Genomic DNA, 56,962 nt, shown 5'->3' with positions numbered 1-56,962 from the left:
ATTATGCCGACTTTGGATTGGGAACTTGGCACCCAAAAACAGGAATGTTTGATGTAGTTCGTGCCATGGAAAGTTTGGCTAAAGAGTTGGGAGTGAAATTTCAAACGAATGCGAACATTGATAAAATTATTATCGAAAATAAAACAGCTGTAGCCATTCAAGTAAATGGTGAACGTATTGATTCTGATTTGGTTTTGAGCGGTGCTGATTACCACCACACCGAAACTTTATTGGAGCAGGAGCACAGAGCGTATACAGAGAAATACTGGGATAGTAGGGTTTTTGCACCTTCGTCTTTATTATTTTATGTGGGTTTCAATAAAAAAATCGATAACATTTCGCATCACGCTTTGTTTTTCGATGTAGATTTTTATCAACACGCTAAAGACATTTATGATGAACCACAATGGCCTAAAGAACCTTTGTTTTATGCTAACTTCCCTTCGCTAACAGACAAAACTGCTGCTCCTGAAGGAATGGAATCGGGCTTTTTTCTAATACCTTTAGCACCAGGAATCAATGATACTGAGGCGTTGAGAGAGGAATATTTTGATAAAATAATTGATCGTTTTGAAACTTTAACAGGTCAAAGTATCAAAAACAATATTATATTTAAGCAATCTTTTTGTAAAAATGATTTCGTGTCAGAATACAACTCATACAAAGGAAATGCCTATGGAATGGCAAACACTTTGCTACAAACCGCATTTTTGAGACCAAAGTTAAAGAGCAAAAAGGTTAAAAATTTATATTTTACAGGTCAGTTGACCGTGCCGGGACCAGGAGTTCCACCTGCATTAATTTCTGGAAAATTGGTGTCGGAATTAATTAATAAGCAATTTTCAGAACAATAGTATGAAGCAATTATTTGATGATGTATCTTTTAAATGTAGCAAGTTAGTTACTAAGAATTATAGTACTTCTTTTTCACTGGCGGTGTATATGTTATCACCTGTTATTAGAGATGCTATTTATAGCATCTATGGTTTTGTTCGCTTCGCGGATGAAATTGTCGATTCTTTTCATGGATACGATAAGGAAAGTTTAATTACAGAGTTTGAGGATGAGTATTACAAGGCCAAAGACCGTGGCATCAGCTTAAACCCTATCTTGAATTCGTTCCAGCAAACGGTAAAGCAATACAATATTACAGATGATCTAGTTCAAGCTTTCTTGAAAAGTATGAAATTAGATCTTATTAAATCAGATTACAACAGCAAGGAAGAGTATGATGATTACATCTATGGGTCAGCTGATGTAGTGGGATTGATGTGTCTGAAGGTATTTGTAGCAGGAGATGACAAGCGATATGCGCAGCTCAAAGACGAAGCGATGCGATTGGGATCAGCGTTCCAAAAAGTAAATTTTTTACGCGACTTGAAAGATGATAACTTGGTTTTGAATCGGAATTATTTCCCTGGAGTCGATCTAAATTCATTCGACGAAAATGCTAAAAAAGCAATTATCAATGAAATTGAAGAAGATTTTAGAGTAGCCTACGAAGGAATTGTTAAATTACCAATTGAGGCTAAGTTTGGTGTTTATACCGCTTTTGTATATTATAAAAAATTGCTTAAAAAGCTAGAAAATACACCTTGCGAGGAAATAGGGAGCGCTAGAATTCGAGTTTCAAACTATACTAAAGCCGGATTATTAGCCAAATCTTTTGTTTCCTATAAATTGAAGTTAGTTTAGATTACCCTTACTTTTTTTAAAAAAATTGTTTGACTTTAATACAGAATAAAATGATATTTTTTTTGATTTTTCTAAGTACTTTTCTAATAATGGAATGTATTACGTGGTGCACCCATAAATATGTAATGCACGGTTCTATGTGGTATTTCCATGCCGATCACCACCAACCAAAATATGCTAATATTTTTGAACGAAACGATATCTTTTTTGTAATTTTTGCCGCCCCAAGTATAGCACTTTTTTACTACGGAGTAGAGGGAGGTTTGAATTACAAATTCTTCATAGGTTTGGGAATTATGTTCTATGGTTTGTGTTATTTTATGATTCACGATGTGTTGATTCACCAACGTTTCAAATGGTTCAAACACACTAATAACAAGTATTTAATTGGTTTGCGAAAAGCACACAAAGTACACCACAAACACTTGGGTAAAGAACACGGCGAGTGTTTCGGAATGTTATTCGTACCGTTCAAATATTATAAAATATAAGTTTAATTAGGGCGTCTCCCCACTTTCACTAGCGTTACAGCGGGGTCGGGCAATCCGTTCCCGCTTTTTTTATCCTGCTTAAAAAAGCAGCACAAAAAAGAGCTCCACTGCTGTCCCTTACGCGAGTCTGTTACTAAGACATCATTTATTTTAAAACACCAAAAATGAAAATATACAAACAAGAAACCGTGCAGCATGTCAATGCCACTGTAGAAGAATGCTGGACTTTTTTCTCTAATCCAAGAAATCTTCAAAAAATTACACCAGAAGGAATGGGTTTTCAAATCACTGATTTTGACCAAAAATCAATGTATCCAGGCCAAATTATTCAATACAAAGTAACGCCACTCTTTGGGATCACTCTGTCTTGGATGACATTGATTACTCAAGTAAAAGAAAACAGTTATTTCATCGATGAACAAAAATTTGGGCCCTATAGTTTTTGGCATCACAAGCATTTCTTTGAAGCAACACCTACTGGAACTAAAATGACTGATGTAGTGCACTACGGATTGCCATTAGGGATTTTAGGACGTGTAATGAATACGGTAGTGGTGAAAAATAAACTAAAATCCATTTTTGAATATCGGGTTATTAAAGTGGATGAACTATTCAATAATAAGTAATGAGCAATAATCAAGTAGTTTCCATTTTTTGGTTCAGACGCGATTTGCGTCTTGAGGATAACATAGGATTGTTTCACGCGTTGAAATCTCCATATCCTGTAATACCTGTTTTTATTTTTGATGAGGCAATTTTAAAAAAGTTGCCAAAAAATGATCCCCGGGTTGGATTTATTCATGAAAATCTTTCTAAAATAAATGCACAGCTAGAGGAAATAGGAAGTTCCCTTTTAGTTCAAAAAGGAGAAACTGAAACTGTTTGGCAATCGTTATTGACACAGTACGATGTCAAAGAAGTTTTTTTTAATAAAGATTATGAACCGTATGCTTCAAAACGTGATGCTGCTATTTGTGAACTATTAGAAGCAAATCATGTTGTTTCGTATTTATTTAAAGATCAAGTAATTTTCGAAGAAAAAGAAATTACTAAAGCAGATGGATTGCCGTACACCGTGTACACTCCTTTTAAAAATAAATGGTTAGAAAAATACAAATCGATGGCTCCAGTTCAGGAGTACGATGCCACTTCACTTTACGCTAATTTTCACAAAAATAGTTTTGTGATGCCTACTTTAAACGAAATAGGTTTTGAAGAAAGTCTCATCAAAGTTAAGCCACATAATCTTAAATTTATAAGCAATTATCAAGACACGCGAGATTTTCCAGCGATGGATAAAACCTCGTATTTATCCCCTCATCTAAGGTTTGGAACAGTTAGCGTGCGCAAATTAGTTAACTGGGCTTTTCATAAAAATGACGTTTTTTTGAGTGAACTTATTTGGAGAGAGTTTTTTATGCAAATCCTTCACAGTTTTCCTAAAGTAGTCAATCGTAATTTTAAATCGGCGTATGATGGCATTCAGTGGCGCAATGACGAAGCTGATTTTAAGCGTTGGTGTTCAGGAAATACAGGTTATCCTATGGTAGATGCAGGAATGCGCCAGCTCAATGAAACCGGCTACATGCATAATAGAGTTCGTATGGTGGTTGCTAGTTTTTTATGCAAGCATTTATTAATCGAGTGGCAGTGGGGCGAGGCATATTTTGCTGAAAAATTATTGGATTATGAGATGTCTGCCAATGTAGGGAATTGGCAATGGGCAGCAGGTACCGGTTGTGATGCAGCTCCGTATTTTAGAGTATTTAATCCCGAAATTCAACAAAAGAAATTTGACGAAAAAGGAGTCTACATTCGCAAATGGATTAAAGAATTTGATTTGGGTTATGGAAAACCTATGGTGGAGCACGCAATGGCTAGAGATAGAGCTATTGCTACCTACAAAGCTGGAATTTTAAAATAATAATACAGATTGAACAGTATATAAATAGTTCAATCTGTATGGTCCTAGTTCTAGTAGATATAGAAAAGGATATTTTTTTATTCCTTAATTAATTTATTGAGCATTCCATTAAAGATAAAGCCATGGAATGGTAAAACAGAATACCAATAGAGTTTCCCTAAAATTCCTTTGGGCCTAAAAGTAGCGGATTGGTATAACGTTTGATTTATAATTTTAAATTCAAGCCAAGCTTCACCTGGTAGTTTCATTTCAGCAAACAAAATAAGTTTACCCTCTTCCTTATTGGCATATAAAACCCTCCAAAAATCTAAAGCGTCACCAGAATGTATATCGTGTCTGTTGGTTCTTCCTCGTCTGGAGCCCACACCACCGTATAATTTATCAATAAAGCCACGTAAGTTCCAGAGCCAATCTCCATAATACCAGCCTGAGTCGCCACCTATAGACCAAATTTTGTTGATGGTAAACTCCCGATCAATAAGTTCCATTTTTCGACGGTCGATAAAACAATCCTTTTTGGGAACTTTTAAATAGCCCGACATATTAGTTGTAAAACGACCACTAACCAAGGAATCTTTCCAACTGGATGCTACTTTATCTTCATCAACTTTGATCAAAGCACGCGAGAGTCCTTGTTGGTAAGTCATAGGCTTTACGTGCAGCAATTCATTAATTCGGGTGTCATTACAAACTACTTCTACTTTCATACTGCTGACTAACGCAGATGCCAATCTGTAAGACGTTGAAGTTACAAAATACAACCAATAGGACGACAATTTAGGTGTCATTACTGGCACAGTAAAAATCCATCGTTTTAGATGTTTTGCTTCTGCAAAACCCAAAAGCATTTCTTTATACGTTAATATATCTGGTCCGCCAATGTCAAAACTTTGGTTGTAAGTAAGCGGATTTAATAGTGATTTAGATAAAAATTCAAGCACATCAGGAATAGCAATGGGCTGACATCTCGTGTTGAGCCACTTTGGGGTAATCATAACGGGCAGCTTATTGACTAAATCCCGAATAATATCAAAGGAGGCGCTTCCTGAACCTACTATAATTCCAGCTCGTAAAGTGGTAGTGGCAAATGTACCTGTATTTAAAATTTCTTCTACTTTTTTTCTTGAGGACAAATGTTTTGATAACGATGTATCGTTTACAATACCACTCAAATAAATCACCTGTTTCGCTTTGGTAGTATTCAGGCGGGTTACAAAATGATGCGCGGATAGGCTCTCAAGTTCATCATAATTAGCGTCAGATCCAGACATGGAGTGAATCAAGTAATACGCAGCATCAATCTCATCGGGTATCGCTGTTAATGTATCTTCATCAAGAAAGTCAACTTCTATGATTGTGATATGGCTGACGCAGTCAATTGGACAATAAAATCTATTCTTATCTCTTACACAACAGATTATTTCGTGACCTTGTTCTACCAATAATGGTAAAAGTCGCTTCCCGATATAACCTGTTGCACCAGTTAAGAGAATTTTCATAATGTATATTTTTAATCATTTAAAAGTAAGACAAATAAAAGGGATCAAGATCCTTTACATCCTTTCGGTTCTTTAAGCCATACTTTGCATAAAATAGCTTAATATAATTTAAAGCGAAGTCCATAAATATAATTATGTGTACACTTCGCTTTATATGAAAAAAATAGATTTGTAATTACAAAACAAAAGATTTTGCTATCGTTATCTATCGTAGAGTATCTATAGAATAAAGTTAACTCAATTTATTCGAAACGAGACTAATAAATTCTTTTCTTGTTTTATCTTTCTCAAAAGCTCCTGTAAATGATGATGTAGTCGTCACAGAATTTTGTTTTTGAATACCACGCATTTGCATACACATGTGCTGCGCTTCGATTACAACAGCTACACCAAGCGGGTTTAAAGCGTCTTGAATACAATTCTTGATTTGATCTGTCAATCGTTCTTGTACTTGCATTCTTCTTGCAAAAGCATCAACAACTCTTGGAATTTTACTCAAACCTACAATCTTACCATTTGGAATATATGCCACGTGTGCTTTACCAAAAAACGGTAACATATGGTGCTCACACATCGAGTAAACTTCAATATCTTTTACCACAATCATTTGTTGGTGGTCTTCTGTAAACATAGCTGATCTTAGGATTTCCAATGGATCAAGGCCGTAACCATGTGTTAAATACTGCATGGCTTTAGCAACGCGCTCAGGAGTTTTAAGTAAGCCTTCGCGGTTTACGTCCTCGCCTAAGTTTTCAATAATTACTTTATAATTATCAGCTAGAGCTTCAGTTATTTCAGTATCATATTGTTCAATTTTTTCGTAACTTTTCATTTCTTTTATCATTGTATTCTGTGTTTCAATTTTATTGTAGGTAATTGTTTTTAAATTTTAAAAGTAACTATTCCATAATCCATTTCAAATATTTGACCGGATATGGATTTAGCATTTTCAGAAATTAAGAAGTTGGCCATATTCGCAACTTCTGCAGGTTTTAGATAGCCTTTCATTGGGTGGCGTTCTATCATGTTTTCTTTCATGCGGTCGTTTCTTAAAATACCTGCTGCAAGCGATGTTTCGGTAATAGTAGGTGCTATAGCATTGATGCGTACTACTGATGCTAGTTCAGCCCCTAATGATTTTACCAATCCTTCGACACCCGCTTTTGCAGTAGCGATGCTTGCGTGAAAGGGCATTCCTAATTTTGCCGCTACTGTGCTGAACAAAACGATTGAAGGATCTGTACCTTTTCTTAGAACAGGTAAATATTTTTGAATGGCCTTCACTGCACCAATCACATTAATTTCAAAATCGTTTTTGAAATCGTCAATGCTTAGACTTCCAATAGGTTTCAAGTTAATAGAACCCGGGCAATAAATCAAAGTGTCTATCGCTTCAATTTCAGGAAGTGCTTCTTTCAAAACATCTACCGAAAAATGTTTGAGGTTGGGGTGTGTGATCTCAGGAGCATTTCTGCTGATGTTGTAAACTATGTTTGTTTCTAATTGTTGCAACAAAATGGCACTACCAATTCCTTTACTACCACCAATGATTACTATGTTTTTCATATCTGTTATTAATCAGTTATATAAATTAAGGCAAAGTTTATTTATTAGTATCTAAAATTATCTTTTAGAAATTTTATTGTTATTGATTTGTCGCTGCATGGTACATTTAAAACGACCCTCGCGGAATTCGCGTAATTTTTCATGTTTGGTTTTACGACCCTGCACGCGTTCACGCCACATTCTAAAACTAGACGGTTTCATTTCGGTTCGCATCAAGTTGATTACTTCCTGCTCTTTTAATCCAAATTGCAATAAAATAGCATCAAAAGTGGTTCGGTCCTCCCAGGCCATTTCGATGATTCTGTCTTTTTCTAAATCGGTAAGTTCTTTTTTTGTGGTCACGCTATTTTAAATATTAAATTCTTGTACTTGTTTAAATTCGGTTTGCTAAATATTATTCACTATCGCCAATATCTGCCATAGTATGTAATCGTAATATTCGGGTACTTTCTTCTTTTACCAGCGGGTTTTTCTTCATTTTCCATAAAAAATCACTAGCAAATTTCCGTGTTCTTTCCATATTCACGATAGGTTTCGGATAATTGACACCAACTTCAAAGTCGTTAAATTTTTGATCCAAATACGTCATTTTATACGGTTCATGAATAAAAGCACGGGGTAAGCTTCTTAATTCTGGAACCCATTTTCTAATGAATTCACCTTCAGAATCGTGTTCGTAGCTATTTTTTATCGGATTGTAAATACGCAACATATTAATGCCTGTTTCACCTGCTTGCATCTGCAACTGCGGAAAATGGATACCAGGCTCAAAATCTAGAAACATTTGTGATAAATGTTGTGTTGCTTGCTGCCAAGGTTGCCATAAATTATGAGTAAAGAAGGAAACTAACATCGCTCGCATCCTAAAATTTAGATAACCAGTTTCATTTAAGCAGCGCATACATGCATCTACCAATGGGAATCCTGTTTGTCCTGTTTTCCAGGCAATAATGTAATTTTCATTCACTTTTTTATCCAAAGAATGAAAACCTTTATTCACGCTTTCGAACTCCATGATTTCCTCCATTTCAAATTTTTGTATGAAATGAGCTTGCCAAGTCAGGCGGGATAGGAACGAGTCTATTTGTTTTTTATCATTGCAGTGTAATTTAAAGGTGGCTGCTTTTTGTAAAACTTGTCTAGAGGATAAATTTCCCCAAGCTATATAAGGTGACAACCTGCTGCAACTTTTTCGCGCTAGCAAGGGTTTTGATATATGAGAACTATAATTATGATAGCGCTCATCAAAAAAAGTCTTGAGGTATTTCTCGGCCATAGTAGCACCTCCTTTTTGGAAAATGGTATCAGGGACAGTTGCTAAATCAGCTTTTTCGAAAACAGTTTCTAGTTCATTGATTTCCTCAACACTGATATATTGAGCTGGTTTTGGATCAAAGTCAAACTGTGGCTGATTCATATAATCCTCCCATTTAGAAACCCAATTATTTCTGTTTTTGAGAGCTCTAAAAATACCATTATTGATGTTTTCTTCCCAGTTGATTAAATTATTTTTACAGAAACGTTTAAAGGTTTTATCTCTTTCATAAGTGATTTTCAAACCTGTTTCTTGGTGAGAATACACATTGTCAATTTTATAGGTTTCCTCTAATATATTAAAAACTTGAAGTACTTCAGATGAAACGGCTAGCACTTTAGTATTAGATTTTTCCAATTTCTTGTTGATATCTAACAGAGATTGCTTAATAAAATTCCAATGTCTCTTACTGTAATGGGAATCATTTTCTAGTGATTTTTCGAAAACATAAAGAAACAAGGTCGGAATACCTGTTTTAGTTGCATTAAAAATTGCTTCGTTATCTTGTAAACGAAGGTCTCTTTTAAACCAAACTACATTTATATGTTTTTTATTTATACTCATCTATTTTTTTAAAATAATTTTTGTTGCAGCCACAATTTTTGAAATTTAAATTGCCCGTCATAGTTGGATGCTTGTAACTTGATATTAAATTTACGATCTCTAGGGTCGTTTCCTACTCCTGAAACATACATCCAGTTTCCGTAGTTGCTGTGTACATCATAATCTACAAGCATGGCTTCAAAATACGCTGCTCCAATACGCCAATCAATCAGTAAATCTTTGGCAAAATAAGACGCCACATTTTGTCTGCCGCGGTTGCTCATGAAACCTGTTTCGCGTAGTTCGATCATGTTGGCATTTACAAATGGCTCTTTTGTAGTCCCGTTGATCCAACCTTTTATTGCTAATTGATTGTTTTTCCAATCGTAATCTCTATCTAATATTCCACCAATTTTAAATATGGTGTCTCCATTTTTCAAGGAAATGTATTTAAAGTAATCTCTCCAAATCAATTCAAATATCAGCCAATAAGTAGATTCGTTTTTTTCTATCTCTTCTTCATAATTCAGAATCTCCCAATAGATCCTTCTAGGCGAAAGTGTACCATTTGCTAACCATGGAGAAAATTTAGAACTAAAATCAGTACCTACTAAACCATTGCGAGTCAGTTTGTAAACACTTAATTTTTTGGTTTCCCAAAAATAATTTTTCAGTCTTTTTAAGGCTTGATTTTCACCACCTAAAAATGGAAATGCTGACCTTGGATCTGGGATAAAAGCATCAAAACCAAGTTTTTCTAAAGTCGGGATTTCAGTTGTAATTTCCTGCCAGTTTTGCTTGGGTAATGCGAGTATTTCAAACTCTTCTCTTACCTTAGAACGTTTTTCGCATTGATTTCTAAATTGTGTAAAAACATTTGGAATCGACTCTATAGAAAACGGAATATCCTTTGGATGAAATAAAAACTGATTGTACGTTCCTAAGAATTTGGTTTCCTTGCAATTCGCTTTTACAGCTTCAAGTACTTTAGATTCCTCACTGGTCCATTCGTTTTGAAAGTAAACAGTCGTGACCTCATGCTCAGTACTAATTTGTGGAACTACTTTTTCAGGCTCATCAAAATGGACTAAAAGCGGAATATTTAATTTCGACAAATTCGATCTTAGTTCTGCTACTGATTCGATTAGGAATTTAGCTCTAAATTTTTCTGTCTTTTTAAAACCAAATCGAGATTCTTCAAAATGTCTTGGATCAAAACAATATACCGCGATCACGCTTTCATTATTTTCCACAGCATTAAATAAGGATTCATTATCATGAACTCTTAAATCATTTCTAAACCAGATTAACCCTTTTTGTTTCTTTTGCATTTTTCGCTACAATATTTTACTTCATCCCAAACCTTTTCCCATTTCTTGCGCCAATCAAATGGTCTGTTGCAGACCAAGCACATTTTAGAGGGTAGGTTGCCTTTTTTCACTAGTTGTATATCTTATATTCGTTAACCACTATAGTTGCTTTTAGATCAAACATCAAATTGTATAATCCAAAAAATGTACGGTTCATATAGATAAAGTGTTTCGATCCACGATTACCATTCATTTTTTTCAAATTCGTATCCTTCGAAAAACGCTCCCCTAATTGTGCAATACTGTCAAAAAATGATTCATCAGAAAAATCAAAAGTTTCTGCTTGGAACGGTTTTGTAAATAAGGATAATAAGTCATGAAACATATCCGTGAAATAAGCTATTTCTTCTTTGGTATCATCCGTTCTTAATATTTCTAATTCAAATAATTTGGCATTAAAAATTTTGGGATCGTTGATTACTTTTTTGTCAATCAATTCAAAATAAGGCGTGTAAAAATCATTAGGAATCTGTTTCATACAACCAAAGTCTAATGCGACTAATTCATTGTTATCGTTCACTAAGAAGTTCCCAGGATGTGGATCAGCATGTACTTTTTTCAAAATATGAATTTGATACATATAGAAATCCCATAAGGCTTGACCCACTTTGTTAGCTATATCTTTATTGCTATTGGATTTTGCAAATTCAGAAAGGTGATTTCCCGTCATCCAATCCATAGTGATGATTTTTTCTGTCGAAAATTCAGGATAATATCGTGGAAAAACAAGATTTTCAATTTTTTCGCAAGCTGCAACAACTTCTTGGCTTTGTTTTAGTTCTAATAAGTAATTGGTTTCTTCAATTAGTTTGTCTTCTACTTCTTTAAAGTATTTATCAGAATCTTTGCCTTGTAAGTTAAACATCCTAATAGCAATAGGTTTTACCATGGATAAATCTGAAGAAATACTGTTGGCAACACCCGGATATTGAATTTTAACGGCTAGTTTTTTGCCGTTTTTTACCGCCACATGTACTTGCCCAATACTTGCTGCATTTACAGAATTAGCATTGAACTCGTCAAAAATTTCATTTGGTGTTTTCCCAAAATTATTTTTGAATGTTTTCAAAACCAATGGCGCTGATAAGGGCGGAACTGAAAATTGCGATAATGAAAACTTTTCAACATAGGCTTGTGGCAAAAAACTTTTGTCCATGCTTAGCATCTGCGCTACTTTTAAGGCACTTCCTTTTAAACTTTTAAGTCCATCATAGATATCTTCAGCATTGTCTTCGTTTAATTTATCACGTGTCAAGTCAGAGTTTACTATTTTTTCTCCGTAGTACTTCAAATAATTTACGCCCACTTTTGCACCAGTTTGCACCAGTTTAGTAGCTCTTTCAATTTTTGAAGTTGGGATGTAGTCAATTGTTTTCATTATTTATTGTATATTTTTTCTTTGAAAATGAATTTTCCAAAGTCAATTAAGCTGTCAATAGGAGCAATGTTCATCAATTCAAATGTTGCTTTCACTGATTTTTCGATATAAATATCTGTTTTCTCAAATGCTGGAGAGGAATCATCTAACCAAAACTTCATAGTCAACAAAAGCTGAATCCAAGACGTTTCAATAAATGTTTTTTCTTGGAAACTTTGAAATCGTTCTTGTTGCGTTCTAAAATCGTCTGTGATAATTTCGATTAAGAAATTTTTGTAGCTATTTCTTAAACCCGATAAAAGCGCTAATTTTTTTAATTGATTGTTGTGTTCCTTTAAGACCATTACAACATAACTTCTGTTGGCTGTAAGGATTTCAAAGAAGGTAAAGTAAAAACTGAGCATTTTACTCCTCATATCATACATCTCGTATTCCTTATTTTTGTGCAGTAAATCGATTGTTTTCTCAGTAAACATTTTGAAAATTTCTTTTTCGATACTTTCTATAGTTCCAAAAAACGCGTAAAATTCTGTTTCTGTAAAATCATTCAGTTTTGTAAAATGATAAACTGACTTAGGTTTTTCACTGTTTTCAAGTACATAATTCATGTACATTGAAACTATTTTATCCTTTGTGATGCTTGATTTTTTAGTTGCCATTTTTATGTATTTCAAATTAGAGTATAAAGGTAGTAAATGTTTAACTATATATTAATAAAGTTAAACAAAATTTAATATAATTTTATATCGTTATAAATTGTTAGTTTTACACTACTATGAAAAAAAATGTTTTAATAAGTGGAGGTTCTGGATTTATTGGGGGTCATTTAGCAAGTTTATTAGTTTCAAAAGGATACTCTGTTTCTATACTGAGTAGAACTGAAAAACAAAATAGAGATGGTATTTCTTATTACAAATGGGATGTTGCCAAAATGACAATTGATGAAAACGCAGTTTTAAAAGCGGATTTTATTATACACTTGGCTGGTGAAAATATTGCAGAAAAAAGATGGACAGCCAAACGAAAAGCTGAAATTATCGATAGTAGAGAGCAGTCTACTCAACTGTTGTATTCGGTGTTAAAAAAGAATAATAAGAAACTAGAAGCCTTTATTTCAGCATCAGCAATTGGTATTTATGGTGCTGTAAATGGACAAGAAATTTGTACAGAACAAATGACGCCTGCTAATGATTTCTTGGGTTATACCTGTCAGAAGTGGGAAGAGTCACTAGATTTTATAGAAAATTTAAACATTAGAACGGTTAAAATTCGTACCGGTTTAGTGTTGGGAAAAAACGAAGGTTTTTTGAGTAAACTGGTTCTGCTTTTTAAAAATAGATTGGGTTCCGCTATAGGCTCTGGCGAGCAATACATGCCTTGGATTCATATTGATGATTTGTGTGGTATATATTTGCAAGCGATTTTAAATCCTACAATGGAAGGTGCTTATAATGCAGCTATTTTAGATGATACCACTAACGCTATCTTTTCTAAAGCCTTAGCCCGCATATATGGATATTCGATATGGTTGCCCAATGTTCCTGCTTTTATTCTAAAATTGGTTATGGGCGAAATGGCGGTTATTGTTTTGACAGGACGCAGGGTTTCATCTGATAAAATCGAACAAGTTGGTTTTCAATTTAAATTTAAAAACTTGGAAGTTGCATTAAGAGATTGTTTAAAAAAATAAGTTTATTGTAGGACGCAACTGACTGTAATTTTCACTGTTTTGGATATTTTAGTATCTACTATGGCGGGAATTTTGATGTTAAAATCAGCTGTGTTTACTATAACTGATGTCACAAGTTCTAATCGGTTGTCTATTTTTTTCAAAAAACCGACACAGTTTATTTTTTTAGTTTTACCATGAATAGTAATTTTCCCGTTGATTTGATGCTGTTTTGCAGTTGAAGTACAATTTTTTAAATCAAATTTTTCGATTCTACCCTTGAAAATAGCTCTAGGATACTCGTTGCTTTCTAAGTAATTATCGTTAAAATGTTCTTGCATCAAACTTCTTTCAAACTGAAAATCCTTAACATACATCCAACAAGTAAAATCACCAGTTTTAGTTATTAAAACACAGCTTGCTTTTTTATTAATAGCTTTTACTTCTTCAAAAAATGGAATAGAGGCTTCAAAAGATACGTTTGCACGATCTGTCATCATTCTTTCTTGAGCAAGCAGTTGCATGGCAAAAAGTAAAAGTAACGCTATTGTAATTTTTTTCATGGAATTGATGAATTAAATTACTTAAAGTTACAAAAATTATTTTTTAAAACATAAGACTTTGACGACTAAAAAAATAAATAAAATGTATTATTTTGTACGTTTTAATTAAAAAAAAAGGAATTTTATTTAATGTTTTAGCAGTGTTTCTTGATTTTATTTAGAACTAACGTTTGCTTAAGTTAGTCTTGTATTTCTAATTTAACGTTGTATTTTTTTAAGTTTTCTAGCGTCGCTACTGAGTTGTAATCAAATTTTTCTTCGTGCAGTTCTTTTTCTTTTTTCAACTCTATTTGTTTGATACAATTGCAAAAGCGGCGCACTTCATTTTTATTAGATAAAATTAATCCTGGAACAAGCATACTATTGCCTTGCTCGTCTTTAGCAACCATCGTAAAATACGAGGAATTGCAATGTTTGATTGTTCCTGTTTGTATATTCTCGGCTTCTACACGAATGCCAATAACCATAGCACTTTTACCAACATAATTTACAGAAGCTTTCATAGTTACTAGTTCGCCAACTTCTATAGGCTTAAGAAAATTTACAGTGTCTACGGATGCCGTTACACAATAATTTCCAGAGAATTTTGATGCACAGGCAAAAGCAATTTGATCCAACAAAGACAGTATATAACCTCCATGAATCTTTCCGCTAAAGTTAGTGTGCGACGGAAGCATTAATTCTGAAATACTGATATTCGATGAAGCTACAGTTTTAAAGGTCCTATTCATTTATTTGATTTTGAAAGGCGAGTTTACTTTTTTTACGGCTACAATAAAGTAGCGAGTGTCTCCCCACCACGGGAACGTTCGGTAGCGCTCCACATAGTTCACCTGAACATATTGACCTTCCATATCTTTTAAATCAGCAATCACTTTTTCTTCACTATCCATCACAGAAAAAGTAAAAATCTGTGCTCCAGAAATTCCTTGACTAATTTCACCTTCCCAAGTTTTGAATGCAACTCCTTTGTGACTGACCTTGATCAACTCACCAGATCGCACGCCTTCACTGTAGGTTGCTGTGTATAAAAAACCAAAATATCCTGCTACTGCTACTACAAGGATAACTGTGATAATCAATAAAATTTTTCTCATTTTAGATTTAGTTTAAAAGTTTATTTTCGTCTTTTTCTGCTCGGTTTAAGATGCTTTCAGGAAGTGCTTTTTTAGCTTTAGCCCCCATTTTTTTTAATTTCTCGACACTTACAATTAAGTTTCCTTTGCCTTCTACCAGTTTGTTCATGGCACCACTATATTCTGTTTTGCTTTCGTCTATTTTTTTTCCGATTTTGATTAAATCACCCACAAAACCTTCGAATTTATCATACAAAGCACCAGCTTGCCTAGCAATTTCGAGTGCGTTTTCTTGCTGCTTCTGGTTGGTCCACATGCTGTCAATAGTTCGCAAAGTAGCTAATAAAGTTGCAGGAGTAACTATGACAATATTTTTCTCGAATGCCTTGTTGTACAAACTAGTATCTTCATTGAGTGCCAAAGCAAAAGCAGGCTCGATAGGAATAAATAATAATACAAAATCTGGGCTTTCAATTTGGTATAAATCCTGATAGTTCTTGTTGCCTAATTGCTCTACGTGACGTTTTATAGAATTAACGTGTTCTTTTAAAAAACCAACTTTTACCTCGTCGTCCTCTTCATTGATGTATTTTTCATAGGCGGTTAAAGAAACTTTAGAGTCGACAATCATTTTTTTGCCATCTGGTAAATTGATCACTACATCAGGGAAAACGCGGTTTCCATCAGCAGTTGTAAAGGCTTGCTGCACTTCATACTCTCGTCCTTTTTCTAAACCTGATTTTTCTAACACACGTTCCAGTACGAGTTCGCCCCAATTGCCTTGCATTTTGCTATCCCCTTTTAATGCTTTTGTCAAGTTGATCGTTTCTTTACTCATTTGGATATTCATTTCTTGCAATCCCAATATTTGTTGACGCAGAGCGGCATGGTAATCGATGCTTTCTTTGTGTGTGTCTTCGACTTTCTTTTCAAACAATTGAATTTTATCCTGCAAAGGGGACAAGATATTTTTCATGTTTTCCTTGTTCTGTTCAGTGAATTTATTCGATTTTTCCTCTAATATTTTATTGGCGAGGTTCTCAAATTCTTTCGTGAATTTTTCTTGAAGTTTTTCTACTTCTTCTTTTTGTTCTTTGTTTCGTTCCCAAAGATTCTCAAAATCTACTTCTTTTTTTGAGAGTTGAATTGCAAGACTGTCCTTTTCACTTCTGATATTTTCTTTTTCAGTATTGGATGTTTCTAATTGTTTTTCAAAGGCTATTTTCTCCATTATAATTTGCTCTTTCAGTTGATTAAACTGTGAACTGGAAGCAATGAGTTTCTCCTCTAAACTAATTTTTTCAGACTGGAATCTGGCAGCGTATAGCATCTTGCCAAGGAAAATCCCGATAGCGAGTGCAACTATGAAAATCAATAAAAATGGAAGCATATTTGACATAGAATTTCTTTTTGTAAGTTTGTAAAAATAAAGAAAAGTTTCCGAGTTTCTTTTGAGAAATCAAAATAGTATTTATTTTTTAGCATTCATTAAATTGTAAATTTAGTATTAACTTCATCTTTAAACTTTAGAATACATGCAGGATAAATCTTTAAAATTCAAAACGCTATTTTGTGCTACAATTTCAATTGTGGGTTGGTTTGCTGTGATTTTTCAATTGTATCTTATTATCATTAACCGTGTGGCTTCACTTCCTGAAACCATTGTTCGGTTTTTTAGTTTCTTTACTATTCAGATCAATATTCTCGTAGCAATTTGCTTTTCCTGTCTTTGCTTGGGGCCTAAATCCAATTGGGGTTTGTTTTTTTCAAAAGCGAAGAATGCAACTGCCATTACTTTGTATATTTTAATAGTAGGGCTGGTTTATAACGTTATCTTACGTTTTTTATGGGCTCCCACAGGTTCTCAAAAAATAGTAGATGAGTTGCTACATCTCGTAATTCCAGTATTAGTTTTATTGTATTGGATTGTATTTGTAACCAAGAAAGAATTGGAATATAGCACAATTTTTAAATGGCTAATTTTTCCTTTTGTGTACTTAATTTATACCTTAATTCGCGGTGCTTTTTTTGATTTTTACCCGTATCCATTTGTTGATGTAAACGCTTTGGGATATTCTGAAGTGATTCGTAATAGTTTTTTTATGCTATTGACGTTTTTATTTTTTGGAATGCTATTAATTGCTGTTGGCAAAAAGACTGCAGTAAAGTCGTAATACGGTTGTTAATTAAGTTGCTGAATGTACTCGAATAAACCTAGTAATAAGTGCACTCTTATACCATATTTTGTAAATACTTTAAATAAATAAAGCCAGATTTCAGTTGTGAAATCTGGCTTTTATTTAAAAAATTAATTCTATTTATTTTTTAACAATTTTATTTCTATACATTACTTTGTTGCCATCGCTCACTGTATAAATGTATATTCCAGCAGGAAGTTTAGCGATATTTATAGTAGTGGTATTGCCATTAGAACTGCTATTCAATTTATACGGCATACCCATTGATCGTCCTAAAACATCGTAAATATTAAGCTGTAAATCTGTTGTGTTTTCTAAATTTACAACCACATTAAATGATTCAATAGTTGGATTTGGGTAAGCAACTGCGCTCAACTCATTTTTATCTATAACATCATTGGTACTTAACGTAATGTCTTCTTTGAGTTCAAATCGTGCGATTACTGGGCCATGATCTGACGTAGTAGTCGTGTAACTAGGTATGTCTGTTCTTGGATCGTAAACCATTATCGAATTTGGTACGTATTCATCTGTAAGTTCATTTGAGACTACTATATGGTCAAGAAAACCACCAGAAGACAAGTAGCTAAAAGCGCCTGCTTTACTGATTTCCAGTGTCAATGTATTATAACGTGCAGTATCTTCAACCATTTTTTGATAAGAGGAAGGATTACCAGCAATAACAGACTGGTCCACATCATCATTAAAATCTCCTAATAGCATTACATTGGCATTTGGGAACTCAACATCTAAACTGTCTTTTAAAACTTCGACATCATATTTTCTCATATTGTATCGTGCTATATCCCCTCCGCTGTTGGCTCTTGCATGAAGATCTACAATTTTAATGTCTTTTTTGACTCCACCAATATTTGTTTCTATTTCAACTAAATACGGTAAACGACCAGACGAATAAAAGCTTGAACCGTCGCCACCTGGATAATTAGGAAGTGTTTTTGTTCCAGCACGTACTTCGTCGTACAATTTAGAAAATAGTACACGTGTCTTTTTTACTGCGGTAGTTTGTGTATTGTAAATCACTACTAATTTTTGCGGTGGAAAATTTGCATCCGGAGCTTGAAACGAGCGTGACCAAACTGGAGAAACTGATTTCGCGAAAGTTTTTCCGTTAACACTTATTTTAGTTAGTAACAGATCTAAAGCTGCATCATCCGAAACTTCTTGAACAGCGTAAACATCTGCATTTAAAGTATTCATGACCTTGGCCACGTTGTCTATTTGAAGCGCATCATTTGTTGGGCCAAATTCAGTTCCGCCTGTATCTTTAACATCAGTTCCAAAAAATTCTAAGTTATAGGTAACAATATCAAAAGTTTCCGCTTTTGTTATGGAAGAACCTTTGAAAGCGCCAATTTCTTGATTAAGTCCTGTTCCTGTTAACTTCAAAGGACCAGAAATGGTAAGTGCTTTTACAGAGGGAGCGAAACGAGCGAAAATTTTTTTGCCTGCTACAGCCTCGGTAGCGGTGATCACTACACTAGTTTGAAAATTCGTATTGTCAGTTGATATTTGAAAATCAGCAGGAGCAGTTAGGTTGATATCACCGTAACCACCTGCCATAAATGCAAATGATTGACTTGATGAAGTAGTGTTAGGGCTAACCTCTCCAAAATTTAGATTAGGGTTAGATGCTATAAATGTTTCATTATTTGCTATTCGTACATCATCTAGTGTCCATTCCGCACTATCAGAACCGGATCCAGAACCAGTCGATTCATAAACCCAAGCAATATAGGTGTGGTCGGTTTTATATGCTTGTAAGTTGATGAATTGTGATTGTTTAAATGTACCCGTTGTGGTAGGAAAATCTCCTTCTAATGCGGTCCACGTTGCATTTTCAGGGTTGCTTTTTCCATCATAATCTACTGAGACCATCAACTTAAGAGGTGTTCCTGAGAAAAATTTACGGGAATAAAAAGACAATAGCGGAAATTGATTAAATGTATCTAAACGTAAATTTGGGGAAATCAACCAGTCTTTACTAGCACCATTTTCAGAAAAACCATTCATTTGTACCGCTGCAGGTCCGGTATTGAAACGAGAGGTTGTGCTTGCCCATTTAATCCTATCGCCAGTTACACTGTACGCTGTCCAGCCACTGTTAGAAAGAACATTTACATCATTAAAATCTTGGATGTATGGATTTATTCCTATACCTGTTAAGCTTACAGACTTAGTAGTTGCATTTGTAGCTTCATGGTTTATTTGACCTGAAAAAACGCCAGTTGTATTGGGCGCAAATTTCACATATACAGTTGGTGTTGCTCCATTATTAAAGTCAGCAGCTGCAAAAACTAAATTCGTTCCAAAACCAGTAGCTGCCGCTTTTGAAATGGTATAATTTCCTGATGCAGTTACTATTACATCACTTGCTAAATTGAGTGCTGTTATTTGATAATTTAATGGTGTTGAACTGAAATTTTGCTCTACAAAACTAAAATCTAGTGCCGTTTTAGACGTTGTAATAGAAGGCACTGCAACGCTCGAAGTAGTAACATTTAATGTGTTTACTGTAGTTTGTGAATTCCCTGCATTATCTTCTGACACAGAGTATACCACATAAGCAGTACCCGAAATTAATCCAGTATTGTTTTGGGTATATTCTAAAGCAGGATTAACAATTGTAAGCGTTCCAGCTCGTAAAGCTGCAGTATTAGAAGCATTTGTTCCTGCCTTTATTTGTGCGGCGGTTGGAGTAGTACTTCCTGAAGCTTCAACTATAAAATAGGTTTTTCCAGCTTCATTAATTTTAGTCAAAAAATCAAATCCATCAGAAAGGATTCTGTTTATTTTAGGAAATCCATCTGCATTTACTGGAGAAGTAACATCATTAATAATGCTAATGTTATCAATGGCAAAAGAAGGACGTGGGCCACCTCCAGAAATTTGCCTGCAAATCCATCTTATTTGAACTACCGCTTTGTCATCGCATTCCGAAGGGAGTACAACTTTAATCGTTTGAGGATTTTGTGGTATAGTTACTCCAGAACCTGTTTGTGTTGTAGTATTATTTTGATATGTTGTATTCTGCAAAGTAATAAAATCAGCAGTAGTACCTACGCGGTACTGCAATGCCATTTCGTTAATTCGAGTATTTGTTGATGTGCCATATGGATTACGAATTGTCATAGCATTATATTGTACTTCAATGCCTAATTTGCCAGAAGTGTTAATAGCAAAACCAATGGCAAAGTCATTACTACCACTATTTAGTATTCCTATTTTTCCATCATAGTTATGAGTACTACCGGAAGTGTTACTAGCACCGCTGCTTGCTACTAAAGGTTGATCTGCAAGTAAAACTCCAGTTGTTAAGAATGGCGTTGTACCTGAAGGTAAAGAAGTTGCGGATGTAGCTGTTTTCCAACCTTGAAATCCAGCAGGATAGGTTGTGGATGTGTAAGCAAGGCTAGAGAAATCTTGTGTATAAGGTAAATTTTGTGGCACAGGTGATGTTCCTTGTGCCAGTACCGTTGTTGAAAAACAGTATAAAAAAGTAAAAAAAGCTACAACGTAGCGCAAATAGTAATTCTGTTTCATATAGATTTAAGGTGAATTTAGGTCGCAAATCTATAAGTTTTAATGTTAAGAGAATATTATAAATTTATCTAATTCAGTATTTTAAAAATTAATAATTTGGAAACTTATTTTTCTTTTTTGCCAACCGATATTTAATACCTTTTTTTAATTCAATAAAAAAGCCAACAAGAAATAAATTCCTTGCTAGCTATTAAAATTTTGTAATACAGTATTTCTGTTTTAGTATAGCGCTATGAGACTATTTTACTCGTCCAATTTTATATTTCCGCGATTTTCTTTGTTATCTGGGTGTCCATTAGGATATCTTTTTGCTGTAATATCAGAGTTGTAATCTTCATTTTCAACGGTTCTCATGGTTTCTTTTTCTGAAGATACACCGCGACTTAAACTTTCGTTTTCATTCCAATTTCTTTCTTCAGGTTCTGGTATAGAAGCTATTTTTTGGTCTACATTACGGGCTCTTTGCACCAGTTTTTCATTTCCATTGGCGTCAATTTCCACTTCTTCTTTAAGTATTGATGCGCCTGTGGCAGGATCTTCGGGACTATTATTTCCGCTTAATCCTTCATTTGTAGTTTGTTTATTATTGGATTTTTTGTTACTTAAATCGTCGCTTTGCATGATATTTTTTTTAAAAGTTACTATTTTATGGTACTATAAGATTACAACAAAAATCCTTGTTATTTTAATCATTTAACATAGCTTTTGCTTTCTAATAGTAATTGTATAGCGACACTATTTTAAATCCATCAAAAACAAAACTATCTTTGCTCACACAAACAATCGAATAAAATGCCGCATTCGCACTTCATCATTCACAAACCTTACGGATATTTAAGTCAGTTTATTTACGAGTTAAAAAGAAAAAAGAAATTGCTGGGGGAGTTGTATAATTTTCCGATTGGGACAATGGCAATTGGACGTCTTGACGAAGATTCAGAAGGGTTGTTATTGTTGACTACTGATGGGATGATGAGCGAAATTATTCGAAGTAAAAAAGTAGATAAAGAATATTTTGTGCAAGTAGATGGTGTTATCAATCAGCAAGCTATTGATCAAATAAAAAAGGGAGTTGAAATCGGATTTAACGGTACCAAATATAAAACCAAGCCTTGCCAATCCTTTATTTTGAATGAAATTCCTAATTTTGGCCAACGCGGAAAAAAAATTCGAGATGACCGTCATGGTCCCACTTCTTGGGCATCGATTACAGTCAACGAAGGCAAATTTCGCCAAGTGCGCAAAATGACGGCTGCTGTTGGTTTTCCCACGTTACGTTTGGTTCGTGTTCGAATAGGAAACATGCATCTCAATGATTTACAGGCAGGGGAAGTTAAAGAAGTTGAGGATTTTCAAATAGAGATGTAACGGATTTGATCTGAATTTTTTAATCTTTTAATTTTTCAATATTTTAATAAAGTATAATATGTTAAATATCGTTCTAGTAGAACCTGAAATACCTAACAATACCGGAAACATTGGCCGCTTGTGCGTGGGCACAGAAAGTCGTTTGCACTTAATTCATCCTTTTGGATTTGTCATTAATGATAAAAACCTAAAACGTTCTGGATTGGATTATTGGGTGCATCTTGATGTGACAGAATATCAAAATGTAGCCGAATGGAAAGCGCAGATAGCAGACTTGTCTCGCGTTTTTTTAATGAGTTCTCATGCTTCAAAATCGTATTTAGAAACTGATTTTCAGGATGGCGACTGGTTAGTTTTTGGTAAAGAGAGTAAAGGCTTGAGCCAAGAAGTTCTCGCACAGTTCGAAAATCACTTAACTATTCCTATGTCACCACTCATCAGAAGTTTTAACATAGCGAATTCTGTAGCGTTTGTTATTGGTGAAGCAAAAAGGCAAATAAGTTTGAACGTTTAAGAAATTACAAACTTCCCTTTTTCAGGATCAAAAACAATATGCTCGTCTTTAAATAGCGTGTTGAAACTGCCTTTTGCAATGAAATTGCAGGGTTCGTCTTGTAGCACTATTTCTGGAGTCATAATAATCATTTCGTCACTCAATTGTATGGCCATATCGATATCATGCGTAGAAAACAAAATGCATTTTCCGGTTTCCTGTGTGAGTTTTTTTAAAAGTTTGAACAGTGCTACTTTATGCAGTAAGTCCAGATGGGTAGTGGGTTCATCCAAAATTATTAATGGAGTATCCTGTGCCAACGCTCGTGCAATCATTACTTTTTGTAATTGTCCATCACTGATTTCATAATGCTTTTTGGCGGCTAAATGACTAATTTGTGTCAACGCCATGGCTTCGTTAACTTTTACAATATCAATGTCAGATAAAGTTCCCATCCAGTTGGTGTAGGGTTGTCTTCCTAAAGCAATGAGTTCAAAAACGGTTAAATTACTGGGAGGTAATTTTTCGGTTAAAACGATACTTAGATTTTGTGCTAAAGCCAAAGGTTCATAGGAAGTAATTTTCTTTTCATTCAAAAAAACAGTACCCATTAGGGGTTTCTGTATTCCTGTTATTGTTCTTAAAAGTGTCGATTTCCCTATGCCATTGGCACCAATTAAAGCAATTAGTTTTCCTTTTTTTAAAGAAATAGAAATGTCAGAAGCTACTATTGTTTGCTGTTTTTTATGAGAATACCCAATGCTGATTTGAGAGGCTTGTAAGATGATTTTGTTTTCCATTAGGCAATCATTTTTCGTTTTTTAACCAATAACCAGATTACAACTGGAGCGCCAATTATAGAGGTTACCGCATTGATGGGTAGCGTGATATTTAATCCAGGTAACTCTGAAATCACATCACAAATGAGCATTATTGATGCTCCTAAAAGCAACGTACTCCAAAACAATACCGCATGGTTGCTGGTTTGAAATAGTAATTTTGCAATATGCGGAACGGCTAGTCCAATAAAGGCAATTGGTCCTGCATATGCGGTGATACTTCCTGCTAAAATACTGGTGGCGAAAATTATAATTAAGCGTGTTTTTTTGAAATTCATACCTAAACTACGAGCGTAATTTTCGCCCAATAATAAAGCGTTTAAGGGTTTGATACTAAAAACACTCAACAACAGTCCTGCTACAACACAAACTGTCAAAATTAAAATAGAAGACCAAGATAAATTGCCTAAGTTTCCCATAGACCAAAATGTAAATTTTCGCAACTCTTCGGCTGTACTAAAATACGTGAGAATACCTACTATTGCGCTGGTAAAGCTACCAAACATTAATCCTACAATTAAAATAGCCATAGTATCACGTAACTTTTGGGACACCAATAATACTGCTATCAAAACGATTGAACTTCCTATGGTTGAAGCCAAAACAACTCCATAAGGTGATTGTATTATAGTACTCAAAAATGGTGGCAAAAAGCCAGCTCCCAAAAGTACAAAAGCTACTCCTAAACTCGCACCAGAACTTAGTCCCAATACATAGGGTCCTGCTAGTGGATTTCGAAATAAAGTTTGCATCAACAAACCACTTATCGACAGTCCCATTCCAACTAAAACAGCTGTAATGGATTTGGGTAAACGGTAATTCATAATAATGTACTCCCAACTAGATTTGCTGGCTTGACCGCCCGTTAAACTAGTGTAGATTTCTTTAAAAGGAATCGTAATAGAACCCAAACTAATGTTTACAAAAAACAAAAGCACAAGCACAAAAGTGAGCAAGAAAAATAAAATTATATTTCGTTTTTGATGAGGCAATTTAATTCAGTTTTTGTGCAAAAGTAAATGTATAATTTGGAAGCAATTCAGGATGGAATATTTTTATGTAATCTTTTAATACTAAGTCCGGTCGACTGGCGGCAACTTCATAATATACAGTTCCTCCTGTACTGCCTAATTTACTTTCGAAAGTATACACATTTCTAGATTTTAAAGCATCAAATTGATCGTAATGCGGATTGCTGTTTTCAAATTCTGCTAGATTCTTAAAAGAACCTGTTGCAATCCAGTATTTGGCAGTTTTGGCTTTTTCCAGTATTTTTTCAAACGACAAACTAAGGCTTCCAGTTCCTTCAACAGCAGCCCATAAATAATTCGCTTTAGCATCCTTCATGAATTGGGCAACCCAGCTGTTTCCCCTTGCCACATACCACTGATCTTGATACATAGAGCCGTACAAAACGGTTGCTGTGGGTTTCTGGGAGGCCACTAATTGTTTCGCATCATTATAATTCTTGACAATTCCATCAAATAATAGTTTGGCCTTTTTTTCTTTTCCAAACAAAGCACCATAAAGCTTGATCCATTCTGCTTTGCCAAGTGGAGTTTGTTCCATCCAATCGGCTTGAATGAGCACTTTTAGACCGCTTTTTTGTAGATTATCAATCATAGGATTATTGTTATCAATTCCAAAAGTTACCATTAAATCAGGCGCTAATTCAATCAACTGCTCTGTATTTAATTTTTCGTTTTGTCCTATGTTTTTAACTGCGCCGGCATCAATTAGTTTCCTAGTTTTTTCAGAGGAAACATAATCGGTGTGAGGAAAACCCACTAAATTTTTTTCAACGTGTAACATTTCCAAAAAAGGAATATTTGTGGTCGAGGTAACCACAATCGTTTCTAAAGGAACTGAAATTGTAATATATTTTTGCAGGCTGTCAGGAATGCTGCCGTTTTTTTCTTTTAGTATATAAGTAAAGTCCTTATTTGCTTCAGGCCAAGGGTTTGAAACTTTTACTACTGAATAGCCTTCGTGCTTAAAGATAGCTAGACTTTTTGAATACGTTATGGAATTCCCAGTTGTAACTACTGTTTTTATTGAAGTTTGCTCGTTTTTTTTGCATCCAATTAGCATTAAAAACAATATAAAATAAGTTAATTTCAGCGTATTTCCTTTCATGATTTTTTGCAAATTTGAAGACAAAGGTAAATTATAATTTTTTTATAATCAGAATCAAATTTTTAAAATGAGGCAGGAAGTATAAAACATAAAATAAGATTTATACTAATAGTTAGCTGCATACCTTTATATTTGTACTTCGTTTTTTTTCTGTTTTTATTTAAAAAAAGCCAGTAAAAAAAACCTTAAATTGATAACTACAATGATGAAAATTTGTTCTTTTCTGCCAGCTGCCACTTCTATGATTTACGAAATGGGATTAGAAAGTCAATTGGTTGGTGTTACTTTTGAATGCCACTCGGATAAACCAAAAGTAGTTCGTTCCTATCTTGAAGGTACCAATCACACAAGCAAGGAAATAGACCAAATTGTATCACAATCAAAGGCACAAGGAAAAAGTTTATACTATATAGACGATGCTTTACTAGAATCGATTGCTCCGGATATTATTTTTACCCAAGATGTTTGCGATGTATGTCAAATAGACACCAGTCATGTGGCTCGTTCCATTTATAAATTGTCAAAAGAGCCTGAATTAATCGCACTTATCCCTAGGAATTTAGACGATATTTATCAAAATGCGATAACGATTGCAAAGGCTTTCGATAAAGAAGAGCGTGCTTATGAGTTACTGGCAAAACTAAAAAAACGAACCGATTTTATTCTGGATACGCTTCGCAAAAATAACGCGCCATTAAAACGAGTTATGGTTATGGAGTGGCTGGATCCTATTTATAATTGTGGACATTGGATACCGTATCAAATTTCGCAAGCTGGAGGCGTTGATATGCTTTCAAATCCATCGGGCTATTCGATTGTTACGGATTGGGAACGTATTTTGCTCTATAATCCAGAGGTTTTGGTTGTGGCACCTTGTGGTTTTGAAGTCAGCCGTTCAGGGCGAGAAATTGAAGCATTGACCAAATTAGATGGTTGGGAGACTTTAAAAGCAGTTCAAAATAACGCTGTTTTTCTAGCTGATGCCGATTTGTTTACGCAACCTAGCACGACCGTTGTAGACGGAATAGAATTGTTGGCAGCACTATTTCATCCAGATCTTTTTGAAGTTCCAAGTACATTAAAGCACAAATATTTGTCTTTTCATGTTAATGAAAAAGTGAAATAATGACGGATACTTTTCCAAACGCTATTCGAATAAAAAACTGTTCTACCTGCGGAACTCCTTTTCATTGTGGGGACACACCTGAAGGAGCTAAATGTTGGTGCAACAATTTTCCGCCCATTTTTACTCCGTCAGAAGTGGTGGATTGCCTTTGCGTAAGTTGCTTTACAACGGCTTGTTCCACTAAAATTGACGAATATGTTGCTACAATAACTCCCGAAACGGCAACAAATAATATAGCTAAAGATTTACCCAAAACGACTAATCTATTAGAAGGAATTGACTATTATTTAGAAAATGGGAACTATGTTTTTAAGGCTTGGTTTCATCTAAAAAGAGGGCATTGTTGTACCAATGGATGTCGACACTGTCCGTATAAATAATTATAAATTATAAATTATAAATTATAAATTATGAGAGATAATATTGTCAAAACCAAGAGTTTTGATTTTGCTGTACGAATAGTTAGACTATATCAATATCTATGTTGTGATAAAAAAGAGTTTGTGCTATCAAAGCAGCTTTTAAGATCCGGGACAAGTATTGGGGCTATGATTCGTGAAGCAGAACATGCAGAGAGCAAGCATGATTTTATTCACAAGTTTGCGATTGCACAAAAAGAAGCTAATGAGGTAGTTTATTGGTTAGAATTATTAAAAGCTACGGATTATTTAAATGAAAAAGAATATGAAAATATAAATAACGATGCAATATCAATATTAAAACTTATAACAAGTATTATTATAACGACTAAATCAAAAGTTGATGTCAAGAAATGAGTTACTCAGTTGGCAGAAAAGCTGTTATTATAATTTACAATTAATAATTTACAATTAGAATGATATATTTAATAACTGGTGGTGAACGCTCAGGGAAAAGCAGTTATGCCGAAAATCTAGCAAAAGGATTGTCGGATAAACCAATGTATGTGGCAACAGCCAGAAAATGGGATGATGACTTCCAAAAAAGAATCGATCGCCATCAAAACGATCGGGACGAACGATGGATTAATATTGAAAAAGAAAAGCACTTGAGCGAAATTGATTTTTCAGGTAAAGTTGCCGTTATAGATTGTGTTACACTTTGGTTAACCAACTTTTTTGTAGATACTAAAAACGATATTTCTTTATGCTTAGAACAAGCTAAAGCTGAAATTGATGCAATTGCCAATCAAGAAAATACAACGATTATCATTGTCACTAATGAAATTGGTATGGGGCTTCATGCTGATACAGCAGTTGGAAGAAAATTTACCGAACTTCAAGGTTGGATGAATCAATATATTGCTGCAACTGCCGATACCGTTGTGTTGATGGTTTCTGGAATTCCTGTAACGATAAAAGAAAAAAAATGAAATAGCTATGATTTTACATCATTGAATTCAAAGGAAATACTACCACATAGCGTATTACATATTCAATTAAAAATCAATAAATAACCACATATGAATTTTGTAACTTCTTGGAGTGGCGGAAAAGACAGTTGTTATGCAATGATGCGAGCAACCCAGCTAGGATTTATTCCAAAAGTATTGCTTAATATGATGAATGAAAACGGGAAAGTCTCTCGTTCTCACGGATTGCCTTTGTCTATTTTGAATCAGCAAGCCCAAAAAATGGGATTGCCTCTGGAAGGAATTCCGGCAACTTGGGGTGATTATGAAGCCAAATTTATTTCAGTTCTGAAAATCCTAAAAGGCAAATATGAGTTGGAAGCAGCCGTTTTTGGTGATATTGATTTGCAACCGCACAAAGATTGGGAAGATAAAGTATGTGCCGCTGCATCACTAAAAGCAATTTTACCTTTGTGGCAACAAGACCGAATTGTTTTGGTAAACCAAATGCTTGAAAACGGAATTGTAACCATGATTGTTTCTTGCAATACAATGATGGGAGAACAGTATCTGGGGAAAATTTTGACCAAAGAATTAGCGCAAGAATTACACGAAAAAGGAATAGATCCTGGTGGCGAAAATGGTGAATTTCATACTTTGGTACTTAACTGTCCGTTATTTTCGGGAGCGATTGAATTGCCAGCATTCACTAAAATTACTTATGAAAATTATTGCTTCATTGTTTGGGAAGAATAACTTTTCAAGAACAAAGAAATAATGGCAATATCAACTACAAAAATCAATATCAAAGCAATGTTTTTAAAATTGATTTTTTGCAATTGTCATTTAATTTGCCATTGAACTTTTAAATAAAAAAACATGACTTATTTAGATGAAATTTTAAAATCCCGTCGCGACACCCGCCATTTTACGGAGGATCCAGTTCCTGATACTGTTATTAAAAAAGCACTGCAAGCGGGACATTGGGCACCTTCAGTAGGTTTGACCGATGCCACAAAATACTATCTGATCAAGTCGGCAGAAATAAAAAAGGCAATTAAAAATTTGTTTACAAACTATGATGAAAAAGCAATTGCATCAACAGATAATGAACAACAAAAACAAGCCTACAAAGCCCTTAAGCTAGAAGCAATTGAAGAAGCACCATTGGGATTAGTTATTTGTTACGATCGTTCCGTCTTGAATAATTTTACGATTGGAACCGTTGGGAGTAATGAAGCAATCAAGTTTAGCGCGGTCTGTGCGGCACAAAATATTTGGCTTTCCTTAACGGAGCAAGGATATTCCATGGGTTGGGTTTCCATATTAAATTACTATCAGTTTAAGCAATTATTGGGTTTACCAGATAATATGGAGCCGTTGGGGTATTTTTGTGTGGGGAAACCGGCTACTGATTATGATAATCAACCCATGTTGCAACAACTGAATTGGAAACAAAAACAAGCCATTCCATTAGTTGAGGAAATCACTGTTTTGAATGAAAGTAAGGTGGAGAAAGTATTTTTTGATACTAAAAAGGAGATTGATTCTGCTGCTTTTGCAAATGCATTACAACATAAAATCGATCAAAAAACCAAACCAACAGGTTCATTAGGAATTTTAGAAGTGCTCGCCAAACAAATTGGGATGGTATTTCAAACTTTAGAACCAAAAATAATAAAACCTAATCTGGTTGTTTTTGCAGCTGATCACGGAATTGCAAATCACGGAGTAAGTGCCTATCCGCAAGATGTAACTAGACAGATGGTTACAAACTTTTTAGTAGGTGGCGCAGCAATCAATGTATTTTGCAAACAAAACACCATCAAACTTTCTATTGTGGATGCGGGTGTGAATTATGATTTCCCTTTGAATACGAATTTGATTTCGGCAAAAATTGGGATGGGAACACAGTCTTTTTTGCACGGCCCAGCCATGAGCGCCATGGAACTGCAATTGTGCTTAAATAAGGGGCAAGTGGTCGTGAAAACGATTGCAAAAACAGGTTGTAATTGCATTGGTTTTGGTGAAATGGGAATAGGAAACACCGCTACTGCTTCAGTTTTAATGAGTATTATTTTAGCTTTACCCATTGCCGATTGCGTAGGAAAGGGAACGGGTATCACAGACGAAAAGCTGATTGAAAAAATAAATATTCTCAAAAAATGCCTAGATAATTATGAGGGTGAGAATAACTTAGAAAGCAAATTAGCCTACTTTGGCGGATTTGAAATTATGCAAATGGTAGGTGCAATGCTGGAAGCAAAAGAACAGAATATGCTCATTCTGGTAGATGGCTTTATCTGTAGTGTTGCTTTTTTAATTGCTTTTAAAAAGAAACCATCCGTTATAAAAAATGCTATTTTTTGCCATTCATCAGCGGAGCAAGGACACCAAAAAATAGTAGATTATCTAGGAGTTCAATCCCTGTTGCAACTCGATTTACGGTTGGGTGAAGGTACGGGTTGTGCGATTGCTTTTCCTATAATTGAATCGGCTGTAGCTTTCTTGAATGAGATGGCTAGTTTTGAATCAGCGGGTGTTAGCGGTCGGTAAACGGCAGTAGAGGCGCACTGCAGTGCATCTCTACAGGAAAATAAACCAAAAAATAATTCTAAAAATGAAAAAAGAACTACATATATTTTTTACGGCTTTAATGTTTTACACAAGGATTCCGTGTCCTGCAACCATCGATCATAATCCAGATTATTTAAATAAAGCATCCCGTTATTTTCCTCTTGTTGGTTGGATTGTTGGGAGTGCTGCTTTTGTAGTTTTTTATGTTTTTAATTTTTTAGTTGGGCCTGATATTGCAGTACTGTTCTCTATGATTGCTTCTGTTTTAGTCACCGGAGCTTTTCACGAAGATGGTTTTGCTGATGTTTGTGATGGTTTTGGTGGTGGTTGGACCAAAGAAAAAATCCTGATGATTATGAAAGACAGCGCAATTGGCGCGTATGGTGCCATTGGTTTAATCTTGTTATTGCTATTGAAATATCAAGGATTGACTCAATTAATTGCAGTTCCGGAGAATCCTACTTTTATAATTTATAATTCACAATTTACAATTCTTTTACTTTTTATTACAGGCCATTCTATCAGTAGATTAGCGGCAATATCAATTGTTTTTACGCATCAATATAGTAGGGAGGATGCATCTAGTAAAAGCAAACCCATTGCACAAAGTTATTCTTGGAGAGAAGTAGTAGGAGCTTTCTTTTTTGGATTAGTACCATTGGTATTTTTGTCTTGTTTTCAGTGGCAAATCATTTTGGTTTTAATCCCTGTTTTTGTGACTCGATTCTTTTTAGCACGTTATTTTCAGAAATGGATTGACGGGTATACCGGAGATTGTTTGGGCGCAACGCAACAAGTTTGTGAAGTAATTTTTTATATAACCTTTATTGCTCTATGGAAGTTTATTTAGTACGCCACACCGAAACCGTTTGCCCAAAAGGCATTTGCTACGGACAATCAGATGTAAGTGTCATTGAGCCCTACGATGCTGTTTTTCAGTCTATAATAAAGCAATTGCCATCCGATGCTATTTTATATTCCAGTCCCTTGCAACGTTGTACGCTGTTAGCAAACTTTATCAAAGAAAATTTGGGATGTATAAGTATTAAGCAAGATGATCGGTTAATGGAAATGAATTTTGGCGATTGGGAAATGAAAAATTGGGATGTTATTGATCCTGATGAGCTTAATCCTTGGATGGCTGATTTTGTAACAATTCGCGTTCCTAATGGAGAATCATTTACGGATTTACACAGTCGTGTTGTCGATTTTATACAAAGTGAACTCCACAGTACGCATTCGAAACCAGTGATTATTGTAGCTCACGCCGGAATAATCAGAAGCTTTTTATGCCATATTTCAGCATTACCTTTGAAAGATGCTTTTAAAAATAAAGTAGATTTTGGAGCTGTAATCAAGATTGAATTATAAAATTCGCAATTATTTAGGTTATTAACTTAATATAATTTTATCTTTGCCACCGTATTGAGGTTGTGGTTTAAATTTTTTAAATCGCATTAAAAGGGAATCAGGTGATAGATTTCAAGTTTTAGATTTCAGATTTTAGGGTTTAAATCCTAAATCAAGAATCCTAAATCTTAAATCAAAAATCCTGAGCTGTACCCGCAACTGTAAGCTATCAAGCTTGTTGTTATCTACAAAACCATTGTTCGTCACGGCGAATGAGAAGGTAAACAACAAGACGCAAGCCAGGAGACCTGCCTTTTTACTTAACAAATATCGAGCTCTCGGGAAAAAGAGTTCAGAAATTATGACTACAAAAAAATTACTTATATTTTGTTTTTTAAGTGTGTGCCAATATGTCTTGGCTCAAAATAAACCTGCAATTTCTTTAAACGAAGTAATTGTAACTGACGGCGCCCTAAAAAAATTTTCAAAAACACTTCAGGTTCAGGTATTGAATGATTCTGTAATTCAGAGAAATTACAGTTCATTGACCAATTTATTGCGATACAATAGCTTGCTCTATCTGAAAGAATATGGTAACGGAATGACTTCTTCTGTTTCCTTCAGAGGTACAACTGCTGCACAAACAGCAGTAATTTGGAACGGGATTAACATAAATTCACAGCTTCTGGGACAAACGGATTTTAATACCATAACTCCTATGGGATATACTGATGTCTCTGTACGAACTGGTGGTGGTAGCGGTATTTATGGTAGTTCAGCTATTGGGGGGAGTATTCATTTGAACAATGAGTTGCATTTTAAAAAACAATTTCAGAATCTTTTACGAATTAATTTTGGAAGTTTTAATACGCAAGGGTATTACTACCAGCTTATTGCCTCAGATAAAAAAGTTGCTTCTCAGTTTAGTGTTTCCAGAAATAGCTCGGATAACGATTATAGTTACCCCAATTCAAATCAAAAAAATCAAAATGGAGATTATTACAGTACCAGTTTAAATGGAAGTTTTGGTTATAAAATCAATTTGAATCATAAAATCAATTTTTACAGCCAGTTATATGACGGTTTACGGCATTTTTCTGGAACTTTAGCTTCCATTTCTGTTAGTAAATATTATGATTTGAACACAAGAAATTTGCTGGAGTGGGTTGGATTACATAGAGATTTCACTTCTAAGTTGAAATTAGCGTATGTAACTGAAAATTATAGGTATTATGAGAATAAAGACAAAGATATTTTTAGTGAAGGTGGCGCCAAAACGAAGATAATAAAATATGATTTAGATTATTCTCCAACTAAAAACTTCACCGTCAATTCAGTTATTGATTTCACTCAAATCAATGGTTTTGGGACCTCTATTGATAATGCTAAAAGAAATATAGCCACTGCAAGCCTCTTAGTTAAACATATATTAAGTCCTGTTATACAATATGAAGCAAGTGTTAGACAGGAAATTGCCACCAGTTATAATAATCCCTTTTTATATTCTTTTGGGTTTGTTTATCAGCCACTTGAATTATACAGCATAAAATTGAACACATCTAAAAATTTCAGACTCCCATCTTTCAATGATTTATACTGGGAAGGGAGTGGTAATTATGAACTCATTCCGGAACTTTCCCATCAAATTGAATTGGGACAGGAATTAAAAATTAATGCTTTGAAGTTTTCATTGACGGGTTTTTATATTCAAACCAAAGGAATGATTCGTTGGATTCCTAATGAAACAGGACAATGGACGCCTATTAATACAGCAAGTGTTGTAAATAAAGGGGTAGAGGCGACAGGGAGCTATTTCAAAAATTTCAGAGGACATAATTTTAATTTCAGTTTAGCTTACGGCTATACTTCGTCTGTGGATCAAAGCAACCAAAAACAACTTATTTATGTTCCGTATCATAAAATGACAATGAATGCAGATTACTCTTTTAAAAACTGGTCTTTAAATTATCAATATTTATTCAATGGAGCTGTTTTTACCTCAGCGGATAATTATTACAGGTTAAAAGAATATCAGGTTTCAAATCTTAGTGTTTATTACAAAATAGGAGAATTGGACCATTATAAAATAGGAATTCAAGCACTGAATTTATTTAATGAAAACTACCAAATCGTTGAGGTAAGACCAATGCCTGGTAGCAATTATAATTTAACTCTAACAATTAAATACTAACACATGAAAATTAAAAATTTTACAATCGCAGTCTTGGCTTCAACATTATTTTTAGGGTCTTGTACCAATGATACTAATGAAGAAAAATCATTAGGAGTTTATGATAATGGTTTTTTTATAATCAATGAAGGAGGTTTTGGTAAAGCCAATGCTGAAATTTCTTTTATCAGTAATGATCTTGTCACGCAACAAAACTCGCTTTATTCCGCAATTAATCAAGGGAAGTTATTAGGTGATACAGCACAAGATTTTAATGCTAATGGAGAGTTTGGTTACATAGTAATGAATGGTTCTAATACAATTCAAGTTGTAAACAGATATTCTTTCAAAAGTATTGCGACTATTGATAAAGATTTGAAAAATCCAAGATATATTGTTTTTGCAAATGGAAAAGGATATGTTACAAACTGGGGAGATGGAAGTGATGCAACAGACGATTATATAGCTGTTGTGAATTTGACTTCAAATACAATAGAAAGCAAAATTCCAGTAGTTGAAGGTCCAGAAAAGTTGATCGTTTATAATAATAAATTATATGTAGCACATTTAGGTGGATATGGTTCAGGAAAGACTGTTTCAGTGGTTGATGTTATGACTTCTAAAGTAACAGCTACTATTTCAGTAGGAGATAAGCCGGCAAGTATTGAAGAAAATCAAGGTGTTATCTATGTTTTAAGTAGTGGTAAAGCTTCTTGGACTGGTGATGAAACTGCTGGGAAGTTGCAAAAAATCAATCCTACTACAAATATGGTTAGTACAACTTTAGATTTCGCCTTGACTTCTCATCCTGGTCAAATGGATATAGAAAATAATAAATTATATTTCACTCAAGCTAAAAATGTATTTGTGATGAATACATCGGATACTGTATTGCCTTCAAAAGCGCTTTTTACAACAAGTTTTAGTGCCTATGGTTTTGCTGTTCACAATAATTCAGTTTACTTGGCTGATGCAGTTGATTATAGTTCGAATGGTAAAGTTGCTATTTATGACACAAACGGTGTTTTGAAAAATAATAGCACTGTTGGAGTAACTCCTAATGGATTTTATTTCAATAATTAATAGTTAAAAATAAATTTTAAAAATAAGGTTAGTTATAATTGGAAACGAAAAAGAGAGACAATCAGCGGTGAAAGTCTCTCTTTTTTATTTACAACAGTTTTTATTTTAATTCGGAAACAAACTATAGTGTATTAAACGCAGTTTTTTGCTAAAACATAGCTTAATTCTAGTTTGGAAATTGTGAACAAGAGCTATTTACTCCAAAGCTTTCAAAAGCCCTTTTGGTGCTTCCTCAAGATACATTTCATTTTGAAATCTTCGCATCGATTTAGAATCTTTAAAAAATTCAAAGTCAGTAGTGGTATTTGGTCTCATCATTCTATTTGTTCCATTAATTTTTCCAATAGCATAGCTTAGTAAAGGCTCTGTTGGAGCTCCCAGAACGCCATAGGTGCTGATCGATTCTGTTACCAGAAAATCAGGTTGTAATCCTTCAGGATAATCTCCAAAACCTACAGAGTTCGATGTCTTAGCTACAATAAGCTGCATGGCATATCTGTGATTAGGATTTCTTTTGGTTGAACCAAAAGTAGGCGAATCGTATAAAGTGATTGAGGCTACATTTTTACCATAGGTAACGTCACCTATCTGCACAACATTCATGTAAGGCTTCAGTCCATTGATTACAAGTTCACTTGCAGAGGCGGTACCCTTTGTAGTCAAAACATAAATTTTTGTCATATTGACGCTATTTATTGATGCAGCATCTATGTTACTTGGAAAAATATAATTGGTATTATTATCGCTATAGTTACTGTTCCACTCTAATTTTGAAAATATTTGACCTGAAAATTGTCCCGTAATCATACTTGCTAATCGGGTAGCAGTTTGCACAGATCCTCCACCATTGTAACGTAAATCTAAAACTAAATCGGTAATTCCTTGTGATTTTAAAAAACCAAATGCATCATTCAACTGTCCATCAAAATTGGAATAAAAACCATTGTACATCAAATAGCCTATCTTGTGTGTTCCAGAAGTAATCACCTTGTTGATTAATATTGGATTTTCAGTTAAAACTGTTTTTGTTAAATCTACTGTTTTACCATTGGTAACAAAGTCAGTTCCGTTGTAATCAGCTAAATTTAAAGTGTAGTTTTCATTAGCACCAAATAACAACGATTGGTAATTGCTTACTGTCAATTGTGTTCCATTTACAGCGGTGAAAACATCGCCACGTTTAATATTTTTAGAGGATGCATCTGAGTCATTAATGATATAACGCACATAACCAAAAATATTTGTTGTACTACCTGGTCTATATTTTAGTCCAAATTCAACCCCATTATTTTTAGTAGTTCCTTGTATTTGACCTTCTAGTTCTAGGTAGTCATCTACAATCCAACTGAATTTATCTTTTGTTTTAAACAGTAAAGCATCAAATAGTTCTTCAGGAACCGGATATCCTTGCAAAAAAGCATCTAGTGCAGTTTGGTCAGCAAATCGATCGTTTGCTAAATTGGGCACATCTTCTTGCCATAAATAAAATTGATTCATTCCACTCCAAATAAAATTTTGAATGGCTAATCCCTGCGGTTGTGCGATATCATCGTTATCTTGACAGCTTTGAAACGCGAAAGCCGATATAAACAATAAGAGGGCAATTTTAATGGTTGTTTTCATGGTTGGTATTTAATAAGATAAACGTAAAAATACTAACTTTAGTTTTTATTTTATGTTTTTTTGTTGCAAAAAATAATACGAGTCGTCTAGCTTATATAACCAGTTTAAAACCAAATTTTTTATGAACCAAAATGACTTTGTTCTTCTTGTCAATCCGTTTAAAGACAAAGTCTTCAGGTTGGCCAAAAGGTTGCTCGTGAGCACAGAGGAAGCAGAAGATGCTACTCAAGAAGTTTTGGTTAAATTATGGAATCGCAATGGTAATTTATCTGATTTTGGGAGTGTTGAAGCTTTCGCCATGACCATGACCAAAAATTATTGTTTAGATCAGCTTAAAGCTAAAAGAACAGGAAACCTCAAAATTGTGCATACCAATTATGTAGATCGAGAGGCTGGATTAGATAAGAAAATGGAAGACCTGGACAGTTTGAATTGGGTTGAGAAAATAATGGAGCAATTACCCGTACAACAACGATTGATTATTCAAATGCGGGATATAGAACAATATGAATTTGAAGAAATTGCAAAAATACTCGAAATGAATGAAAGTGCGATTCGGGTGGCACTCTCCAGAGCAAGGAAAACGATACGGGATTATATGACAAAAACACACAATTATGGAATTAGTTAAAATAGACTATTTAGTAGAAAAATATTTTCAGGGAGAAACCAGTATTGCAGAAGAAAAGGAATTACGTACTTATTTTTCTTCATCAGATGTTGCGCAGCATTTAGAACAATACAGGCCTATTTTTGAATATTTCTCTCTTGCCAAAGAGCAGCAGTTTACGTCTCAAGTACCACAACTCCCAAAAGCGGGAAACATAAAGCGTAATGCTACGTGGCTATCACTTGCAGCGTCTGTTGTTGTTTTGTTGGGAATAGGAACCTATGTCTATCACAATTATGATGATGCAACAAATAGTCAGAATTTAGGAACGTATGACGATCCTGAAGAAGCTTTTAGAGCTACTCAAAAAGCATTGTCCTTATTGTCGAGTAATGTAAATGTTGGCATAGAAAGTGTACAGTACATTCAGGTGTATCAAACTACAAAAGACAAGATTTTTATTGACACTAGAACTCAGTCAAGTGGTTTGTAATTCCCTTGTATGTGGAATAAAAACAAGAAAAATAATTTAAAAAAAAATCTAAAATGAAATCAACAAGTAATACAACCAAAATGAATAGTAAATTCAGTACCACAAAAAAGTTGATACTTACCCTAGTATTCGCCTTAGTTTCCAGCACCTTTTATGCACAAGCCATTTTTGATAAATTCGATGGGCAAGTAGGTGTAACCTCAATCATTGTTAATAAAAAAATGTTTGACTTGATGAGTAAAGTAAAAATGGATGCTTCCGATAAAGAAACGCAACAATACTTAAGTTTAATCAAGAAACTCGATGATTTGAAAGTGTTCACCACAAAAAATGCACGTTTAGAAGGCGAAATGAAAGCAGTTGCAGACAAGTACATCAAATCGGCAAATTTAGAAGAGTTAATGCGTGTAAATGAAGACGGACGTAGTATTAAAATCTTAGTAAAATCAGGAGCGAATGATTCCCAAATTAGAGAGTTATTTATGTTTATTGAAGGAGCTAAAAATGACGATACAGTGCTAATGTCGTTAAAAGGAAACTTTGATTTAGATGAAATTGCAGTCCTTACCAATAAAATGAAAATTCCTGGCGGTGATGATTTGAGAAAAGCAACTAAAGCAAAAAGATAAGATGAAAACAGTTTATGGAATAGCACTGCTATTGAGTTTGTTTCTGTCAAGTTGCAACTCAGAACCGTCCTTACAAAAGTACTTTGTTGAAAATACAGAAAATAAAAACTTTATTGCGCTCGATGTGTCACCTGATATTTTGAATGTTGATAAAACAAAATTATCAGTAGCTCAAAGTGATGCTTTAAAATCTTTTGACAAGATGAATGTTTTGGCTTTTAAATTGAACGCTTCGAACAAAGCAGAATTTGAGAAAGAACGTGCTAAAGTAAATTTGATCTTAAAAGATAAAAAGTACCAGCAACTGATGAAGTTTGCGTCTGGAAAAGAGGGCGCTTCGGTAAGTTTTGTAGGCACCGATGATCATATTGAAGAATTTGTATTCTTTGCCAATAAAGAAGATAATGGTTTTGCTGTGGTTCGAATTTTAGGTAAAGATATGAATCCGACAAGCATTATGACCATGATGAGTGTTTTACAACAATCAAATATTGATGTAGAACAATTAAAACCATTACAACAATTAATGAATTAAGTTAATTAGATAATTTGAAAAACCTCACATTGCTGTGAGGTTTTTTTGTTACGCTGTTGGTGAAATTATTTACTTAAAAACTTTATTCATATATAAATATTCGCTCTACAAAATTTGCACTTGGCTTTTCTGAATCTAGTCCGTCTTCAAAAAACATTTCAGTCCAGTTTTTTTGATTATCAATTTTAAGATATTGAATTCTTGTATCTAACTTACTTTTTCCATCTCCGAAAAAGGAATCCGAACTAGATTCTTCAATTCTCCTATTATCAGTGTTGTACTTACGATAAATAACCAATTCATCCAAATAAGCTGAGCCCTCTTTATTATTTTTAAAATGTTCTTCTATTAGATTTCCTCTTTCATCGTATACTAAATCATCTTGTGACTCAGTTATTTCAACCGCTCCTTCAATATATTCATAAGAATTTTTGTTTTTAAATATGTGGTTTTTATTATATTCGTATTTCACCGAACTTCTTAAAGTATCATTATCCAAATAATTTCTCTCTTCGATTAACTTGTTATCAGGTCCATAATTATAAATCGTTTTTTCAATCATTTTATCTTCATCATCATAATTTATTGATTCTATCTTTAGTTTCAAATTATTATACTTGTTCTCCGGATAATTAGATTTTTTAGGGAACAATTTATCTTCGACAAACTCACCATTAGAGTTCTTTTTGAAAGTTCTATAGTTTTGCATTTTTCCTTTTACATATTTGTCACCTTTTTTTGTGGCATAATAAAAGTTTTCAGTGTATTCTTTTATATTTCCAAATAGTTTCTCCTCCCATTCAGCAGACAACTGTGGCGCATTATAATCTTCGATGGCAAGTTTTTTTGGTATTGCTTTTTCCTGATTAGGAATCATCTCAAAATTCCTGTCTATTCCATATATGGGTTCGTAAAGTATAAAGTCATTTTTAATTGGCGCAATAGTGTGAACAAATATGTACTTGTTTGTTTCATTTATTACATCTTCTACATTAAATATTTTTTTATATTCTTCAAAAGTCATTAAAGGGTTAACTTTAAAAGCATCAAAAATACGCTTACTTAAATCACCTCCAAAATACCCAAAACCCGCTCTTTCATCATTTATTTTTTTATTTTTTTTCTTTAATTCAATCATTTCCTGATCATTATAATTGACTAAAACATTGCCTATTTCATCATAATTTATCAAGCGTATTTGATTTTTTCGATCACTGTTTTTCAAGTCAACTATTTCGAAAACAATCGTGTTGTTTAAAATAGCAATTAAATTGTATTCTATGTTGTTGAGCTTAAAAATTTTCCCTACATCCTTTTGAGAAAGCTTTACTTGAGAATAATCTGTAATAAATGTAATGTTATAAACGACACTTCCTTTGATTTCAGAAAGCTCTTTGTTGTTTTTAAAGTTTACTTCATTGTTTATTTGATCTTGCTTACGAAGGGTCGTAAAATTCAAATTGGTGTTTTTTCCTTTCTCATATTTAGACAAAAATTCACTTCCGAAAGAAGTTCCGCCAACATTTTGAATTTCAATCAACTCTTTTTTTAAATTAAATAACTTGCTTTTTATAGGATGAAATTCTACAACATCAATCTCGTCATTATCTTTATAATAAGAGGGAAAGCGCGAATTAAACAACAAATCATATCCATATTCAGATTGCTCCAATTTTAAAATCCCTCTTGCAATTAGAGTATCTACTGAAGAATTTAGTACGTCAATAGATTGAATTGGCTTCTTTTGAATCTCACTTATCTTTTTACTTACCTTCTTATAAGGAAAATCTGTGACTTTGAATATTTCTTTACCTACGTTATAAGTAAATTCATAAATCACATCTTTTTCCTCTTTACCTAATTGCTTTTTTTGGGAAAACATAGAAAGACTGCAACTCATAAATATCAATAAAGCTTTATTCATCTTTTTTTGTAAATTTACAATTTTTAAATCAAAAAATAAATTTTTCATTTCGTTTTTAACCTGTTTTTAAAAAACAATGCGCATCAAAATTAAAGCCATTTACATTAAATAATTTGGTTTTCAAATAATTGAACTTAGGAAACAGATTTATCGATTATTTAGCTAAAATCAAAAAGCGTCTTGAATTTTCCGAGACGCTTTTTTTATGATTTAATTTTTGGGAGTTGGGTTATTTTTAAATTAGTAATCAGAGTTATGCTTTTTATTGCCAATTATTTAACTGTATTAAAAATAAAGATTTACATCGTCGAGATTCATTTTAAAAGTATTCAAGTAATACTCTTTTCGCTTTTGGAATAGGGATAAAGGGAGTGTAATAATAGTGGTAAACATCACTAAATGTAGGTATTGTATGAGTCTTTTATTACAGTTAAATTTGCATAAAATAATTTCTTTTTATTTATCGAATTAAAATAAGATCTTACATGAAAAATGAAGTACAACAGCGATACAAATTTCAAGTATTGGCAAAAAAAGCCGATAAGAGATTTTTTTATATTGGCGCTTTTATCTTGTCGTCTGTTTCTGTTTCAACAGTAATCTTGATAGTTTTACTTTTATCAAATACGTTAGACAAATATTCTTAAAATTTGTAATTTAAAAGCTATTTAGAAACATTCATAAGCTTACTATTTTTGTTAAAGTCAAACTTTTTATAATCTTGAAAAGTGAATCTAATTTTATTTATTTCTGCCTAGTTTGATAGGTAAGCGATAAATAAATTATCGAGAGCGTTTATAAAATGATAGTATGAATAATACTATCAACTTTTTACTTGGACAATATCCGTGGGAAATTAAACGAGACAGTGTTGTTTTTGATGCTGGGTTGCCAGCCATAGTTCAAGCGGGTGTTCCTGCTCAATTGCTTGCTAATCGTCCGGATATCAAACAAGCTTAATCAGAATTAGAAGCTGCTAAACTGGATGTAAAAACGGCTCGCGCTGAGTTTTATCCGTCCTTAGATATTACAGCTGCAGTAGGTTTTAACGCTTTTAAACCAAATTATTTGTTTAAAATGCCAGAGTCTGTGTTGTATTCTTTAGTGGGAGATGTAGTCGCTCCTTTGATTAATAGAAATGCGCTCAAAGCCGAGTATAGCGCTGCTAATGCGAGACAAATACAGGCGTTGTATAATTACGAACGTACGATTTTGAATGCGTATTTAGAAGTTTCTAGTCAGTTGTCTAAAATTAATAACTTAGAAAAAAGCTATGATCTAAAATCCCAACATGTAGCCGCGTTAAACCGTTTTATTGATGTGGCAGGTGATTTGTTCAAGTCAGCCAGAGTAGATTATTTTGAGGTATTGATGACACAGCGCGACGCCTTAGAATCAAAACTCGAATTAATCGAAACTAAAAAAGCCCAACTGAACGCCGTTGTTCATGTATACCGTGATTTAGGAGGCGGGTGGAAATAAGAGTTAGGATAAAAACCGAAACTGTGTAGCAATTCGAGTAGTGCGCACAGTTAAGATAAAATCCATTCAAAGTTATAAATCGTGAATTAGAACCTGTATTTGGGTTTTAATTCACGATTTTTTTTTCAGGTTTGAAATGTATTGTTGTTAAGTGTATGATAAAGGGAAATTTCAAGTTGATACATTTTTCTATAAGCAGTGGTAAGACTTTGTAGTTTAAGTTGAGAAAACAGTTTGGGTTATTTTAATTACAAAAACAGGTAGTTATACGCTGTTTTTGTAGTTTGTTTTTATTATTTTTGAGAAATACCTTATGGAAAATAAAATACGAGAGAATTATACCTAATTTCTCTTGAGAATGTAAGAAGTTTGTGGAGTGGGTAGAAGAGGAGTGAGGAGTTGGGTGGGTTATTTAGGGGGCTAATATTAGGTAATATAAAAGATATTTAAAATGCTAGATCAATCGTTTTCAGGTGCAAATTTTAATCTAATTTTTTTAAAAGAAAATAGAAAAGGAAATATAAAACAAAGACACTTAAATCAAGCATATTTTGATAAACATGATGAATTTAATACTGTTTTAAATGAAAAAGTAGTTTTAAAAAAAACTAGAACACTTTCAATTGAAGAATTAGATTCTTATGCAGAAAAGCTTGAAGCTATAAACAAAGCTAAAGAAGAAATTAGAAACAACTTGTTTTCTGAATATGCTACTATTGTAAACAATGAAAAAACTCCATTTTGTTTTGAAATTAAATATGATAAACAAAACAAAATTTACACAACAAAAAAAGATGGAGTTCATTTTTTTGCAATTAAACAATTACAACATAATTTAAATAAAACTTTCAAAGTAATTCAGGCTGACAGGAACAAGATAATAAAACAAACTTATAATTTAATTTCTGATGGTTTTCCTAAGGTTGTCATCCGTACAGATATATATAAATTTTACGAATCAATTTCTCAAAATAGACTTTTTGAAAAATTAGAAAATAATACTTTACTTTCTCCTCTTTCAAAAAAACTTTTAAAAAGGCTTTTTTATGAATTTGAAAGAATTAAAGATACATCAATAATGCAACCCAAAAAGGGTATACCAAGAGGTTTTGGTGTAAGTGCTTTTCTTTCGGAACTATATATGAGAGATATTGATAATGAAATCAAATCTTTACCTGATGTTATTTATTACGCAAGATATGTTGATGATATTATCGTAATATTTTCACCTAAAACTAAAAGTCAAGTACTGGATTATAAAGCTGAAATCACTAAAATAATTAATGATGAAAAATTAGAGATTAATAATAATTTAGGAGGAAGAAAGGATAAAACACAAATCATAAATTTAATGGAAAAACCATTAATGAGAAATGAAAAATTGACTTTCCTCGGATACGAAATTCATGTTAGGAAAAAATTAGATACAAAAATTGAATTGTCACAAGAAAAAATAAAAAGATACATTGAAAGGATAAAATCATCTATAGAAACTTATAACAAAGATTCTAAATTTAATGAAAAAATTGCAAGAAGAATTCTCTTTGATAGATTAAAATTCTTAACGGGTAATTATCATCTAAATCATAATAAAAAAAACATAAAATCGGGTGTTTTATATTCAAATGAAATGCTTGAACTGAATAAAAAAAAGATAAGATTTGATAGTTTATATATTTTAAAGCAAAGAATGTATGCTGAAATAAAAAAAATTAATCCACCTATAAAAATTGGCATTGAGAAAAATTTGCTTGTTGAATTTATTAAGAATAAATTTTGTTTTGAAAAAGGATTTAATGAAAAACATTTTTACTCTTTTAGGTTTAATTTAAAAGAACAAATTTATTATAATAAAAAGTTTAAAAGGGTAACAAATAAATTTGAAGTAATTAAATCAATTTGGAAAGATGAGTAAGAAGAAAAAATATATTCAATACCCTAAAGAGAGAGCAATACTATCTGATGTATTGCCCTATGAGATTCCTATTACTTTTTCAAACAGGTATCTATATCGATTTTTGGTTGAGAATAATATTAGACTAGAGGATGAGGAAATAAAGTTTGACGAAAATTTTATAGGTGATGATTTAATAGCTTTTAAAGAAATTTTAAAAATATTATTTCATCATGAATATGATAATAATAAGGATTTTAAATTTAGAAAAATTCCTTTCACATATAGAATAACGCATAAAGAGAAAGATTTTAGGGAATTAGCATTAATACATCCAATCAATCAACTAAAGTTGATTAAATTCTACGAAGACTTTAAAGAATCTGTTTTGTATTCATGTTCAATTAGTAATTTCAGTGTTAGAAAACCAGTTGAAATTGCAAAATTTAGTTTTTTTAATGATAAATTACATCAATTAAATAAAGGTGATAAAAATGATTTTTTAGAATTAAATGGTAGAGAATATGAAAATTTAAAAACCTTTTTTTCTTATAAAAAATATACAAATATTTATAAGTTTTATGAAGACTACAGATATCATCGAGCTGAAAAAAAATACAACTTTCTTTTTAAGTTTGATATATCAAAATGTTTTGATAGCATTTATACGCATTCGATATCTTGGGCTGTTTTAGGTTTGGATACTGTAAAAGAAAATGTTGATGCATCCAAGAAAAATTTTTCTGGAATATTTGATAGGTTCATACAATACTCAAATTATGGTGAAACAAATGGTATTTTAATTGGCCCCGAATTTTCTCGAATTTTTGCTGAAATCATTCTACAAAGGATTGACAAAACTGTTGAAGAAAAAATTTTAAAATTAAATGGGAGTAGAAATAAAACCGATTATGAATTGTATAGATACGTAGATGACTATTTTTTATTCTGCGATGATGATTTATTAAAAGAGGAAATTTTTAAAATATTCAAACACGAGTTGAAAGAGTATAAATTGTCTATTAATAATTCTAAAACTATTGAATATAAAAAGCCAATTATTACAGAAATTACAATTGCTAAAGAAAAAATAAATAAATTATTTTCAGAAAGTCCAAGATTTTCAATTAAGGAATTAGACCAAAAAGAAAGTATAATTGATGAGAATAAAGAGGACATTGAAATACTAAATCATAAGTTTTCATTTTACTTTAATCCCGATAATTTAATAACTCAGTATAAAATTTTAATTAAAGAATCATCTGTTGATTACAAAGATGTTTTGAATTATAGCTTGGCTCTTTTAAATAATATTATTGAAAAGAATCTTGTACATTTTGAAGAAGTATATCTTACATATAAAATTAAAATACATTCAGGAGAAATAAGTGATGTAAAAGAAATAAATAAATTAGACAAAGTTGAGGATTCATTGACCTCACACATTGTAAATTTTATTGATTTTGTTTTTTTTATTTATTCAGTTTCACCAAGAGTAAACTCTACTATCAAAACATGTCATATTTTATCTAAAATACTTGTTTTTTATAAACTAAAGCGGAAATCTGATAAAGAGTTTATTCTAAGCACTAATAATAGAAATAGAATTTTTAAAAAGATACTTGATGAATCAAGTCTAATAATTAAAAAGAACTCAATTAATGAATATGCTCAGATTGAAACGCTATATCTTTTGACTGTAATTAGGGAATTAGGTAAAGAGTTTAGACTTCCTGAAGTTATATTAGAGAAATTTATAGATCATGACAATGAGAAGAATGAAATTCCAGATTGTCAATTAAATTATTTTTCAATAATCGTATTATTATTCTATTTTGGTCATTCAAAAAAATATCCAAAAATTAAGGTTGCTTTAAAAAAATATATTGAAAAATATATAAAAAGTTTCCCTGTTGAAAAAAGAAGTAAATCTTCTGAATTAACTCATCTAATGCTTGATTTAATTGCTTGTCCATTTCTTTCAAAACAAAATAAAAGAAAGTTTTTTGCAATATACAAGGACAGTAAAAATTTTAATGAATCAAAAAAGAATTTTGAAACTTTAGACGGAATATTAAATTTTCAAAAAAGGTATATGAAATATGGGTTTACTAAATGGGAAAGGTTTAATTTAGCAAAAGAACTAGAATATAAAAAAAGTCAAGAGGTTTACTCTTAAAAATATTGTCAACACCGATCTCCAGTTTGAATGTTTTATATTTCAATCTAGAATTTAAGAATGATTTATTATTTTTAAATTCACACACTTGTAGTTGATAGCACTCTGTAAAAGAGGAAAACTTAAGCAACCTGAGGAGATGTAGGTTGCTTTTTTTATTTTACATTTATGAATATAATTTCATGAAAAATGAACTACAAAATATCATTTCAGGAAAGAGCCAAGTTAGGCATGGAGATGCTATCCAAGCGTTCTTAATTTACCTTAGAAGATGCAAGAGCACTAGTTTTACGTTTAATTCAAGCAAGCAAATCAAACTTTAAGAAGTAAAAGTTATAAAACAATATTGTAACCAAAATAATTTTTGGAATACAATTATTAATGTCAATTCTTTTGGTTCCATTTGTGCTTAGTAAAATGTGTATCTTCATCAGGAGGAGTTTATCGTTTTTAAACTCAATTATTCATTTGTTTTAATCCAGATTAAGGAATCATTCTAGAAGATTTACACGACGAAAATGTACTGCTTTTGAAGGTAATTTGTATTTTAATTAAACTAAACCGTTTTCTAAATTACAGAATAGTTTTATCAATGACCATCCAAGACCTCCGCACCTTAAACGGCATCATCTTCGAAGTAATCTCAGGAAGTAAATCTTTTGGGTTAAACACGCCAAGCTCTAACATCAATATAAAAGGTATGTATTATTTACGGCGAAATGAGTTTTACGGGTTAAATTACAGGAACTAGGTGGCGAAACTAAAGACAATTTACAAATTAAAAAGTTACATAGAATTTAAAAACAATGATGCAAAAAGAACAAAGAGTCGAAATTATTGATATGCTCAGAGGTTGGGCACTTTTAATAGTAGTTATTTCAAATTATTTATATTATGCTTACAGCCCAGAATGGACAATACATGGAGAGGGAATTATAGCAACAGTAATAAATGGAGTAGAATCCATACTTTTTTCAGCTAAAGGATGGACTTTGCTTTTTACTCTTTTTGGTTTTGGTTTTGGAGTCATTTATGCTAAAAATAAGGGAAAAACTTATTTTTTTATTATTCGCCGCATGTTGGTTTTATTTGTATTCGCCTTTATAAACAGTCTGTTTTATGATGGTGATATTTTACGAGATTATGCTTTTTTAGGCTTGCTTATTTTGTTTTTTATTCATTTTTCTGCTAAAACATTATTGTACATAGCTGGTGTATTGTTTTTATTTGCTCCTTTACTAACAGCTTACATAAATACTGTTGATACTACATATGTTACTACATTAACGAATAGTATTGCGCCTTTACGATATAGTACACAATTGCTACAGGTTTTTAAATACAATATTTTGAATTCATTTTACACTGAAGTTCTTAATTTGGTCTATTCTGTAACAGCGCATTATGTCATGTTTACGTGTATGATTTTAGGATTGGCGATACAAAAGAGTAAGTTCTTGGAAACTGTTTTTGCAAGGAAAAATCAAATAAAAAAATCCTTATTTTCATTAGTAAGTATCACTATCGTTTTATGGGGAGTTTCTTTACTTTCTATGATGTACAAACTGCCTTATTTAAAGCATTTCTCATTTCATTATTGGATCGTTTTAACAACTATGCTTTCTACGAGTTTGTTTATTATACTGCTGTATACAAATCAAAAATTAAAAAAAACACTTAAAGCATTTTCATGGGTTGGCAGAATGACTTTTACGAATTATCTAACCCAAAATTTAATTGCTTTTTTCGTATTTCAGGGAGTTGGTTTAGGATTGTTTCATCATATGCCTTTCTATTTTTACTTTTTGTTTGCAATCGCTATTTATTTACTTCAAATCGGATTTAGTTATTGGTGGTTAAAAAATCATGTGTACGGACCTCTAGAATGGCTTTGGAGGCAATTAAGTGATACAAAGAATGATGTTTTTATGAAATAAATTTAACACTATTCAATGACCATTCAAGACTTAATCCTAGTTACAGTCCTTTAAGATAACAAACTAACTTATGCTAAGTCAAAAACAAAACAAACCATGGACTACAGCTTTGGTAAGCGATAAAAAAACGAATTGGATATCGAGCTAAAAACAGCGCATAAAAAAAACGCTCCACTAGGAAAGCGTTTTTAAAATGTGTAGCAGATGTGTAGCAAAATTAATGTTAAGTCAATGATTGCGCTGCTATCTGTGACCACGGCGGGATTTGAACCCGCACGCCCTTGCGAGCACCAGCCCCTCAAGCTGGCAAGTCTACCGTTTCTCCACGTGGCCTAAAAAAATAAAAGGCCAAGTAATAAATTACTCGACCTTTTGTGACCCGACTGGGGCTCGAACCCAGGACCCCATCATTAAAAGTGATGTGCTCTACCAACTGAGCTATCGAGTCAATGCTTTCAAGAAAATTATGTGTTGATCACTTAAATTGTGACCCGACTGGGGCTCGAACCCAGGACCCCATCATTAAAAGTGATGTGCTCTACCAACTGAGCTATCGAGTCATTTTCTTTCCTTGAACGCGGGTGCAAATATAAGGACTTATTTTGGAGTTTACCAAGCAATTTTATTATAAATTTGTCTTTTTTTAATTAAATCACTCAACACCTTAATTTGTAAGGTTTTATTCAGATGAAAAAAATTATATTGTTAGGATATATGGGTTGTGGGAAGTCTACAATTGCTGTAGCGTTGTCTACTAGTATCGGAATTCCGTTCGTAGATCTCGATAAAGAAATTGAAGCAAAAGTAGGATTGTCTATCGATGCTATTTTTAAAAAGCACGGTGAAATATATTTTAGAAAGCTTGAACACGAAGTTTTTATCAACTTATTGAATAATTCAAAGCAACTAATTATTGGTTTAGGTGGCGGAACTCCATGTTATGCGAATAATCATGAGTTGCTAAAAGGCACTAATGTAGTATCCGTATATCTGAAAGCTTCCATTGATACACTTTTTCATCGTTTAAATCACAACAAAAGCAAACGCCCTCTGATTGCGGATAAAAACGAAGGCGAAATGAAAGAGTTTATAGCCAAGCACCTTTTTGATCGAAGTTTTTATTACAATCAAGCTCAATATAAAGTTGTGGTAGATGACAAAACAATTAAGCAAACAGTACTTGATATTGTTGCGATTTTAACTTAGATAAGCATAATTGGTGTCGTTTTCGTCAAAAACTACTTGTACATGTTCATACAATGAGGTAGAAAGAGAAATTCCTTTGAAGTCAGCTTTTACGGGATATTTTTTATGGTTGCGATCTACTAACACTGCTGTTTTAAACTTTTTTAAAGGAACGTCTATAAAATGCCTTACTGCATATATTAAGGTTGTACCAGAATTTAGTACATCATCTACAAGAACCAATCCTTTATTAGCATATTCGTCTTTTGATAAAGAGGTGTGAATGGGTAATTCAGGATGTTGTTTGTTAATTTGTACTTCGCAAAGCGAAACTTTGATGGTAGAGATAACTTCTAAACTCGCAGCTATTTTTTTTGCAAATATAAAACCGTTAGTTGCAATTCCTGCAATGACAATTTCTTGCTCGTCTACAAAGGTTTCGTAGATTTGATAGGCTATTCGTTTTATGGTATGTTCAATTTCTTGATTAGTCAAAATTATATTCTTGCTCATGGTTTTTTGTTTTGTTGGAGGGTTGAAGCGGCTATTTCAAATAGTTGAAGAACGGGGATTTTAGAGGAACTTTAAACCTAAATTTATAGTGTCTAAATCAATCTTCTTCGTCTACTATGATTTCATTTCCAAATTCATCGATATCTCTCCTGTCTTTTTTCGTTGGTCTACCGGTGCCATTTTTTCGGTAATGTTCTTTGGATAATTTTAGTAATTCTAAATGCTGATACGCTTCTGCTGGAGTATCATTTCTTCTATAAATATCTACTAATTTAGCTGCAACACGATTATCTGGGACATCTAGAACAGTAATGATTTGCGTAATTTGATCTTTACGAAAAGTGATTTTATCTGTTGCAAATACCTCTTTAGAAGGTTTGGCGACTTGGCCATTTACTGTAACGTGGTTTTTTTTACAGGCTTCAGTAACCATGTTTCTGGTTTTGTAATACCGCACGCACCATAAGTATTTATCTATTCTCATAAAATTTCTAAAATCGGAGTTAAATAGTTTACAAAAAGCAATCAATATTGTATCTTGCACACTTAAAAAATTAGCTATAATGAACAAATTTAAGTATTATTTTATTTTATCAATTACAACTTTATCTTTATTTTCATGTTCTAAAGATGATGCCACTGCTGAAATAACTCCACCTAGAGATTTTGCAGTGCAATATGCTACTGATTTAACTGATATTGAAGAATATTTAAAAACATATTCCATAACCGTTGTCAATCATCCGGGTTTTGCAGATGATCAAGACGTTACTTTTAAGAAAATCGCAACTGGAGGAACTGAACCTTCTATTTATTCTTATTTAAATAGCGCTACTTTTCCAAAACTTTTAAGTAAGGAGGTAAAACTTCATGATATCAGTTATAAATTGTACTATTTAGTATTACGCGAAGGAGTAGGGCAACAGCCTACCAACGTTGATGGTGTACTTACTGCATACAGAGGAGAGTACTTATCACGAACTAAAGTTGCTGATGTAGAGACCTTGGGGACTACTTTCTTTGAAGAAAGTAAAAATCCACAGCAGTTTTTTAATCTACCTTCAACAATAGTAGGTTGGGGTGAATCTTTTCCAAAATTTAAAGGAGGTACGTATTCATCTAATTCTAATGGAACCGTTTCATATAGAGATTTTGGTGCTGGTGTCTTTTTCATACCATCAGGTTTAGGTTATTTTTCTCAAGGTAAAGACGGTATTCCAGCGTATGCGCCTTTAATTTTCAGTATCAAATTATATGAAATCAATAGAGTAGATTCAGATGGTGATGGAATACTAAATTTTCAAGAAGATTTAAATAATGATGGATACATATATAATTATAGCAATAAAGTAAATTACCCAACGTTTCCTGCAGATAATATTCGTTATGCTGATGATTCGGATAAAGACGGAATACCAAATGCTTTAGACACTGATGACGATGGAGATGGCTACAGTACTAAAATTGAAACAAAATATGTTAATCCACTAGATCCACAAAAGGTAGTTCATTATTATCCTTTTAATGGAGCCGCAGTTGATGATGATGCAACTCGTTTTGTAGACGAAAGTCAAGGTATTCCTAGACGATTTACTGGCGTGGCTAATCCACCATCAACATTGCCAACTCCGGTTAAAAGTGATTTTACAGATGCAAATAGACTTAGGAGACATCTTGATGAAACGACTTATCCTCCTTATGAATAATATAAATATGTAAAAATAAAAAACCCGTTCGAACGGGTTTTTTATTTTTAGAAAATAGAAATGGAATTATTTTCTTTTCATTACTCTTTCTACAGCTTCAACAATCGCTTGATTGTTCAATTTGTATTTATCCATTAATTGTTCTGGTGTTCCAGATTCTCCGAAACTGTCATTTACTGCTACAAACTCTTGTGGAGCTGGACTGTTTAATGCCAAAACTCTTGAAACGCTTTCGCCAAGACCACCCAAAATATTATGCTCTTCAGCTGTAACGATACATTTTGTTTTTGCTAATGATTTTAATATGGCTTCTTCATCCAATGGTTTGATGGTGTGAATGTTGATCACTTCAGCAGAAATTCCTTGTTGCTCTAAAGCTTCAGCAGCTACTAAAGCTTCCCAAACCAAATGTCCTGTTGCAACAATCGTAACATCAGATCCCTCCGTTAAAACAATAGCTTTTCCTATAACGAAAGGTTCGTCAGCGGGCATAAAGTTAGGCACTACTGGACGGCCAAAACGCAAGTAAGCAGGACCATGATGATCTGCTAGTGCTAAAGTAGCTGCTTTGGTTTGGTTGTAATCACACGTATTAATTACGGTCATTCCTGGTAACATTTTCATCAAACCGATGTCTTCCAGGATTTGGTGTGTGGCACCATCTTCACCTAAAGTTAATCCAGCGTGAGAAGCACAAATTCTCACATTTTTTTCAGAGTACGCTACAGATTGACGAATTTGATCGTATACTCTTCCTGTAGAAAAGTTAGCAAAAGTTCCTGTAAAAGGAATTTTCCCTCCAATAGTTAATCCTGCTGCAATTCCAATCATGTTTGCTTCTGCAATTCCAATTTGGAAAAAACGCTCTGGATGGTTTTTTTTGAAATCATCAAATTTCAAAGAGCCAATTAAATCGGCACAAAGTGCAACTACATTTTCGTTTTTTTGACCCAATTCCGTCATTCCCGCTCCAAAACCCGAGCGTGTATCTTTACTTCCTGTATTTGTATATTTTTTCATTTTCCTCCCCCAACCCCTCCAAAGGAGGGGAGCTCCTATTGGGGTAAATAGGGTTTTATATTTTTATTTAACAATTTTGTAGCTGTTCCTCCCCTTCGGGGAGGCTAGGATTAATAGTCTCTTTCGGCTTCAGTATAGTTTTGACCCAAAGCAATTTCAAGTTGCGTGTCATTAGGCGCTTTACCGTGCCATGCGTGACTGTACATCATAAAATCGACACCATTACCCATTTCTGTGTGCAACAATACACATACTGGTTTTCCTTTTCCAGTTCTTGATTTTGCATCGTTCATTCCAGCAATAATAGCTTCGATATTGTTTCCTTTTTCGATTTCGAGAACATCCCAGTCAAAAGCTTCAAATTTAGCACGGATACTTCCCATAGCTAAAACTTCGTCTGTAGAACCGTCAATTTGTTTCCCGTTCAAATCGATTGTAGCAATAAGATTGTCTACTTTTTTGGCAGAGGCATACATAATTGCTTCCCAGTTTTGACCTTCTTGCAACTCACCATCTCCGTGAAGCGTGTAAATGATATGCTTGTCACCATTTAGTTTTTTAGCTTGTGCTGCACCAATTCCTACAGATAATCCTTGACCAAGTGAACCGGAGGCAATGCGCACTCCTGGCAAACTATCATGCGTTGTTGGATGTCCTTGTAATCTAGAATTAATCAAACGGAAAGTCGCTAATTCAGCTACTGGAAAGTAACCGCTTCTCGCTAAAACACTGTAAAAAACAGGAGAAATATGCCCGTTTGAAAGGAAGAAAAGGTCTTCTCCAATTCCGTCCATTTCAAATCCTTCTTTGCGGTCCATTATATTTTGGTATAATACGACAAGAAATTCTGCACAACCTAACGAACCACCTGGGTGACCTGAGTTGACTGCATGTACCATTCGAAGAATATCTCTTCTAACTTGGATTGTTAAATCGTTTAATTGTTGTGTGTTCGGTTTCATTTGTGTGTTAAAATTAGACTCGGCAAAGATAAACAGTTATTTTGATTTTAGATAGTTCCGTTTTTAGATTTATCATTAGTTATAAAGGGTATCCTTTTTTGTGAAATACTATTTTTTTGTACTAATAAGGTAATTACTATCTTGCGATCATGTTTGAACAATTATTCAAGAGTATTCGAGAAAAAGTAGCATTGACTCCGACTGAAATGGAGCTGTGCAAGACTTTTTTTATTCCTAAAAAGCTACGTAAAAAGCAAACATTGCTTCAAGAAGGTGATGTTTGTATCTATAATGCATTTGTCGAAAAAGGGATTTTACGCTCTTTTTCTATAGATGAGAAAGGAAATGAACACATTGTACAATTTGCAATTGAAGGTTGGTGGATTACTGATTTAGCTAGTTTTCTAACCAACAGCAACTCTATTTACACCATAGAAGCGCTTGAAGATTCAGAATTGCTGTTGCTCACCACCGAAGCAAGAGAGGCATTGATGGATCAAATTCCAATGTTTGAACGCTACCAACGCTTACTATTGCAAAATGCTTACATTGCAAATCAAGCCCGAATTAATTCGGCATTGACCGAAACGGCCGAAGATAAATACCTTAATTTAGGAAAAGCATATCCCGGAATTGTAAAACGGGTACCCCAACACATGCTTGCTTCCTACCTTGGACTTACCCCCGAAACTCTGAGTAGAGTTCGCAAACAAATTAGCAAAAAATAGTAGAATTCTTTGATGTAGATCAATGGTATTTCTTGCGCTACATCAACACTCTCTTGGGTATCGTTATTTATTTTTGTACTGTAAAATAAAGGCAATGACCAATAGAAAAACAGTCGCAATACTAGGTGTTTCCAATAGCAATGCAATTCTTTTAGCAACACATCTTGCCCGAGCGCATGCTGTTCTGCTTTTTGATACGGATCAAAAGTTGCTTTCACGTATTTATGCACAGCTACTTTTAGAAAACCCAAATGCACAAGTTGAACCGATGCGTTGTCCAACCAATGCAAGTTGGGAAGCTGATATTATTGTGGTTTCTGATAATGCTTTAGCAAATGAACCGCTAACACAGCAAATCAGGAAGGTGTCTACAGGCAAAATCGTCCTTATTCTTGAAAGTATAACCGATGAGAAAAATAAGAATTCGTATTTTGAAGTACTATTTCCTTTTTCTAAAATTATATATTGCTGTGAAGGCAAAGCAGATGCAATGGCAACTCTTTCTCTAAAAGGAAATGATGTTCAGGCTTTGGCAACTTTTATTACTTTTTTTACCACTATTGGTTTAAAAATCAATGTTATATTTCCAAGTACAATTAACTCTTAACAAAAAAGAAATGAGTAAATCAATTTTATTTCAATCCTATACTCTGGGGACTCGTAGTTTAAAGAACCGCATGGTAATGGCACCCATGACACGAAGCCACTCTAACAATAAAGGAAATGTTCCTACAGCATTAACGGCTCAATATTATGAACAAAGAGCCACTGCAGGTTTAATTGTGACCGAAGGTACTTTTGTGAGTACAAAAGCAGTAGGTTTTATTAATGTTCCAGGAATTTATAGCGAAGCTCAAACCGAAGGTTGGAAATTAGTAACTAAAGCCGTTCATGATAAAGGCGGAGCTATTTTTTCCCAATTGTGGCATACGGGCCGCTTGTCTCATCCTGATTTGCATGATGGCGAATTACCACACGCTCCTTCAGCACTGAATCCATTTGCAAAAGCGTACACAAATGATGGTTTTGTAGATACCGTTGTTCCTAAAGAGATGACTATTGAAGACATTAAACAAACGGTCTTAGATTTTAAAAACGGAGCAAAAAATGCTATAGCTGCAGGTTTTGATGGAGTCGAATTGCATGCGGCCAATGGGTATTTATTGCATCAATTTTTTAATGGGTATTCCAACCATCGATCTGATACTTATGGTGGATCAATAGAGAACAAAGCGCGTATTTTATTTGATATTTTAGATGCTTTTGATGGCGTCATTGATTATGCTAAGGTTGGTGTTAGACTAAATCCTTCACTACACAATGCACAAGGAATGATGCTAGACGAGCAGACAATTCCCACCCACGAATACATTATAAACAGACTGAATGATTATGGATTAGCGTATATTCATTTAACGGAGCCTTTCACAGATGTATCTGAAGTACCTTTTGCTGTTACTGAAGTAGCGAAACATTTCAGACCTTTTTACAAAGGAACTTTAATCATTAATAAAAGTTTTAATAAAGAAACAGGTATTAAGGTTATTGAAGACGGGTATGCTGACTTGGTTGCGTATGGCGTTCCCTTTATTGCAAATCCTGATTTAGTAGCTCGTTATGAAACCGATGCGCCTTTGAACACACCCGATCAAAGTACATTTTACACAGATACGGTAAAAGGATATACAGATTATCCAGCTTTGAATGGCTAAGTAGTTTTATACTTTAAAAATTTAATTACTACGCATCAATATAGTATAAGAAAGCCCGCAAGTAGCGGGCTTTTGCATTGTATAATTTTATAGAAAGTAATGATTGATTCAGCTGTTATTAAGTTTATAACTCAGCTTGTGCTTGTAAATAATTTACATCCAGCCAAGAACCGCCATTATAACATTCAATTCCGTGCGCAGTGAGGAAAATCTGCGCTTGTTCACTTCTATTTCCTGAGGCGCAACACAATATAAAAGGTGTTTCGAGTTCGTGAATTTCTTGCATTCGATGCTGAATTTCTTGAAGCGGAATGTTAAATGATCCAGCAACATGACCTCCTATAAATTCTGCATAAGAGCGCACATCAATTAGAGTTCCTCTTTTTTCTTTAAGTATTGTGTAGGTTCAATTTATAAGTGCAACAGATATATTAAAAACACTTGGAGTTAGCCCCCAAGTGTTTAAGGTCAAAAGCCTAAATTTGTCTTGCATGAAAAAATATAAACAAT

The 56,962-nt window shown here is 33.4% G+C and carries 57 protein-coding genes, 3 tRNA genes, 1 pseudogene and 1 riboswitch (1 of these 62 cut by a window edge); of the genes and pseudogenes, 33 read left to right on the top strand and 28 right to left on the bottom strand.

Annotated features, from left to right (window positions below; genetic code table 11):
• The 5 genes from ACNQGB_RS14055 to ACNQGB_RS14035 form a co-directional block, all read left to right on the top strand.
• On the top strand, positions 1-854 hold the 3' portion of the coding sequence (locus ACNQGB_RS14055; protein WP_417944649.1) for a phytoene desaturase family protein. The gene continues 622 nt to the left of window position 1, outside the view; the window shows 854 of its 1,476 coding nt (coding positions 623-1,476); its start codon lies beyond the left edge, outside the window; it ends in the stop codon at positions 852-854.
• A gap of 1 nt (position 855) precedes the next feature.
• Positions 856-1,695 (top strand): phytoene/squalene synthase family protein, encoded by an 840-nt coding sequence (locus tag ACNQGB_RS14050; RefSeq protein WP_417944647.1) that lies wholly within the window; start codon positions 856-858, stop codon positions 1,693-1,695.
• A 50-nt stretch (positions 1,696-1,745) separates the two neighbouring features.
• Complete coding sequence (locus tag ACNQGB_RS14045; protein ID WP_309760327.1) at positions 1,746-2,186, top strand: sterol desaturase family protein; 441 nt, start codon at positions 1,746-1,748, stop codon at positions 2,184-2,186.
• 164 nt (positions 2,187-2,350) lie between these two features.
• Positions 2,351-2,812 (top strand): SRPBCC family protein, encoded by a 462-nt coding sequence (locus ACNQGB_RS14040; RefSeq protein ID WP_417944645.1) that lies wholly within the window; start codon positions 2,351-2,353, stop codon positions 2,810-2,812.
• Positions 2,812-4,110, top strand: a complete 1,299-nt coding sequence (locus tag ACNQGB_RS14035; RefSeq protein ID WP_417944643.1) for a cryptochrome/photolyase family protein — start codon at positions 2,812-2,814, stop codon at positions 4,108-4,110. The genes ACNQGB_RS14040 and ACNQGB_RS14035 overlap by 1 nt, the downstream gene beginning before the upstream one ends.
• Positions 4,111-4,187: 77 nt before the next feature.
• On the opposite strand, the gene ACNQGB_RS14030 is transcribed toward ACNQGB_RS14035, so the two are convergent.
• The 9 genes from ACNQGB_RS14030 to ACNQGB_RS13990 form a co-directional block, all read right to left on the bottom strand.
• A complete protein-coding gene (locus ACNQGB_RS14030; RefSeq protein ID WP_417944641.1) occupies positions 4,188-5,609 on the bottom strand; it encodes an SDR family oxidoreductase in 1,422 nt (473 codons plus the stop codon).
• A gap of 232 nt (positions 5,610-5,841) precedes the next feature.
• Complete coding sequence (gene folE / locus ACNQGB_RS14025; RefSeq protein WP_417944639.1) at positions 5,842-6,441, bottom strand: GTP cyclohydrolase I FolE; 600 nt, start codon at positions 6,439-6,441, stop codon at positions 5,842-5,844.
• A 50-nt stretch (positions 6,442-6,491) separates the two neighbouring features.
• Entirely contained in the window at positions 6,492-7,175 is a 684-nt protein-coding gene (locus tag ACNQGB_RS14020) for an SDR family NAD(P)-dependent oxidoreductase (RefSeq protein WP_309758575.1), read from the bottom strand.
• A gap of 57 nt (positions 7,176-7,232) precedes the next feature.
• Complete coding sequence (locus ACNQGB_RS14015; RefSeq protein WP_309758573.1) at positions 7,233-7,517, bottom strand: TIGR03643 family protein; 285 nt, start codon at positions 7,515-7,517, stop codon at positions 7,233-7,235.
• Between the two features lie 52 nt (positions 7,518-7,569).
• Entirely contained in the window at positions 7,570-9,054 is a 1,485-nt protein-coding gene (locus ACNQGB_RS14010; RefSeq protein ID WP_417944637.1) for a cryptochrome/deoxyribodipyrimidine photo-lyase family protein, read from the bottom strand.
• 8 nt (positions 9,055-9,062) lie between these two features.
• Positions 9,063-10,364, bottom strand: coding sequence for a DASH family cryptochrome (locus tag ACNQGB_RS14005; protein ID WP_417944635.1), 1,302 nt, complete (start codon positions 10,362-10,364; stop codon positions 9,063-9,065).
• Entirely contained in the window at positions 10,340-10,474 is a 135-nt protein-coding gene (locus tag ACNQGB_RS14000) for a DUF2256 domain-containing protein (protein ID WP_417944634.1), read from the bottom strand. The genes ACNQGB_RS14005 and ACNQGB_RS14000 overlap by 25 nt, the downstream gene beginning before the upstream one ends.
• Positions 10,474-11,781, bottom strand: a complete 1,308-nt coding sequence (locus ACNQGB_RS13995; RefSeq protein ID WP_417944633.1) for an ABC1 kinase family protein — start codon at positions 11,779-11,781, stop codon at positions 10,474-10,476. Before ACNQGB_RS13995 ends, ACNQGB_RS14000 begins: the two co-directional genes overlap by 1 nt.
• Positions 11,781-12,440: a TetR family transcriptional regulator C-terminal domain-containing protein gene (locus ACNQGB_RS13990; protein ID WP_309757017.1), complete on the bottom strand. Its 660-nt coding sequence runs from the start codon at positions 12,438-12,440 to the stop codon at positions 11,781-11,783. The genes ACNQGB_RS13995 and ACNQGB_RS13990 overlap by 1 nt, the downstream gene beginning before the upstream one ends.
• Positions 12,441-12,556: 116 nt before the next feature.
• Between ACNQGB_RS13990 and ACNQGB_RS13985 the strand changes: the two genes are divergently transcribed.
• Positions 12,557-13,471: a TIGR01777 family oxidoreductase gene (locus ACNQGB_RS13985; protein ID WP_417944632.1), complete on the top strand. Its 915-nt coding sequence runs from the start codon at positions 12,557-12,559 to the stop codon at positions 13,469-13,471.
• A gap of 2 nt (positions 13,472-13,473) precedes the next feature.
• Here ACNQGB_RS13985 and ACNQGB_RS13980 read toward each other — a convergent pair whose 3' ends face one another.
• The 4 genes from ACNQGB_RS13980 to ACNQGB_RS13965 all read right to left on the bottom strand — a co-directional run bounded on the left by ACNQGB_RS13980 (position 13,474) and on the right by ACNQGB_RS13965 (position 16,488).
• Positions 13,474-14,013 carry a YceI family protein gene (locus ACNQGB_RS13980; RefSeq protein ID WP_417944630.1) on the bottom strand — a complete coding sequence of 180 codons (540 nt, stop codon included), beginning with the start codon at positions 14,011-14,013 and terminating at the stop codon, positions 13,474-13,476.
• Between the two features lie 179 nt (positions 14,014-14,192).
• Positions 14,193-14,744 (bottom strand): acyl-CoA thioesterase, encoded by a 552-nt coding sequence (locus ACNQGB_RS13975; RefSeq protein WP_417944629.1) that lies wholly within the window; start codon positions 14,742-14,744, stop codon positions 14,193-14,195.
• Positions 14,745-15,110 carry a 6-phosphogluconate dehydrogenase gene (locus ACNQGB_RS13970; RefSeq protein WP_417944628.1) on the bottom strand — a complete coding sequence of 122 codons (366 nt, stop codon included), beginning with the start codon at positions 15,108-15,110 and terminating at the stop codon, positions 14,745-14,747.
• 7 nt (positions 15,111-15,117) lie between these two features.
• The gene (locus ACNQGB_RS13965) at positions 15,118-16,488 is read right to left on the bottom strand and encodes a DNA recombination protein RmuC (RefSeq protein WP_417944627.1); all 1,371 of its coding nucleotides are present in this window, start codon (positions 16,486-16,488) and stop codon (positions 15,118-15,120) included.
• 136 nt (positions 16,489-16,624) lie between these two features.
• Between ACNQGB_RS13965 and ACNQGB_RS13960 the strand changes: the two genes are divergently transcribed.
• Entirely contained in the window at positions 16,625-17,263 is a 639-nt protein-coding gene (locus ACNQGB_RS13960; protein WP_417944626.1) for a Pr6Pr family membrane protein, read from the top strand.
• 144 nt (positions 17,264-17,407) lie between these two features.
• On the opposite strand, the gene ACNQGB_RS13955 is transcribed toward ACNQGB_RS13960, so the two are convergent.
• Positions 17,408-20,848, bottom strand: coding sequence for a choice-of-anchor J domain-containing protein (locus ACNQGB_RS13955; RefSeq protein ID WP_417944625.1), 3,441 nt, complete (start codon positions 20,846-20,848; stop codon positions 17,408-17,410).
• Positions 20,849-21,091: 243 nt separating this feature from the next.
• Positions 21,092-21,469: a hypothetical protein gene (locus ACNQGB_RS13950; RefSeq protein WP_417944624.1), complete on the bottom strand. Its 378-nt coding sequence runs from the start codon at positions 21,467-21,469 to the stop codon at positions 21,092-21,094.
• A gap of 171 nt (positions 21,470-21,640) precedes the next feature.
• On the opposite strand from ACNQGB_RS13950, the gene ACNQGB_RS13945 reads away from it, so the two are divergent.
• A complete protein-coding gene (locus ACNQGB_RS13945; RefSeq protein WP_417944623.1) occupies positions 21,641-22,216 on the top strand; it encodes a pseudouridine synthase in 576 nt (191 codons plus the stop codon).
• A 58-nt stretch (positions 22,217-22,274) separates the two neighbouring features.
• Positions 22,275-22,730, top strand: coding sequence for a tRNA (cytidine(34)-2'-O)-methyltransferase (locus ACNQGB_RS13940; RefSeq protein WP_417944622.1), 456 nt, complete (start codon positions 22,275-22,277; stop codon positions 22,728-22,730).
• Here ACNQGB_RS13940 and ACNQGB_RS13935 read toward each other — a convergent pair.
• The 3 genes from ACNQGB_RS13935 to ACNQGB_RS13925 are packed head-to-tail and all read right to left on the bottom strand — an operon-like array spanning position 22,727 to position 25,684.
• Entirely contained in the window at positions 22,727-23,509 is a 783-nt protein-coding gene (locus ACNQGB_RS13935; RefSeq protein WP_417944621.1) for an ABC transporter ATP-binding protein, read from the bottom strand. The genes ACNQGB_RS13940 and ACNQGB_RS13935 overlap by 4 nt on opposite strands.
• The gene (locus ACNQGB_RS13930; RefSeq protein ID WP_417944620.1) at positions 23,509-24,540 is read right to left on the bottom strand and encodes an iron chelate uptake ABC transporter family permease subunit; all 1,032 of its coding nucleotides are present in this window, start codon (positions 24,538-24,540) and stop codon (positions 23,509-23,511) included. The genes ACNQGB_RS13935 and ACNQGB_RS13930 overlap by 1 nt, the downstream gene beginning before the upstream one ends.
• Position 24,541: 1 nt before the next feature.
• Complete coding sequence (locus tag ACNQGB_RS13925) at positions 24,542-25,684, bottom strand: ABC transporter substrate-binding protein (RefSeq protein WP_417944619.1); 1,143 nt, start codon at positions 25,682-25,684, stop codon at positions 24,542-24,544.
• 202 nt (positions 25,685-25,886) lie between these two features.
• On the opposite strand from ACNQGB_RS13925, the gene ACNQGB_RS13920 reads away from it, so the two are divergent.
• The 10 genes from ACNQGB_RS13920 (at position 25,887) to ACNQGB_RS13875 (ending at position 35,320) form a co-directional block, all read left to right on the top strand.
• Complete coding sequence (locus tag ACNQGB_RS13920) at positions 25,887-26,810, top strand: ABC transporter substrate-binding protein (RefSeq protein WP_417944618.1); 924 nt, start codon at positions 25,887-25,889, stop codon at positions 26,808-26,810.
• Positions 26,810-27,190, top strand: coding sequence for a DUF5522 domain-containing protein (locus ACNQGB_RS13915; protein WP_417944617.1), 381 nt, complete (start codon positions 26,810-26,812; stop codon positions 27,188-27,190). The genes ACNQGB_RS13920 and ACNQGB_RS13915 overlap by 1 nt, the downstream gene beginning before the upstream one ends.
• 30 nt (positions 27,191-27,220) lie before the next feature.
• Entirely contained in the window at positions 27,221-27,586 is a 366-nt protein-coding gene (locus tag ACNQGB_RS13910) for a four helix bundle protein (RefSeq protein ID WP_417944616.1), read from the top strand.
• Between the two features lie 59 nt (positions 27,587-27,645).
• Positions 27,646-28,161 (top strand): bifunctional adenosylcobinamide kinase/adenosylcobinamide-phosphate guanylyltransferase, encoded by a 516-nt coding sequence (gene cobU, locus ACNQGB_RS13905; protein ID WP_417944615.1) that lies wholly within the window; start codon positions 27,646-27,648, stop codon positions 28,159-28,161.
• Between the two features lie 90 nt (positions 28,162-28,251).
• Positions 28,252-28,896: a Dph6-related ATP pyrophosphatase gene (locus ACNQGB_RS13900; RefSeq protein WP_417944614.1), complete on the top strand. Its 645-nt coding sequence runs from the start codon at positions 28,252-28,254 to the stop codon at positions 28,894-28,896.
• A 123-nt stretch (positions 28,897-29,019) separates the two neighbouring features.
• The gene (gene cobT / locus ACNQGB_RS13895; RefSeq protein WP_417944613.1) at positions 29,020-30,696 is read left to right on the top strand and encodes a nicotinate-nucleotide--dimethylbenzimidazole phosphoribosyltransferase; all 1,677 of its coding nucleotides are present in this window, start codon (positions 29,020-29,022) and stop codon (positions 30,694-30,696) included.
• 64 nt (positions 30,697-30,760) lie between these two features.
• Positions 30,761-31,567 carry an adenosylcobinamide-GDP ribazoletransferase gene (locus ACNQGB_RS13890; protein WP_417944612.1) on the top strand — a complete coding sequence of 269 codons (807 nt, stop codon included), beginning with the start codon at positions 30,761-30,763 and terminating at the stop codon, positions 31,565-31,567.
• Entirely contained in the window at positions 31,552-32,088 is a 537-nt protein-coding gene (gene cobC, locus ACNQGB_RS13885) for an alpha-ribazole phosphatase (protein ID WP_417944611.1), read from the top strand. The genes ACNQGB_RS13890 and cobC overlap by 16 nt, the downstream gene beginning before the upstream one ends.
• Before the next feature lie 40 nt (positions 32,089-32,128).
• Positions 32,129-32,397, top strand: a riboswitch (cobalamin riboswitch).
• Between the two features lie 31 nt (positions 32,398-32,428).
• Complete coding sequence (locus tag ACNQGB_RS13880) at positions 32,429-34,258, top strand: TonB-dependent receptor (protein WP_417944610.1); 1,830 nt, start codon at positions 32,429-32,431, stop codon at positions 34,256-34,258.
• A 3-nt stretch (positions 34,259-34,261) separates the two neighbouring features.
• Positions 34,262-35,320, top strand: coding sequence for a YncE family protein (locus ACNQGB_RS13875; RefSeq protein ID WP_417944609.1), 1,059 nt, complete (start codon positions 34,262-34,264; stop codon positions 35,318-35,320).
• Positions 35,321-35,515: 195 nt separating this feature from the next.
• Here ACNQGB_RS13875 and ACNQGB_RS13870 read toward each other — a convergent pair whose 3' ends face one another.
• Positions 35,516-36,943, bottom strand: coding sequence for a S41 family peptidase (locus ACNQGB_RS13870; RefSeq protein ID WP_417944608.1), 1,428 nt, complete (start codon positions 36,941-36,943; stop codon positions 35,516-35,518).
• A 121-nt stretch (positions 36,944-37,064) separates the two neighbouring features.
• On the opposite strand from ACNQGB_RS13870, the gene ACNQGB_RS13865 reads away from it, so the two are divergent.
• From ACNQGB_RS13865 to ACNQGB_RS13850, 4 genes are read left to right on the top strand one after another with little or no spacing between them, the layout of a single operon-like run.
• Complete coding sequence (locus tag ACNQGB_RS13865) at positions 37,065-37,574, top strand: RNA polymerase sigma factor (protein WP_417944607.1); 510 nt, start codon at positions 37,065-37,067, stop codon at positions 37,572-37,574.
• Positions 37,561-38,046 (top strand): hypothetical protein, encoded by a 486-nt coding sequence (locus tag ACNQGB_RS13860; RefSeq protein WP_417944606.1) that lies wholly within the window; start codon positions 37,561-37,563, stop codon positions 38,044-38,046. Before ACNQGB_RS13865 ends, ACNQGB_RS13860 begins: the two co-directional genes overlap by 14 nt.
• Before the next feature lie 53 nt (positions 38,047-38,099).
• Positions 38,100-38,675, top strand: a complete 576-nt coding sequence (locus ACNQGB_RS13855; protein ID WP_309757885.1) for a DUF4252 domain-containing protein — start codon at positions 38,100-38,102, stop codon at positions 38,673-38,675.
• A gap of 1 nt (position 38,676) precedes the next feature.
• Entirely contained in the window at positions 38,677-39,210 is a 534-nt protein-coding gene (locus tag ACNQGB_RS13850) for a DUF4252 domain-containing protein (protein WP_417944605.1), read from the top strand.
• Positions 39,211-39,292: 82 nt separating this feature from the next.
• Here ACNQGB_RS13850 and ACNQGB_RS13845 read toward each other — a convergent pair whose 3' ends face one another.
• The gene (locus ACNQGB_RS13845; protein ID WP_417944604.1) at positions 39,293-41,182 is read right to left on the bottom strand and encodes a hypothetical protein; all 1,890 of its coding nucleotides are present in this window, start codon (positions 41,180-41,182) and stop codon (positions 39,293-39,295) included.
• Positions 41,183-41,619: 437 nt separating this feature from the next.
• Here ACNQGB_RS13845 and ACNQGB_RS13840 point away from each other — a divergent pair, with 437 nt between their 5' ends.
• The 5 genes and pseudogenes from ACNQGB_RS13840 (at position 41,620) to ACNQGB_RS13820 (ending at position 48,626) form a co-directional block, all read left to right on the top strand.
• Positions 41,620-41,781: a hypothetical protein gene (locus ACNQGB_RS13840; protein WP_417944603.1), complete on the top strand. Its 162-nt coding sequence runs from the start codon at positions 41,620-41,622 to the stop codon at positions 41,779-41,781.
• 169 nt (positions 41,782-41,950) lie between these two features.
• Positions 41,951-42,616: pseudogene (locus ACNQGB_RS13835) on the top strand (TolC family protein); the annotation flags it as partial.
• Between the two features lie 451 nt (positions 42,617-43,067).
• The gene (gene drt3a, locus ACNQGB_RS13830) at positions 43,068-44,531 is read left to right on the top strand and encodes an antiviral reverse transcriptase Drt3a (RefSeq protein WP_417944602.1); all 1,464 of its coding nucleotides are present in this window, start codon (positions 43,068-43,070) and stop codon (positions 44,529-44,531) included.
• Positions 44,524-46,689, top strand: a complete 2,166-nt coding sequence (gene drt3b, locus ACNQGB_RS13825; RefSeq protein WP_417944601.1) for an antiviral reverse transcriptase Drt3b — start codon at positions 44,524-44,526, stop codon at positions 46,687-46,689. The genes drt3a and drt3b overlap by 8 nt, the downstream gene beginning before the upstream one ends.
• Positions 46,690-47,495: 806 nt before the next feature.
• Positions 47,496-48,626 carry a DUF418 domain-containing protein gene (locus ACNQGB_RS13820; protein ID WP_417944600.1) on the top strand — a complete coding sequence of 377 codons (1,131 nt, stop codon included), beginning with the start codon at positions 47,496-47,498 and terminating at the stop codon, positions 48,624-48,626.
• Between the two features lie 250 nt (positions 48,627-48,876).
• Here the strand turns inward: ACNQGB_RS13820 and ACNQGB_RS13815 are convergent.
• The 3 genes from ACNQGB_RS13815 to ACNQGB_RS13805 form a co-directional block, all read right to left on the bottom strand.
• A tRNA-Leu gene (locus ACNQGB_RS13815) sits at positions 48,877-48,959 on the bottom strand.
• Positions 48,960-49,001: 42 nt separating this feature from the next.
• A tRNA-Lys gene (locus ACNQGB_RS13810) sits at positions 49,002-49,074 on the bottom strand.
• 39 nt (positions 49,075-49,113) lie between these two features.
• Positions 49,114-49,186 (bottom strand) — tRNA-Lys (locus ACNQGB_RS13805).
• Positions 49,187-49,313: 127 nt separating this feature from the next.
• Here ACNQGB_RS13805 and ACNQGB_RS13800 point away from each other — a divergent pair.
• Positions 49,314-49,832, top strand: coding sequence for a shikimate kinase (locus tag ACNQGB_RS13800; RefSeq protein WP_417944599.1), 519 nt, complete (start codon positions 49,314-49,316; stop codon positions 49,830-49,832).
• Here the strand turns inward: ACNQGB_RS13800 and ACNQGB_RS13795 are convergent.
• Complete coding sequence (locus ACNQGB_RS13795) at positions 49,824-50,324, bottom strand: phosphoribosyltransferase family protein (protein ID WP_417944598.1); 501 nt, start codon at positions 50,322-50,324, stop codon at positions 49,824-49,826. The two genes, ACNQGB_RS13800 and ACNQGB_RS13795, sit on opposite strands and share 9 nt — an antisense overlap.
• 97 nt (positions 50,325-50,421) lie before the next feature.
• Positions 50,422-50,808, bottom strand: a complete 387-nt coding sequence (locus ACNQGB_RS13790) for an RNA-binding S4 domain-containing protein (RefSeq protein ID WP_309759964.1) — start codon at positions 50,806-50,808, stop codon at positions 50,422-50,424.
• A gap of 79 nt (positions 50,809-50,887) precedes the next feature.
• Here ACNQGB_RS13790 and ACNQGB_RS13785 point away from each other — a divergent pair, with 79 nt between their 5' ends.
• Positions 50,888-52,030 carry an FKBP-type peptidyl-prolyl cis-trans isomerase gene (locus ACNQGB_RS13785; protein ID WP_417944597.1) on the top strand — a complete coding sequence of 381 codons (1,143 nt, stop codon included), beginning with the start codon at positions 50,888-50,890 and terminating at the stop codon, positions 52,028-52,030.
• A 66-nt stretch (positions 52,031-52,096) separates the two neighbouring features.
• On the opposite strand, the gene ACNQGB_RS13780 is transcribed toward ACNQGB_RS13785, so the two are convergent.
• Together ACNQGB_RS13780 and ACNQGB_RS13775 are read right to left on the bottom strand one after the other, a co-directional pair.
• Positions 52,097-53,050 carry a transketolase family protein gene (locus ACNQGB_RS13780; protein WP_417944596.1) on the bottom strand — a complete coding sequence of 318 codons (954 nt, stop codon included), beginning with the start codon at positions 53,048-53,050 and terminating at the stop codon, positions 52,097-52,099.
• Positions 53,051-53,160: 110 nt separating this feature from the next.
• Positions 53,161-54,012 carry a transketolase gene (locus ACNQGB_RS13775; protein WP_417944595.1) on the bottom strand — a complete coding sequence of 284 codons (852 nt, stop codon included), beginning with the start codon at positions 54,010-54,012 and terminating at the stop codon, positions 53,161-53,163.
• 149 nt (positions 54,013-54,161) lie between these two features.
• Here ACNQGB_RS13775 and ACNQGB_RS13770 point away from each other — a divergent pair, with 149 nt between their 5' ends.
• From ACNQGB_RS13770 to ACNQGB_RS13760, 3 genes are all read left to right on the top strand, one after another.
• Entirely contained in the window at positions 54,162-54,740 is a 579-nt protein-coding gene (locus ACNQGB_RS13770) for a Crp/Fnr family transcriptional regulator (RefSeq protein WP_417944594.1), read from the top strand.
• A gap of 94 nt (positions 54,741-54,834) precedes the next feature.
• Positions 54,835-55,347, top strand: a complete 513-nt coding sequence (locus tag ACNQGB_RS13765; protein ID WP_417944593.1) for a hypothetical protein — start codon at positions 54,835-54,837, stop codon at positions 55,345-55,347.
• Positions 55,348-55,357: 10 nt separating this feature from the next.
• Positions 55,358-56,452 (top strand): alkene reductase, encoded by a 1,095-nt coding sequence (locus ACNQGB_RS13760; protein WP_417944592.1) that lies wholly within the window; start codon positions 55,358-55,360, stop codon positions 56,450-56,452.
• 124 nt (positions 56,453-56,576) lie between these two features.
• Here the strand turns inward: ACNQGB_RS13760 and ACNQGB_RS13755 are convergent, their stop codons facing one another.
• Positions 56,577-56,849 carry a rhodanese-like domain-containing protein gene (locus ACNQGB_RS13755; protein WP_417944670.1) on the bottom strand — a complete coding sequence of 91 codons (273 nt, stop codon included), beginning with the start codon at positions 56,847-56,849 and terminating at the stop codon, positions 56,577-56,579.
• Between the last annotated feature and the right edge of the window lie 113 nt (positions 56,850-56,962).

It is taken from the genome of Flavobacterium frigidum (genome assembly GCF_048286795.2).
Note: the sequence above shows the minus strand (reverse complement) of the source record. Positions and strands in the feature narration are given on the sequence as shown.

What these genes read in the sequence shown, in the direction of transcription:
- ACNQGB_RS14050 (WP_417944647.1), top strand. Translation starts at nt 856, where the DNA reads ATGAAGCAATTATTTGATGATGTATCTTTTAAATGTAGCAAGTTAGTT.
- ACNQGB_RS14045 (WP_309760327.1), top strand. Translation starts at nt 1,746, where the DNA reads ATGATATTTTTTTTGATTTTTCTAAGTACTTTTCTAATAATGGAATGT.
- ACNQGB_RS14040 (WP_417944645.1), top strand. Translation starts at nt 2,351, where the DNA reads ATGAAAATATACAAACAAGAAACCGTGCAGCATGTCAATGCCACTGTA.
- ACNQGB_RS14035 (WP_417944643.1), top strand. Translation starts at nt 2,812, where the DNA reads ATGAGCAATAATCAAGTAGTTTCCATTTTTTGGTTCAGACGCGATTTG.
- ACNQGB_RS14030 (WP_417944641.1), bottom strand. Translation starts at nt 5,609, where the DNA reads ATGAAAATTCTCTTAACTGGTGCAACAGGTTATATCGGGAAGCGACTT.
- folE (WP_417944639.1), bottom strand. Translation starts at nt 6,441, where the DNA reads ATGAAAAGTTACGAAAAAATTGAACAATATGATACTGAAATAACTGAA.
- ACNQGB_RS14020 (WP_309758575.1), bottom strand. Translation starts at nt 7,175, where the DNA reads ATGAAAAACATAGTAATCATTGGTGGTAGTAAAGGAATTGGTAGTGCC.
- ACNQGB_RS14010 (WP_417944637.1), bottom strand. Translation starts at nt 9,054, where the DNA reads ATGAGTATAAATAAAAAACATATAAATGTAGTTTGGTTTAAAAGAGAC.
- ACNQGB_RS14005 (WP_417944635.1), bottom strand. Translation starts at nt 10,364, where the DNA reads ATGCAAAAGAAACAAAAAGGGTTAATCTGGTTTAGAAATGATTTAAGA.
- ACNQGB_RS13995 (WP_417944633.1), bottom strand. Translation starts at nt 11,781, where the DNA reads ATGAAAACAATTGACTACATCCCAACTTCAAAAATTGAAAGAGCTACT.
- ACNQGB_RS13990 (WP_309757017.1), bottom strand. Translation starts at nt 12,440, where the DNA reads ATGGCAACTAAAAAATCAAGCATCACAAAGGATAAAATAGTTTCAATG.
- ACNQGB_RS13985 (WP_417944632.1), top strand. Translation starts at nt 12,557, where the DNA reads ATGAAAAAAAATGTTTTAATAAGTGGAGGTTCTGGATTTATTGGGGGT.
- ACNQGB_RS13980 (WP_417944630.1), bottom strand. Translation starts at nt 14,013, where the DNA reads ATGAAAAAAATTACAATAGCGTTACTTTTACTTTTTGCCATGCAACTG.
- ACNQGB_RS13975 (WP_417944629.1), bottom strand. Translation starts at nt 14,744, where the DNA reads ATGAATAGGACCTTTAAAACTGTAGCTTCATCGAATATCAGTATTTCA.
- ACNQGB_RS13970 (WP_417944628.1), bottom strand. Translation starts at nt 15,110, where the DNA reads ATGAGAAAAATTTTATTGATTATCACAGTTATCCTTGTAGTAGCAGTA.
- ACNQGB_RS13965 (WP_417944627.1), bottom strand. Translation starts at nt 16,488, where the DNA reads ATGTCAAATATGCTTCCATTTTTATTGATTTTCATAGTTGCACTCGCT.
- ACNQGB_RS13960 (WP_417944626.1), top strand. Translation starts at nt 16,625, where the DNA reads ATGCAGGATAAATCTTTAAAATTCAAAACGCTATTTTGTGCTACAATT.
- ACNQGB_RS13955 (WP_417944625.1), bottom strand. Translation starts at nt 20,848, where the DNA reads ATGAAACAGAATTACTATTTGCGCTACGTTGTAGCTTTTTTTACTTTT.
- ACNQGB_RS13950 (WP_417944624.1), bottom strand. Translation starts at nt 21,469, where the DNA reads ATGCAAAGCGACGATTTAAGTAACAAAAAATCCAATAATAAACAAACT.
- ACNQGB_RS13945 (WP_417944623.1), top strand. Translation starts at nt 21,641, where the DNA reads ATGCCGCATTCGCACTTCATCATTCACAAACCTTACGGATATTTAAGT.
- ACNQGB_RS13940 (WP_417944622.1), top strand. Translation starts at nt 22,275, where the DNA reads ATGTTAAATATCGTTCTAGTAGAACCTGAAATACCTAACAATACCGGA.
- ACNQGB_RS13935 (WP_417944621.1), bottom strand. Translation starts at nt 23,509, where the DNA reads ATGGAAAACAAAATCATCTTACAAGCCTCTCAAATCAGCATTGGGTAT.
- ACNQGB_RS13925 (WP_417944619.1), bottom strand. Translation starts at nt 25,684, where the DNA reads ATGAAAGGAAATACGCTGAAATTAACTTATTTTATATTGTTTTTAATG.
- ACNQGB_RS13920 (WP_417944618.1), top strand. Translation starts at nt 25,887, where the DNA reads ATGATGAAAATTTGTTCTTTTCTGCCAGCTGCCACTTCTATGATTTAC.
- ACNQGB_RS13915 (WP_417944617.1), top strand. Translation starts at nt 26,810, where the DNA reads ATGACGGATACTTTTCCAAACGCTATTCGAATAAAAAACTGTTCTACC.
- ACNQGB_RS13910 (WP_417944616.1), top strand. Translation starts at nt 27,221, where the DNA reads ATGAGAGATAATATTGTCAAAACCAAGAGTTTTGATTTTGCTGTACGA.
- cobU (WP_417944615.1), top strand. Translation starts at nt 27,646, where the DNA reads ATGATATATTTAATAACTGGTGGTGAACGCTCAGGGAAAAGCAGTTAT.
- ACNQGB_RS13900 (WP_417944614.1), top strand. Translation starts at nt 28,252, where the DNA reads ATGAATTTTGTAACTTCTTGGAGTGGCGGAAAAGACAGTTGTTATGCA.
- cobT (WP_417944613.1), top strand. Translation starts at nt 29,020, where the DNA reads ATGACTTATTTAGATGAAATTTTAAAATCCCGTCGCGACACCCGCCAT.
- ACNQGB_RS13890 (WP_417944612.1), top strand. Translation starts at nt 30,761, where the DNA reads ATGAAAAAAGAACTACATATATTTTTTACGGCTTTAATGTTTTACACA.
- cobC (WP_417944611.1), top strand. Translation starts at nt 31,552, where the DNA reads ATGGAAGTTTATTTAGTACGCCACACCGAAACCGTTTGCCCAAAAGGC.
- ACNQGB_RS13880 (WP_417944610.1), top strand. Translation starts at nt 32,429, where the DNA reads ATGACTACAAAAAAATTACTTATATTTTGTTTTTTAAGTGTGTGCCAA.
- ACNQGB_RS13875 (WP_417944609.1), top strand. Translation starts at nt 34,262, where the DNA reads ATGAAAATTAAAAATTTTACAATCGCAGTCTTGGCTTCAACATTATTT.
- ACNQGB_RS13870 (WP_417944608.1), bottom strand. Translation starts at nt 36,943, where the DNA reads ATGAAAACAACCATTAAAATTGCCCTCTTATTGTTTATATCGGCTTTC.
- ACNQGB_RS13865 (WP_417944607.1), top strand. Translation starts at nt 37,065, where the DNA reads ATGAACCAAAATGACTTTGTTCTTCTTGTCAATCCGTTTAAAGACAAA.
- ACNQGB_RS13860 (WP_417944606.1), top strand. Translation starts at nt 37,561, where the DNA reads ATGGAATTAGTTAAAATAGACTATTTAGTAGAAAAATATTTTCAGGGA.
- ACNQGB_RS13855 (WP_309757885.1), top strand. Translation starts at nt 38,100, where the DNA reads ATGAAATCAACAAGTAATACAACCAAAATGAATAGTAAATTCAGTACC.
- ACNQGB_RS13850 (WP_417944605.1), top strand. Translation starts at nt 38,677, where the DNA reads ATGAAAACAGTTTATGGAATAGCACTGCTATTGAGTTTGTTTCTGTCA.
- ACNQGB_RS13845 (WP_417944604.1), bottom strand. Translation starts at nt 41,182, where the DNA reads ATGAAAAATTTATTTTTTGATTTAAAAATTGTAAATTTACAAAAAAAG.
- ACNQGB_RS13840 (WP_417944603.1), top strand. Translation starts at nt 41,620, where the DNA reads ATGAAAAATGAAGTACAACAGCGATACAAATTTCAAGTATTGGCAAAA.
- drt3a (WP_417944602.1), top strand. Translation starts at nt 43,068, where the DNA reads ATGCTAGATCAATCGTTTTCAGGTGCAAATTTTAATCTAATTTTTTTA.
- drt3b (WP_417944601.1), top strand. Translation starts at nt 44,524, where the DNA reads ATGAGTAAGAAGAAAAAATATATTCAATACCCTAAAGAGAGAGCAATA.
- ACNQGB_RS13820 (WP_417944600.1), top strand. Translation starts at nt 47,496, where the DNA reads ATGATGCAAAAAGAACAAAGAGTCGAAATTATTGATATGCTCAGAGGT.
- ACNQGB_RS13800 (WP_417944599.1), top strand. Translation starts at nt 49,314, where the DNA reads ATGAAAAAAATTATATTGTTAGGATATATGGGTTGTGGGAAGTCTACA.
- ACNQGB_RS13795 (WP_417944598.1), bottom strand. Translation starts at nt 50,324, where the DNA reads ATGAGCAAGAATATAATTTTGACTAATCAAGAAATTGAACATACCATA.
- ACNQGB_RS13790 (WP_309759964.1), bottom strand. Translation starts at nt 50,808, where the DNA reads ATGAGAATAGATAAATACTTATGGTGCGTGCGGTATTACAAAACCAGA.
- ACNQGB_RS13785 (WP_417944597.1), top strand. Translation starts at nt 50,888, where the DNA reads ATGAACAAATTTAAGTATTATTTTATTTTATCAATTACAACTTTATCT.
- ACNQGB_RS13780 (WP_417944596.1), bottom strand. Translation starts at nt 53,050, where the DNA reads ATGAAAAAATATACAAATACAGGAAGTAAAGATACACGCTCGGGTTTT.
- ACNQGB_RS13775 (WP_417944595.1), bottom strand. Translation starts at nt 54,012, where the DNA reads ATGAAACCGAACACACAACAATTAAACGATTTAACAATCCAAGTTAGA.
- ACNQGB_RS13770 (WP_417944594.1), top strand. Translation starts at nt 54,162, where the DNA reads ATGTTTGAACAATTATTCAAGAGTATTCGAGAAAAAGTAGCATTGACT.
- ACNQGB_RS13765 (WP_417944593.1), top strand. Translation starts at nt 54,835, where the DNA reads ATGACCAATAGAAAAACAGTCGCAATACTAGGTGTTTCCAATAGCAAT.
- ACNQGB_RS13760 (WP_417944592.1), top strand. Translation starts at nt 55,358, where the DNA reads ATGAGTAAATCAATTTTATTTCAATCCTATACTCTGGGGACTCGTAGT.